This is a genomic window from Vibrio sp. (assembly GCF_984391705.1).
The window spans coordinates 1-50486 of the sequence record NZ_CFHWOM010000028.1 but is presented as its reverse complement, the minus strand read 5'-3'; the positions used below and the strand labels follow the sequence as shown (position 1 = coordinate 50486).

Genomic DNA, 50486 nt, shown 5'->3' with positions numbered 1-50486 from the left:
GGCATGATGGAATGTAAGAAAGCGCTTGTTGAAGCAAACGCTGACATCGAACTAGCAATCGAAAACATGCGTAAATCAGGTGCTGCTAAAGCTGCTAAGAAAGCAGGTAACGTAGCTGCTGAAGGCGCAATCATCATCAAAGAAGAAAACGGCGTTGCTGTTCTTCTTGAAGTTAACTGCCAAACTGACTTCGTTGCTAAAGATGGTAACTTCACTGCATTTGCAGAGAAAGTTGCAGCTGACGCTCTAGCATCTAAAGCTTCTGTTGAAGAACTAGTAGCTAAATTCGAAGAAGAGCGTGTTGCTCTAGTTGCTAAGATCGGTGAAAACATCAACATCCGTCGCGTTCAATACGTTGAAGGTTCTGCTATCGCTTCTTACCGTCACGGCGAGAAGATCGGTGTAGTTGTTGCTGGTGAAGGCGACGCTGAAACTCTTAAGCACGTTGCAATGCACGTTGCTGCTTCTAAGCCAGAGTACGTTAACCCAGAAGACGTACCAGCTGACGTAGTTGCTAAAGAGAAAGAAGTTCAAGTTGAAATCGCTATGAACGAAGGCAAGCCTGCTGAGATCGCTGAGAAGATGGTTGTTGGCCGCATGAAGAAATTCACTGGCGAAATCTCTCTAACTGGTCAAGCGTTCATCATGGAGCCTAAGAAATCTGTTGGCGAAATGCTGAAAGAAAAAGGCGCTTCTGTTGCTACATTCGTTCGCCTAGAAGTTGGTGAAGGTATCGAGAAAGCAGAAGAAATGAGCTTCGCTGAAGAAGTAGCTGCTGCTCAAAAAGGTTAATCCTTAGAGATACGCACAAAGTTTAGACCGTAGCCAAGGCTGCGGTCTTTTTACGACTAAAGGCACTACCTTTAGCTGTGATGGATGCAGACTTTTGATAAGTCTTTATCCATGACTGTTAATCAACAACTCTCTTTTGGAAGGTAAACTCCATGACTACGAACCCTAAACCAGCGTATCAACGTATTCTGTTAAAACTGAGTGGTGAAGCACTTCAAGGTGAAGAGGGCTTCGGTATCGATCCTGCAATCCTTGATCGTATGGCACAAGAAGTAAAAGAGCTGGTTGAGCTTGGTGTTCAAGTTGGTGTGGTTATCGGTGGTGGTAACCTTTTCCGTGGTGCAGGTCTTGCGGAAGCTGGTATGAACCGTGTTGTAGGTGACCACATGGGTATGCTAGCAACAGTAATGAATGGTCTAGCAATGCGTGATGCACTTCACCGCGCATACGTAAACGCTCGCGTAATGTCAGCAATTCCTCTAAAAGGTGTGTGTGACGATTACAACTGGGCTGACGCAATTCGCGAACTTCGCCAAGGTCGCGTAGTTATCTTCTCAGCGGGTACAGGTAACCCGTTCTTTACTACAGATTCTGCTGCTTGTTTACGCGGTATCGAAATCGAAGCTGATGTAGTTCTAAAAGCGACAAAAGTAGATGGTGTATTTACGGCTGACCCTGTAGCAAACCCTGACGCAGAGCTGTATGATAAGCTTTCATTCAATGCTGTTCTTGATAAAGAACTGAAAGTGATGGATTTGGCAGCATTTACATTGGCTCGTGACCACAAAATGCCAATCCGCGTATTCAATATGAATAAGCCAGGCGCACTACGTCGCGTGGTAATGGGTGAAGCAGAAGGCACGCTAATCAGCGACGCAGAGTAATTCCAATCACCGTAGCGTAAATTGATTTATGCTACGGTATTGCCTTTTGAAGACTCCCGCATAGGCTTTCTTCGAGAAAGATTTACACATTAAGGTGATATTGTGATTAACGAAATCAAACAAGACGCTCAAGAGCGCATGGAAAAAAGCGTAGAAGCGCTTAAGAACAACCTTTCTAAAGTACGTACAGGTCGTGCGCACCCAAGTCTACTAGCTGGTATTTCAGTAGAGTACTATGGTGCTCCAACGCCTCTAAACCAAGTGGCAAACGTTGTAGCTGAAGATGCACGTACACTAGCAATCACAGTATTCGACAAAGAGCTGACTCAGAAAGTTGAGAAAGCAATTATGATGTCTGACCTAGGCTTAAACCCTATGTCTGCTGGTACTATCATCCGTGTTCCACTCCCACCACTAACAGAAGAGCGTCGTAAAGACCTAGTTAAGATTGTTCGTGGTGAAGCAGAAGGTGGTCGTGTTGCTATCCGCAACATCCGTCGTGATGCTAACGGCGAACTGAAAGCACTGCTGAAAGATAAAGAAATCTCTGAAGATGAAGATCGTAAAGGTCAAGACGAGATTCAAAAGCTAACTGACGCAGCTGTTAAGCAAGTTGACGAAGTGTTAGCAGCGAAAGAAAAAGAGTTGATGGAAGTCTAATTCCTCCACAAACTCTACCGTGAAAGAGCGCTGTGCTCGCAGCACAGCGTTTTTTTATGCTACTCTCTGTCCTTTGCTGATTACCTATCAATTTCTTATATGCAAAACTCACATCTCTCTCCAGACGCTCTTCCTCAACATATTGCAATTATCATGGATGGCAATGGCCGTTGGGCTAAAGCACAAGGCAAGCCTCGTGTTTTTGGCCATAAGAATGGTGTTGCTGCAGTCCGTAAAGCGATTTCAACTTCTGCCAAACTAGGGATCAAAGCTATTACTTTGTTTGCCTTTAGTAGTGAAAACTGGCGTCGCCCAGAAGAAGAAGTCGGTGTGTTAATGGAACTGTTTATTACCGTCTTGTCTACCGAGATTAAGAAGTTGCATAAGAATAACTTACGTTTAAGAGTTATCGGAGATACCGCGCGCTTCAATGAAAGATTACGTAAGAAAATTGCTCAGGCGGAAGAGTTAACTGCGGGTAATACAGGCATGGTTGTGAATATTGCTGCCAATTATGGCGGTAAATGGGATATTACCCAAGCAACCAAGTTATTGGCTGAAAAAGTTGCCGCAGGCGAACTTAAGCCAGAAGAAATAACGGAAGATATGATGACACAGAATTTGACGATGTCAGATCTTCCAGAAGTTGACCTTATGATTCGTACTAGCGGTGAATGTCGAATCAGTAACTTCATGCTTTGGCAAATGGCGTATGCGGAAATGTATTTTACACCAATCTATTGGCCTGAGTTTGATGAAAATAGCTTAGTTGAAGCAGTGACTTGGTTTGTTAACCGAGAAAGAAGATTCGGTTGTACCGGTGAACAAATCAAGGCATTGATGGAAAGCGAATAAAGGATTCAAGTTTGAAACAAAGAATAATAACAGCGCTCATCCTTGCTCCGTTGGTGATTTTAGGAATTTTTGAGCTATCGCTACCCCTTTTTACAATAGCGATCGCTGCCGTAATGATGATCGGTTACTGGGAGTGGACTCAATTTGTTGATTCAAGGTCACGCGCGATAGCGTTGCTTCCACCTGTCCTGGTGAGTGCTTTAAGCTTAGTATTGATCCCATTTGATGTTGCCAGTTTGAATCAAGTTGTGGAGCCACACTACATCATGCTTGCTGTTGGGTGTATTTGGTGGCTTGCTTCGAGTGCACTAGCGATTACCTATCCTAAATCGTCTTCATTGTGGCAACATTCTCCAGTTTTACGTCACGCCTTCGGTATCTTAACTCTTTTACCTTTCTTTTGGAGTGTATTGCTCCTCCGCGCCGAAGGAATCGAATCAGACGCTTATCATGGTGCTAAATTAGTACTATATGTTTGTTTTATCGTTTGGGCTGCGGATAGTGGTGCTTACTTTGCTGGTAAGAGCATGGGTAAGCGAAAAATGGCGCCGAATGTAAGTCCAAACAAAACGATTGAAGGATTGATTGGCGGGATCGTTACTGCGATTTTGGTCGGTTGGGGTGCGGCTACGTGGTTTGAGATTGAATTCACAAGTCCGTTGGTCATGATTGCGATTACGTTGGTGACCGTTGTTATCTCTGTTCTAGGTGACCTAGTAGAGAGTATGTTTAAGCGTGTATCTGGCATCAAAGACAGCAGTAATATTATTCCTGGTCACGGTGGCGTATTAGACCGTATTGATAGCTTAACGGCTGCATTCCCTGTTTTTGCATTTCTTTACTTCATTTTTTAGGCAAGCTTCGGCTTGCCTGAGTCACAAATCGGTTTCTTGCTATGCGTAAGCTAACAATTTTAGGTGCAACTGGTTCAATCGGTGCAAGCACATTTAAAGTCATTGAACAAAATCCTGAACAGTTTTCTGTCGTTGCTCTCGCTGCTGGCGGGAATGTCGATAAGATGCGAGAGCTGTGTAAAAAATGGCAACCCAAGTATGCGGTTATGGCTTCGGACTCTGCGGCACTTCAGCTAAAGCAGCAAGTGGTTGAACTAAAGCTTAATACAGAAGTGTTGTCCGGTGTTGATGCGATGTGCCAGATTTCATCTCTGGATGAAGTCGACACTGTGATGGCTGCTATCGTTGGTGCTGCTGGCTTATTACCAACAATGGCGGCGGTAAAAGCAGGTAAACGTGTATTATTGGCAAACAAAGAAGCCTTGGTAATGTCTGGTCAGCTGTTTATCGATGCTGTTAACCAGTATGGCGCAGAACTCATGCCAGTAGACAGTGAACACAACGCTATTTTCCAGTGCTTACCAAGTGACATTCAGACCAATCTTGGTCGTTGCGATTTAAATCAGCACGGCATCTCTCACATTTTACTTACTGGTTCAGGTGGTCCATTCCGTTACAGCGATATTGAGACGCTCAACACTGTGACGCCTGAGCAAGCTATCGCACACCCTAACTGGTCCATGGGGCCGAAGATCTCTGTCGATTCAGCAACCATGATGAATAAAGGCTTAGAGTACATTGAAGCAAAATGGTTGTTTAACACCTCTCGAGAACAGCTGAAAGTGCTGATTCACCCGCAGTCGGTGATCCATTCGATGGTGCAGTACAAGGATGGTTCGGTATTGGCGCAAATGGGTGAACCTGATATGGCAACGCCAATTGCTCTAACTTTATCCTACCCAGAGCGTGTGGCGGCAGGTGTGGCTCCGCTAGACTTTACAAAAGTTGGTGAGCTTACATTCCTAGAGCCAGACTATAACCGTTACCCATGTTTGAAGTTAGCGATTGATGCCTGCTATGAAGGGCAACATGCCACTACTGCCCTTAACGCTGCGAATGAAATAGCTGTCGCTGCTTTTCTTAATCGAGAGCTATCTTTTACGGATATAGCCTGGGTAAATCAGAAAGTTCTGTCTAAAGTCTGTGCTGATACTAGTCAGTCGCACTGTAGTGACTTGGAAAGCATTCTCGAGCTAGATAGAATGGCGAGAGAATTGGCAACCAACTGGGTTAGTGAGCGTAAGCTATGACAGGTATCTTATGGAACTTTGTGTCCTTCATTGTCGCGTTAGGAATATTAGTTGCTGTCCATGAGTTTGGTCACTTTTGGGTTGCTCGTCGTTGTGGCGTGAGAGTTGAGAAGTTCTCTATCGGCTTTGGCAAAGCGATTTGGAGTAAAGTCGGGAAAGATGGCACCGAGTACAGTGTGTCTATGATTCCTTTGGGCGGTTACGTTAAGATGCTTGATGGCCGTGTCGATGAAGTATCTGAAGCTGATCAGCGGTTCGCATTTGATAAGAAGCCCCTCTGGAAACGCAGTGCGATTGTCGCTGCTGGCCCGATATTTAACTTTTTGTTTGCCATTGTCGCATATTGGCTGGTTTTCATGATTGGTGTACCAGCGGTAAAACCAGTGGTCGGCCAAGTCACTCCATATTCTATTGCTGCTCAAGCTGGCTTAGAAGAGGGCATGGAACTTAAATCGGTTTCTGGCGTCAAAACCGCAGATTGGGAATCAGTCAATATGGGGCTGATTTCCCATATTGGTGACCAACGCCTAACGATGACGGTCGCATCTTCTGATGGAATTGGAGTTGAACAGACACTCTCTTTTGATCTTAGTGAGTGGAACTTTGACCCTGAAAAACAGTCTGCTATGTCAGCGCTTGGTTTTATTCCATTTACACCTGAAATCTCTACCAAGTTGGTTAATGTTACTGAAGGTAGTGCCGGTGAGCGTGCGGGTTTAAAAGCAGGTGATGTGTTGCTATCGATTGATGGCAAACCTATCAATGATTGGCAGCAAGTTGTCGACTTGATTCAACAGCACCCGAATGCATCATTGCCGCTTCAAGTTGAGCGTGATGGTGAAAAGGTCGCTCTGACGATAGTACCTGACAGTCGTGATATTAAAGGCAAAGGCGAAGTCGGTTTTGCGGGAATCGCTCCTGAGGTCGCAGAATGGCCTGAAAGTTATCGCTTCGACTTACAATTTGGTGTAATTGAATCAGTCGGGAAAGCGGTTGAGAAAACCGGACAAGTAATTGATCTCACAATTAGCATGCTGAAAAAGCTAATTGTTGGCGATGTAGGACTTAACAACTTAAGTGGGCCAATTTCGATAGCGAAAGGAGCAGGGACGACAGCCGATTATGGTTTGGTCTATTTCCTTGGATTCCTTGCTCTTATTAGTGTCAACTTAGGGATAATTAACCTTGTACCGTTACCTATGTTAGATGGCGGACATCTATTGTTTTTTGCTATTGAGGCTGTAATAAGACGCCCAGTTCCTGAGAAAATTCAGGAGATGGGGTACCGTGTAGGCGGGGCAATTATCTTCTCTCTTATGGCAGTGGCAATTTTCAATGATTTTGCTCGTCTGTAACTGGGCAAAGGTTGTAGTAAGGAATAACTAAAACAAATATGGCGATGAAAAAGATTCTACTTGCCACGGCTCTCGCGACGAGCGTGAGTGCAAATGGTGCCGAAAGCTTTATTGTTCAAGATATTCAAGTAGATGGCTTGCAACGTGTGACACTAGGTGCTGCGTTGCTTAAGATGCCAGTGCGTATTGGTGATGCTGTTGATAATCAGGATATCTCGCAAATCATTCGCGCTCTATACGCATCAGGCAACTTCGAAGATATTAAGGTTTTACGCCAAGACAATGTACTAGTAGTACAAGTTAAAGAGCGTCCTACCGTGTCTAGCATTTCGTTTTCTGGTAATAAGGCGATTAAAGAAGAGCAGCTGCAACAAAACCTAGATGCATCTGGTGTTAGAGTTGGTGAAGCGCTTGACCGCACTACGTTAGCGAATATCGAAAAAGGCTTAGAAGACTTCTACTACAGCGTTGGTAAATACAATGCGAGTGTGAAAGCTGTTGTGACACCTCTTCCACGTAATCGTGCGGATCTAAAATTTGTCTTCTCGGAAGGCGTGTCTGCCAAGATTAAGCAAATCAACTTCATTGGAAATGAGGTTTTTTCTGATGATGACTTGTTAAGTCGCTTCGAACTCAATGTTGATGTCGCTTGGTGGAACTTCTTATCTGATGACAAGTATCAAAAGCAAGTTCTCGCTGGTGATATTGAAGCTCTGAAATCGTACTACCTAGACCGCGGCTATCTGAAATTCAAAGTTGATTCTACACAAGTCTCAATTTCCCCTGACAAAAAGGGCGTTTACATTACGTTAGGCTTAGATGAAGGCTTACCGTATGCAGTTAAAGACGTTAAGTTCCGTGGTGAACGTGTCGTTGATGAGGAAGAGCTAGAAAACCTTGTTTCGTTTGAAATGGGTGAACTCTACAACGGTTCTGCGGTCACAAGCTTGGAAGAAAGTGTAAAACGTTTACTAGGCGAAGCTGGCTACGCTTACCCTCAAGTTCGTACCATTTCCGAGTTTGATGATGAAACTCAAGAGGTTTCATTAGTTGTCAACGTTGAGGCGGGCAAGCGTATTTATGTGCGTGACATTCGCTTTGTTGGTAATAACTCAACCAAAGATGAAGTTCTCCGTCGTGAAATGCGTCAGATGGAAGGCAGCTGGTTGAACTCCAAGTCAATTGAAACGGGTAAAAACCGTCTTAATCGTCTTGGTTTCTTCGAAACTGTTGATGTTCAGACTGTACGTGTACCAGGCAGTGAAGACCAAGTGGATCTTGTCTACAGCGTGAAAGAGGCAAACTCTGGTAGCGTTAACTTCGGTATCGGTTACGGTACTGAATCAGGCGTAAGTTTCCAAGTTGGTCTACAGCAAGATAACTTCCTAGGCTCAGGTAATCGTGTTGGTATTAGTGCGATGATGAATGACTATCAGAAGAACGTTAGTCTTGACTACCGCGACCCGTACTGGAACTTAGATGGTGTGAGCCTTGGTGGTAAGATCTTCTATAACCAATTCGAAGCGTCTGAAGCCGGTATCGTTGACTATACCAACGAAAGTTATGGTACAAGCTTAACGTGGGGCTTCCCATTTGATGAACTGAACCGGTTTGAGTTTGGTGTTGGTTACACCCATAACAAGATCGGTAACGTACCAACGTATGACCAAGCACAGTTATTTGCTCAAAGTATTAATCAGGCTGATGGTGACATCATTACCAACGACTTTGACGTGAATGCATCTTGGACACGCAATAACTTGAACCGTGGTTACTTCCCAACGGCAGGTAACTATCAGCGTGCGTTTGCTAAAGCGACAGTACCAAGCTCAGATGCTCAATACTTCAAGCTTCAGTATGATGTGCGTCAGTACATTCCGTTAACGAAGAAGCATGAGTTTACGCTCTTAATGCGTGGTCGCCTTGGTTACGGTAACGGCTATGGTCAGACAGATGGTAACGATAACTTGTTCCCATTCTATGAAAACTATTACGCCGGTGGCTTTACAACACTACGTGGTTTCCGCTCAAACACGGCTGGTCCGAAAGCGGTTTATACAACGTCTGGTGGCGGTTCTGGAGGCCTGTGTAGTGGCTACTCTTGTGTAAACTCAACCGATGATTCTGTAGGTGGTAATGCCGTTGCATTGGCAAGTTTAGAGCTGATCGTTCCGACTCCATTTGCGTCTGATGAAGCGCGCAGTCAGATCCGCACCAGTATGTTCCTAGATGCGGCAAGTGTTTGGGATACTGAGTTTGTTTACGATTCTCAGTATGATGATGAGCGCTACTACATGGACTATTCAGATCCAACCAACTACCGAGCTTCGTACGGTGTTGCGTTGCAGTGGATGTCACCAATGGGACCTCTGGTCTTCTCGGTTGCGAAACCAATTGAAATTTACGAGGGTGATGACGAAGAATTCTTCACTTTCACTATCGGCAGAACCTTCTAATTCAAAGGAAATTAAAAGTGAATAAAACAATTAAAGCGGCTGGTATCGGCCTTTTAGTAATGACGTCTTCTTTATTTGCTCATGCGGCAGAAGCTGCGCAAAAAGTTGGCTACGTAAACACTGCCCAAGTGTTCCAAGCGCTTCCACAACGTGAAGTTGTTCTGCAAAAAATGCAGGAAGAGTTCAAAGACAAAGCGGATGAACTAAAGTCAATCCAAGCGCAGGCGAAAACCAAGATTGAAAAGCTAAAGCGTGACGGTGAATTGTTAGGTCAAGACGAAGTAGAGAAACTACGTATTGAGATTGGTCAGCTAGATAGCAAGTACAAGATCAAAGCGCAAGCTTTAGAGCAAGCTTCTGCACGTCGTGAAGCTCAAGAGAAGCAAAAGCTATTCAAAGTCATTCAAGATGCAGTAGCGAAAGTTGCTAAGAAAGAAGGCTACGACATCATTGTTGATATTCAGACAATGCAATATGGCAAACCTGAGTACAACATTTCAGAAAAAGTAATCAAACAACTAAAATAATCGTTTATGACAGCAATCTCTTTAGCCGAATTGGCAACTATTACTGGGGGAGAGCTACATGGTGACGCTGATGCAGTCGTTACTATGGTAGCACCAATGGATAAAGCACAGGAAGGTGATGTAACTTTCTTGTCTAATCCAAAATACGCGAAGCATCTTGCGGACTGCCAAGCGACAGTCGTGATGGTCAAGGAAGCTCAACGTGAAGCCTGTAAAGGCAACGTACTTGTGGTCACAGACCCTTATGTTGCGTTTGCTAAAGTGGCTCAAGCACTTGATACGACACCACCTCCTGCTCACTCTATTGCTCCTTCTGCTGTTGTGGCAGAAGACGTAAAGTTGGGTGAGAATGTATCAATTGGTGCTAACGCAGTTGTCGAATCGGGTGCTGAGCTGGGAGATAACGCTGTTATTGGAGCAGGTTGTTTTATTGGTAAAAATGCTAAAATCGGTGCGAACACTAAGTTGTGGTCAAATGTCAGTATTTACCATGAAGTAGTGCTAGGTGAACACTGTTTAGTTCAAGCGAATACTGTAATCGGCTCCGACGGTTTTGGTTATGCCAATGAAAAAGGTGAGTGGATCAAAATCCCTCAGCTTGGCACTGTTGTCATTGGTAATAGAGTTGAGATTGGCTCTTGTACCACGATTGATCGCGGTGCATTAGAAGACACCATTATCGAAGATAATGTCATTCTCGATAATCAGCTTCAGATCGCTCACAACGTACAGATCGGATATGGTACAGCTATGGCTGGTGGTACGATTGTTGCTGGCAGTACCAAGATCGGTAAATACTGTATTATCGGTGGTGGTACCGTGATCAACGGGCATATCGAAATCGTTGATGGCGTTACAATCACAGGTATGGGTATGGTAATGCGCGGTATTTCTGAGAAGGGTATGTACTCTTCAGGTATCCCATTACAGCCAAACAAAGAGTGGCGTAAAACAGCAACCCGTGTACATCGTATTGATGACATGAACAAGCGTTTGAAAGCGGTTGAGAAGCTGTTAGAGCAGAACGAAGAATCTTGATTCCAATTCTGATCAAAAAGGCTCGCGAATTGCGAGTCTTTTTCGTCTATAATGCCAGCCAGAAAACATATTTAGCATTTGATATAGGAATATGACTTTGACTACTGAAAAGAAAACGATGGACATCACTGAAATTCAGGAACTGTTACCACATCGCTACCCATTCTTACTGATTGACCGCGTGACAGACTATCAAGAAGAGAAGTACTTGACCGCGCTTAAAAACGTTTCAGTGAATGAGCCTCAGTTTACAGGTCATTTCCCTCAACTACCTGTATTCCCAGGTGTACTGATTCTTGAAGCAATGGCACAAGCAACAGGCCTACTAGCGTTTAAATCGTTCGGTGCACCATCAGAAAATGAACTGTACTATTTCGCAAGTGTTGATAAAGCAAAGTTCCGCAAGCCTGTAGTGCCTGGTGATCAACTGATCATTGAAGTAGAGTTTGTAAAAGAGCGTCGCGGTATTGCTGCATTTAACGGTGTAGCAAAAGTGGACGGTGAAGTTGTGTGTTCAGCTGAACTGAAATGTGCTCGTCGAGAGTTTTAATATGATTCATGAAACGGCTCAAATCCACCCTTCGGTAGTGATTGAAGGGGATGTGACAATTGCAGCGAACGTGACTGTCGGTCCGTTCACTTACATCTCAGGTAAAATTGAGATTGGTGAGGGCACAGAAATAATGTCGCACGTTGTTATCAAAGGTCATACGACAATTGGTAAGGATAACCGTATTTTCCCTCATGCTGTGATTGGTGAAGAAAACCAAGATAAGAAGTATGGCGGTGAAGAGACGACAGTCGTGATTGGTGACCGAAATGTGATTCGTGAAGCGGTGCAAATTCACCGTGGCACGACACAAGATAAAGCAACGACAGTGATTGGTGATGATAACTTGCTATGTGTGAATGCACATATCGCGCACGATGTTATTGTTGGTAACCACACTCATGTTGGCAACAATGCGATTCTTGGCGGTCACGTAACAGTTGAAGATTACGCAGGTGTCATGGCTTTGTCTGCGATCCATCCTTTCTGTAAAGTCGGTGCGTACAGTTACATCGGTGGTTGTTCTGCTGTTGTTAAAGATGTGCCTCCTTATGTACTAGCACAAGGCAACCATGCGACGCCGTTTGGTTTGAACTTAGTCGGCTTACAGCGTAATGGCTTCGAAAAAGCGGAACTTCGCGCATTGCGTAACGCTTACAAAGAGTTTTATCGTTCTGGCAAGACTCAGGCAGAAGCCAAAGAAGTGTTGGAAGAGATGGCGCAAGAGTGGCCATCAATCAAGCATTTCATTGAGTTTGTGGAAACTTCAGAGCGTGGCGTTATTCGCTAAGCATCGTCATGATTGATTAACAAAAGATCGCAGCCTCAGGTTGCGGTCTTTTTGTGTTTATATAGTGAGCAAAATGGAAAGACCACTCAGAGTTGGAATCGTTGTTGGTGAGTTGTCAGGTGATACGCTTGGCGAAGGTTTTATCAAGGCGATTAAGCAGCAATACCCGGATGCAGAGTTCGTTGGTATTGGTGGCCCAAAGATGAAAGCCCTTGGCTGTGAGTCTTTGTTTGATATGGAAGAGCTTGCGGTAATGGGCCTTGTGGAAGTACTAGGTCGACTTCCGCGTTTGCTGAAAGTTAAAGCGCAATTGGTGAAGTATTTTACTGATAATCCACCCGATGTATTTGTCGGTATTGATGCGCCGGACTTCAATTTGCGTTTGGAGCTCGACCTCAAGCAAGCGGGCATCAAAACTGTGCATTACGTGAGCCCTTCGGTATGGGCTTGGCGTCAAAAGCGGATCTTCAAAATTGAGGCGGCGACCAACTTAGTATTGGCTTTCCTTCCATTTGAAAAAGCGTTTTACGATAAGTTTAATGTGCCTTGTGAGTTTATTGGTCATACGTTGGCTGACGCAATTCCTTTAGTGTCTGAAAAAGCACCTGCACGTGAACTTCTTGGGTTAGAGCAAAATAAGCAGTGGTTAGCAGTATTACCTGGTAGTCGAGGTAGTGAGCTAAAAATGCTATCTCAACCATTTATTGAAACGTGTAAGCGCCTACATCAAACTCATCCTGATTTGGGCTTTGTTGTTGCCTTAGTCAATCAAAAACGTCGCGAGCAATTTGAGCAGGCTTGGCAAGAGTTTGCTCCGGAACTCGATTTTCAACTGGTCGATGATACCGCGCGCAATGTCATAACAGCCTCTGATGCAGTATTGCTAGCATCGGGGACGGTTGCACTTGAGTGCATGTTGATCAAGCGTCCGATGGTAGTGGGCTATAAGGTGAATGCAATTACTGCGTTTATCGCTCGTCGCTTAGTAAAAACAGATTACGTTTCTCTGCCCAACATTCTTGCAGAACAAGAGATCGTAAAAGAATTCTTGCTAGAGGAATGTACACCCGACAATTTAGCGCCGGAAGTGGAACGCTTGTTAGGGAGTGATGGTCAACAGATGATAGGTAAATTTACTGAGATGCATCATTGGATTCGTAAAGATGCGGATACCCAAGCTGCAAATGCAGTGCTGGCATTAATTGGTAAGAAATAGAAATTATGGCAAAAGAAAAACAAGAGCTTCCTGTATTTGAATATCCACAAGGGTATCAGTATGTGGCAGGGGTGGATGAAGTAGGCCGAGGCCCACTCGTTGGGGATGTCGTGACGGCGGCAGTGATCTTGGACCCAAATAATCCCATTGAGGGCTTAAATGACTCAAAAAAGTTGTCTGAAAAAAAACGCTTAGCCCTATTGCCAGAAATTAAAGAAAAAGCACTCGCTTGGTCTGTTGGGCGCTGCAGCCCCGCAGAGATCGATGAACTGAATATATTGCAAGCAACCATGGTCGCGATGCAAAGAGCGATTAACGGTCTTGCTATTAAGCCAGATCTCGCTTTGATTGATGGCAACCGATGCCCAGAGTTAACAATGGACTCACAGGCGGTAGTAAAGGGAGACTTGCGCGTAGCAGAGATCAGTGCCGCTTCCATTATTGCAAAAGTTGTTAGAGACCAAGAGATGGAAGATTTGGATAAGCTGTATCCGCAGTTTGGCTTTGCGAAACATAAAGGTTATCCAACAAAAGCGCATTTTGAAGCGATTGAAGCGCATGGGGTGATTGACCAGCACCGTAAAAGTTTCAAACCAGTGAAAAAAGCTCTGGGTTTAGATTAGAAACCCACTAATTATGGGGTATATTCACGTTTTACTATCACGTAAAATACCCTAATTCCTTTCCGATTAAGTACTATTTGCGGAACTATTCATGTCAGATCCTAAGTTTGTCCACCTTCGAGTTCACAGTGACTTCTCCATGGTCGATGGCCTGTCCAAAGTACCACCTTTGGTCAAGAAAGTGGCGGAAATGGGAATGCCCGCAATGGCGCTTACCGACTTCACTAACTTATGTGGCCTAGTGAAGTTTTATGGCACAGCTCACGGATGTGGTATCAAGCCGATTATTGGTGCTGATTTCGCTATGCAGTCGCCAGAGTTTGGTGATGAGCTGACAAAGTTAACCGTTCTTGCAGCAGATAATGTTGGCTATAAGAATCTCACATTATTGATTTCCAAAGCATACCTTCGTGGCCATGTTCAACATCAACCTGTAATTGATAAAGAATGGCTGATCGAGTTATCAGAAGGTCTGATTGTTCTCTCTGGTGGTAAAAGTGGCGAAATCGGCAAAGCGCTCCTTAAAGGTAACCAAAAAGTTGCTCAAGACTGTGCGCAGTTTTATCAAACTCACTTTACCGATCGTTTCTATCTCGAATTGACACGTACTGGACGAGCTGATGAAGAAAGCTATTTGCACTTTGCGTTAGAGTTCGCCGACCAAGTTGAATTACCGGTTGTCGCGACGAATGATGTGGTTATTTTGGATGAGTCTTTGTTTGATGCTCACGAAATTCGTGTGGCGATTCATGATGGTTATACGTTAGAAGATCCTCGCCGTCCAAAACACTACAGCTCTCAGCAATATCTGCGTAGTGAAGAAGAAATGTGTGCGCTATTTGCTGACATTCCTGAAGCTCTAGAAAACAGTGTCGAGATTGCTAAGCGTTGTAACGTTACTGTTCGCCTTGGAGAATATTTCCTACCTGCTTTCCCAACGGAAGGAATGGAAGAAACTGAATTCCTCGTTATGAAATCGGAAGAAGGTTTAGAAGAGCGTCTTGAGTTTCTTTTCCCCGATGCAAAAGTGCGTGCAGAGCGACGTCCGGAATACGACGAACGTTTAAAAATTGAACTTGAAGTAATCAACAATATGGGGTTCCCAGGTTACTTCTTGATCGTAATGGAGTTTATCCAGTGGTCAAAAGATAATGATATTCCAGTAGGTCCAGGTCGTGGTTCTGGTGCTGGTTCATTAGTGGCCTATGCGCTGAAAATTACCGACCTTGATCCACTAGAATATGACTTACTATTCGAACGTTTCTTAAACCCAGAACGTGTATCCATGCCCGATTTCGACGTCGACTTTTGTATGGATAAGCGTGACCAAGTTATTGATCACGTGGCGGAAATGTATGGCCGAGATGCGGTATCTCAGATTATTACCTTTGGTACCATGGCGGCGAAAGCAGTTATTCGCGATGTGGGTCGTGTATTGGGCCATCCATTTGGTTTTGTTGACCGTATTTCGAAGCTTGTGCCACCAGACCCTGGTATGACGCTAGAAAAAGCGTTCAAAGCTGAACCGGCATTACCAGAATTGTATGATGCAGACGAAGAAGTCAAAGAACTGATCGATATGTGTCGTATCCTTGAGGGGTGTACTCGTAACGCGGGTAAACACGCGGGTGGTGTTGTTATATCACCAACTACGATTACTGACTTTGCCCCGATTTATGCTGATGCGGAAGGCCACTTCCCAGTTACACAATTTGATAAAAACGATGTAGAAACTGCCGGTCTAGTTAAGTTTGACTTCTTGGGGTTACGTACCCTCACCATCATTGATTGGGCGCTAGGTTTGATTAACCCTCGCTTAGCGAAAGAGGGCAAAGATCTAGTTGCGATCGAGTCGATTCCACTGGACGACCAAGCGTCGTTTAACTTGCTACAAAACTCTGAAACTACTGCGGTGTTCCAGCTCGAATCGCGTGGTATGAAAGAACTGATCAAGCGCCTACAACCTGACTGTTTTGAAGATATTATCGCACTGGTAGCTTTGTTCCGTCCGGGTCCACTGCAATCGGGTATGGTAGATAACTTTATCGACCGTAAGCATGGAAGAGAAGCAATTTCCTACCCAGATGAAAAGTGGCAACACGAGTCATTGAAGGAGATTCTTGATCCAACCTACGGCATCATCTTATACCAAGAGCAGGTAATGCAGATTGCGCAGGTACTATCTGGCTATACGCTGGGTGGTGCAGATATGCTTCGTCGTGCGATGGGTAAGAAAAAACCTGAAGAGATGGCAAAACAGCGTGCCACGTTTGAAGATGGTGCGGTGAAAAACGGTGTCGACGGCGAGTTGGCAATGAAGATCTTCGACTTGGTTGAGAAATTTGCGGGCTACGGCTTTAACAAATCTCACTCAGCAGCATACGCCCTGGTTTCATACCAAACGTTGTGGCTGAAAACTCACTTCCCTGCAGAATTCATGGCAGCGGTAATGACCGCAGATATGGATAACACAGAAAAAGTGGTTGGCCTTGTGGACGAATGTCTGCGCATGAAACTGAAAGTGTTACCACCAGACATCAACTCAGGCTTGTATCGCTTCAACGTGGATGAAGATGGCGCGATTGTTTATGGCATAGGTGCGATTAAAGGTGTCGGCGAAGGCCCAATCGAAGCAATTTTAGAGTCGCGCAACAAAGATGGTCACTTTAAAGACTTGTTTGACTTTTGTGCTCGTATTGACCTGAAAAAGGTCAACAAACGAGTGATAGAGAAGCTTATCTATGCAGGGGCGTTGGATCGATTAGGCCCTCACCGAGCTGCGATGATGGCTTCCCTAGACGACGCAGTAAAGGCGGCGAGCCAACACCACCAAGCGGAAGCATTTGGACAGAGCGATTTATTTGGCGTGTTGACCGAAGCGCCAGAAGAAGTCGAGCATAAGTACACCAAAGTTGCTCCTTGGCCAGAGAAAGTTTGGCTTGAAGGGGAGCGGACAACATTAGGTCTTTATTTGACCGGGCACCCAATTAATGCCTATCTAAAGGAACTTGGTAAGTACACCAGTTGTCGACTAAAAGACGCCACACCAACTAGGCGCGACCAAAGTGTCACCGTTTCAGGTCTTGTCATTGCTGCCCGTGTCATGACGACTAAACGTGGAACACGAATTGGATTGATGACACTGGACGACCGAAGCGGACGTATGGAAGTGATGTTGTTCTCAGATGCGTTGGATAAATACGCTGAATTGTTAGAACAAGATAAAATTTTGGTGGTTTCTGGACAGGTCAGCTTTGATGATTTCAATGGTGGTCTTAAAATGTCCGTGCGCGAGGTTATGGATCTCGGCACCGCTCGCGAAAAATATGCTCGCGGGTTATCTGTATCGATTGAAGAATCTCAAATCGATGGCCAGTTTTTTGAGCGCTTTAGTCAAATACTAGAGCCTCATCGGGCAGGAACGGTTCCTGTCCATGTATACTACCAACGCTGCGATGCGCGTGCGCGTCTAACGTTAGGTACCGAGTGGCGAGTAACGCCAAGCGATGCATTATTAGATGATTTAAAACAACTACTTGGTAATGGCCAGGTAGAACTCGAATTTAACTAAATTTGGCACAAAGCCGAATCAGAAAGGATCTATAGATGAGCCTAAACTTTTTAGAATTTGAAAAGCCGATCGCAGAACTTGAAGCAAAGATTGAAGCACTACGTGATGTGTCTCGCCACGGCGGTGAGTCAGGTGTGGATCTAGATAAAGAGATCGAACAGCTAGAAAAGAAAAGCTTAGAGCTTAAGAAAAAGACCTTTAGCGATCTAGGGGCGTGGGAAACTGCTCAACTGGCGCGTCACCCACAACGCCCTTACACGCTGGACTACATCCAGCATGTATTTACAGAATTTGAAGAGCTAGCGGGTGACCGAGCGTTTGCTGATGATAAAGCGATCGTTGGTGGTATGGCTCGCCTTGATGGACGCCCGGTGATGATCATCGGTCACCAAAAAGGTCGTGAGACCAAAGAAAAAGTAAAACGTAACTTCGGTATGCCTAAACCAGAAGGTTACCGTAAGGCTCTACGTCTTATGGAAATGGCAGAGCGTTTTAACATGCCAATCATCACCTTCATTGATACAGCAGGTGCGTACCCTGGTGTAGGTGCTGAAGAGCGCGGCCAATCAGAAGCGATTGCGAAAAACCTAAAAGTGATGGCGGGTTTAAAAGTACCAGTGATTTGTAACGTTGTCGGTGAAGGCGGTTCAGGCGGTGCATTGGCTATCGGTGTTGGCGATTACGTGAACATGCTTCAGTACTCGACATACTCAGTAATCTCTCCAGAGGGCTGTGCATCGATTCTATGGCGTGATTCAGACAAGGCTCCACAAGCTGCTGACGCAATGGGCCTGACGGCACCTCGTTTGAAAGAGCTTGAGCTTATCGACGAAATCATTGAAGAGCCGTTAGGTGGTGCGCATCGCGACCACGTTCAAATGGCAGCGAACATGAAAGCAAACTTGTTGAAACAGCTCGACGAGTTGGCTCAGTTTGATAACGATTCCTTGCTAGAGCGTCGTTACCAGCGTCTAATGAGCTATGGCTACTGTTAATCTCTGGCAGGTTAATTCCTAAAGGTCGAACTTAGTTCGGCCTTTTTTATTGCCGATGATAAACTACTCGTCAAAGTCTTTTGGTAATGGCTCTCATGAATTTATATCAGCAGTTTACTTCAGTTATTGAAGATTACTTACTTCCCAGTAGCCGTATAGTGCTTGCGTTTAGTGGGGGAGTTGATTCGCGCGTATTGTTGTCTTTATTGGCTCAGTATCAGCAGCAAACAGGTCGTGAGTGTCTTACTGTTCATGTCCATCATGGATTGAGTATTAACGCCGATAATTGGGCTGAGAGGTGCAAATCTTGGGCTTTTGAGAGTGGTATTCCATTCGTAAAAGAGCAGGTACAGCTTGACCTTAAAGGGCAAAGTATAGAAGCGTGCGCTCGCGAAGCTCGTTACCAGGCTTTATCTCACCATGTGCAAGAAGGCGACATTCTCATCACAGGTCAGCACGCTGATGATCAGCTTGAGACTTTCCTATTAGCACTTAAACGCGGCAGCGGTCCGAAAGGTTTGGCTGCAATGGCGGAAAGTAAGCCATTTTCTCAAGGTCAGTTAGTCAGACCTCTTCTTCAGGCTAGGCGCTATGATATCGAGAGTTATGCTCATCAGCATGGATTGAGTTGGGTTGAAGATGAAAGCAATCAAGACATTCGCTTTGATCGGAATTATATCCGCCATCAAGTCTCTCCCGTACTCGAACAGCGTTGGCCGCACTTTTCTCAAGCCCTGCACCGTAGCGCTCAGCTATGTGCTGAACAAGAGCAGTTGCTAGATGAGCTATTAAGTGACAAGTTTTCTCAGGTTCTTAACTCAGATAACAGCTTATCAATCGAAGGTATGAGTGAGCTGAGCAGCTTAACGCGAGCTCGTTTAATTCGTATGTGGTTTGCGAATATGCAGCTACGAATGCCAAGTCGCGAACACTTAGAACAGATATGGACTCAAGTCGCGTTGGCTAAGCATGATGCCAACCCTGAGATAAACTTGGCGCCAGTGCAAGTACGCAGGTTTAATCAGAAACTGTACCTAGTACCTGAACAACAAGATATCAGTCAGTGGAAAAGCCAGATTGAACTGGGCAATCGAGTTGAATTGCCGGATCAGCTTGGACATTTGATATTAAGGTCCTCGAGCGACGGTGGGCTGTCATTGTCAGCTCTGGCAGCGGCTCCGCTAGCTGTCATTTTCAATCCGGAAGGCTTGGTTGCTCATCCCGCTCAACGAGGTCATAGCCGGAAACTGAAAAAGTTGTTTCAAGAATATCAAATCCCAAGTTGGCAGAGGAGGCGGATGCCTATCCTTATGTGTGGTGAGCAAGTCGCTGCAATAGCAGATTTATTTATTGATCATCAGTTTATAGGTCAAGACTGTGAACTTATCTGGGACAAGTAATCCAGGTTTGTGTAAAAATCGTATAGATAAAAACACACAGAAGAAGTGGACTTATAAGGAAGAGCAATGAAAAAAATCGCTATCGGATTGGTAATCGGAATGGGTTTAATGGCGGGCCAAGTAATGGCTGCTGGTGATGTAGCAGCAGGGCAAGCAAAGGCGGCAGTTTGTGCGGCTTGTCATGGCGCTGATGGTATCGCAATGATCCCAGGTTACCCAAACCTTAAAGGGCAAAACGAGCAATACCTGATTAGCTCAATCAACGCATATAAGAACAAAGAGCGTAACGGCGGCCTTGCGGCTGTCATGCAGGCACAAGCTGCGATGCTAAGCGATGCCGATATCGCAAACTTAGCGGCTTACTATGCAAGTTTGAAATAAGCCTTGTTTAAGTTGTATATTAGCCTGAGCTCTTATCGCTCGGGCTTTTTATTGCCTGATGAACGTGGGATAATGGGATAAATTGCTGAAGTTTAAGGGACGAACATGAAAAAAATTGAAGCCATCATCAAGCCATTTAAGTTAGATGATGTCCGTGAAGCGTTGGCTGAAGTTGGCATCACAGGTATGACAGTATCCGAAGTTAAAGGCTTTGGTCGTCAAAAAGGCCACACTGAGCTTTATCGTGGTGCTGAATATATGGTTGATTTTCTACCTAAAGTGAAGCTAGAAATCGTCGTTACTGACGATGTCGCTGAGCAGTGTGTCGATACCATTGTTGAAACGGCGCAAACGGGTAAGATTGGTGATGGTAAGATTTTCATTACGGATATTGAACGTATTGTGCGTATTCGTACAGGTGAAGAAGACGAAGACGCGATTTAACAGCGAACTTTCTGTCGGATTTTGACCTTGTTCGAAACCAATATAATCAAGGAAGAGCCGTCAGGCTCTTTTTTACTTTTAGGACGTCTACAATGAGAAAGAAGTGGCTTTTGGCGCTCCCCGTAGGGTTGGTATTGACTGGGGTAGTAAGTTACCAGGCAATATTTACGTTACCCAAACAGACCCAGCTTTCTTCTATTTCACAGGGTAATCTTGCACCTTCATTACAGTGTTACCGAAACCTGAAAGCAAAGCCCATCGATGAGAATGGTCAAATCAACTTACTGGTTTGGAACATCTATAAGCAAAATCGGAGCTCCTGGCAAACGGCATTAGAAACGCTGGTGGAAGATAAGCAGCTCGTCTTGCTACAAGAAGCAAGCATGACGCAAGAGCTTCAGCAGTGGATCAAAGACAATCAGTGGTTTGGCAGCCAAGTTGATGCTTTTAAAGCATTTGATACTACTGCCGGCGTATTGAATTTAAGTTATGATACTCCTGACCTTGCCTGCGCCTACACTGAGTTAGAGCCTTGGTTAAGGTTGCCTAAATCTGCTCTTTATGCCACTTATCCACTTTCTACAGGTGGTTCACTTGCGGTTGTTAATATTCATGCCGTCAACTTCACGTATGGTACCGAAGAGTATCAACGACAGTTAGATACTTTAGTCCATGAGCTGCTAGAGCACGATGGCCCCATTGTTGTTGCTGGTGACTTTAATAGTTGGAGTGAGGCTCGATTAAAAGTGATGAAGCAAGCGTTAAGAAAAGTAGGGCTGAAAGAGGTGATTTACCAAGTGGACTACCGAACTCAGTTTGTTACAGGTTTGCCGCTGGATCATGTTTTTTATCGCGATTTAGTGTTAGAAAAAGCGGAGGCGCCCATCACTGACGCCTCTGATCATAATCCTATTGAAGTGAGCTTTTCTCTAGAAAATGAGAATGTAGAGCGCCCAAATTAGGTAGTAAGCTAGCCAAGGAAGTGCTGAAATAACCAGTGCTTGACCGCGTTCAAACTCAGTCCAAGTACCTACCGCAGCATAACCCAAAGCGATATACCAAGGCAGAAGCAGTGGGAATGAACTCGCAAACTGAGACCACTCGTTAGTCAGTGGAAGTTTGAGTAGTCCGTTCAGGCTGTTTAGGTCCGCGGCATAGACCAATACCTGACCGTGCTTAAGTAAGACGCTAACGTAGCTTGCAAGGTCTCCGATGATGGCAGGGAAAGTGATGACGGCTGCTGCTGCAAACCATTTCCAGAAACCGTGCTGATGTTGGCTTGGCTTGGTCGCTAGATTGAACCAGAAGGCTAACATCAGTATTGTCAGCGTTCGGCCAAACACGTCACTAATGATTTCACTTGCCATTAAGGTGTTGGCATCGAGCAGCTCCAGTTGCTGGGGATTCGTTTCGGCCAATTGAGCGGTTAAAACTTCTTTCAACCAATCAAAGTTGACCAAATCAAAGTAAGCGCCCCAAAACAGAAATGGCGACAAAATAAGGAAAATATATGGCTGCCATCCCCATGCACCACGTTGGTATAGTGCTAGGAAACAAGCGCTAGGCGAGCGAAAAATATCGACTAGCATGATTAAAGGATTACTCGAGGGCGTCATACACTTACCTTAGTTACATCGACGTAGAGTTTGAGTTTTTGACCTGGCTTAAGGTATTTTTGTTTGCTCAGATCATTCCATTTTACGATATCACGTGACTTCACTTTAAACTTGCTAGCAATACCGCTTATCGTGTCACCCGAGCGCACGTTATAGAATACAGTGCGAATAATGGCACCGTCAGAACTGTTCTTCCAAATCACCAATTTTTGGCCAACACGTAATGTGTCTTTCGGTCCCATACCATTCCATTTAGCAAGAGATTTGTGTGAAACCTTGTTAGCTTTAGCGATGCTCCACAAGCTGTCTCCTGAACGAACAGTATGTGTTAGCTTAATTTGACCTCGGTTTTTTGACTGTGTTTTCTCAAGGCGGTTAGATGCTGTGAGCGCATAGACGTTTTCATCTTTCGCTGAAGCAGGAATCATCAAGTACTGGCCAGCGCGGATATTGCTGTTGTCCATACCGTTTGCACGTTGAATCACTTTCGTTGTCGTGTTGTAGCGGTTGGCTAATACACTGAGCGAGTCACCTGACTTCACTTTATAACGGACTAGCTTCATGCCTTTGCCGCGATTCTTCTCAACTTGGTACTGGAAGCTATCTTTTGCTTGAGTAGGGATCAGCAGTCGATGAGGCCCATCCGGAGCAGTAGACCATTGATTGTAGGCTGGATTGAGGCCTTGTAACTCTTTGACTGAGATACCGGCATAACGAGCTGCGATGGCTAGGTCGAGTTGCTCTCCAGGGTCAACAAGTGTGACGACAGGCTTGTTTGCTATTGCCGGGATCTCAATGCCGTATTTCTTTTGGTTAGCGATAATATCTGCTAGAGCGAGTAGTTTTGGTACATAACCGCTGGTTTCTTTTGGTAGATCTAGCGAGAAAAAGTCAATCGGCTTGCCTAACTTGTTGTTCTTACGAATAGCGCTCGACACTCGGCCACCACCACTGTTGTATGCGGCGATCGCGTGTGTCCATTCACCGTCAAAACGCTTATTCAAATAGGTGAGATAATCAAGAGCTGCGTCTGTCGCGGCGGGAACGTCGCGACGTCCGTCATACCAAAAGTTTTGCTCAAGGCCATACATTTTGCCTGTCGCGGGCACAAACTGCCATAAACCAGCGGCACTGCCATGCGAGTATGCAAATGCATCAAATGAACTTTCTACTACAGGAAGTAGAGCCAGTTCGAGTGGTAGATTACGCTCTTCAATTTTTTCCGTAATTAGGTAGAGGAAAGGCTCTGCTCGTTTAGATACCGTGCGAAGGTGACTCGGATGCTTTAAATACCAGGTACGGTAGTAATCTACGGTTTGATGATCTGGGATCGGCATCTCTAGCTGCATAGCAATACGTTGCCACACATCTTCTTGAGATTGAGGTGTAACGATTGGTTTCGGTTTTGCTATCGGCTTGGATGGCTGAGCGGTTGGCTCAGTCTTTTTTACCGCAGGTGGGTTGGAGGTTTCTGGTGATGAAGTATCACTAGAATCGGTTGGCTGAGTTAGCTGACATCCTGTAAGGAGCAAAGCCAAAACCCAGCTGTGTTTTAATCGCATTGCACAGCCCTTTTATAACTTGGCTGCTGATAATACTTGTCACTGACTGAAAGTGACAAGCATCAAATCGTTAAAATTCGTTCTTCCACTCACGTAATGCACTAAAAATGGCGAGTGAGTCGGTTTGTTTTGTTCTGTTTGCAACTGAGCGAATAACGGTTTGTTGATCAGTGCGTAAAAATGGGTTGATCCATTTTTCACGGCGGAGCGTCGTTGGCAAGGTTGGACGATTTTGCGCTCTTAGTCGGTTGACCTCGTCGCGATACTGCTGAAGTAGATCATTGTCTGGTTCAACGGCCAGTGCAAAAGCAAGATTACTGGCGGTGTATTCGTGTGCGCAATACACCTCCGTTTCTTCAGGGAGAGCCGCAATCTTGGTAAGTGACGTATGCATCTGCTCCATAGTGCCTTCAAACACGCGTCCGCAGCCTGCAGAGAACAACACGTCACCGCAAAACAGTTTACCATCTCCAACGTAACCGATGTGACCAAGTGTATGACCTTCAAGGCCAAGTACGAAAAAGATCTCGTCAAACAGTTCAATTTGATCGCCGCCTTCTACTGGATGGGTCAAGGTTGGAACTGGCTCGTTTGCTGGGCCTACGACATCAATGCCTGGGTATTGTCGGACTAACTCGGCAACGCCGCCAATATGGTCGTTGTGGTGGTGCGTAATCAGGATTGCATCTAAGCTTAGCTCGTGCTGCTTTAGATACTCTAGTACAGGTGTAGCGTCTCCTGGATCGACAACAGCACAACGCTGATCGCTATTTTGAATTAGCCAGATGTAATTATCATTAAATGCGGGTATGCTTTTGATCTCTAACATGGTTGTCTCCAGAGTGAAGCAGGTTATGTATGAAACCAGCACGTAGCAACAAAAAGCTAGCAAAGCCTCATTCATGGTCGCAGCTTAAAAACGGCCCATGGGTGAGCGAGTCTATTCAAACTCGCCTCGATGAGTGGTGCCCAAAACTGTTTGGCTACCATATGCTTAAGCTCGGTGGTCTCAGTTGCGAGTTAACCAGTTTTGCGTGCAACATTCAACATCAAGTCAATCTTGATATACAAAATCCATTGCATAATGTTATTGCTGATGGGTACGACTTACCCTTCTTTGAAAAAAGCTTTGATGCAGTCGTTATGGCTCACCAGCTTGATTACTGTAATGACCCCCATCGTATGCTCCGTGAAGTCGATCGAGTGATGATCGATGACGGCTATTTGATTATCACAGGCTTTAATCCGATTAGTTTTACTGGCTTAGCGAGTTTAATGCCGTGGCGCAGAAACAATTTGCCTTGGAGTGGGCGTATGTTTACTCCGAATCGAATAAAAGATTGGTTGAGTGTCTTGAATTACCAAGTGATCGAGTGTGATAGCTACGCATTATTTCCAATGCAGAAATATCGAACCATGTGGACTTGGCTTGAAAATAGCCTCGGTGACTGGGCCTCACCTATGGGCAGTTTGTATTTTATTGTGGCGCGTAAGAGAACCTATCCACTTAAACCGATTAAACCTCATTGGAAGCTGAAACGAAAATTGACGCCGGTGAGCGTCAATTACAAGGTCTCGAACAAGCAGCAACACTAGTTAGGAATGTAGCCGGTATCTTCTTCGGTTGGGTTTTCGGCTGCAGCACGAGCAAGCTCGTCACACATTTCGTTTTCTCTATGTCCAGCATGGCCTTTCACCCAGCGCCAATCTACCGTGTGGCGCTCAGTTTCCTGATCAAGCGCTTTCCAAAGGTCGGCGTTTTTAACTGGCTTTTTATCTGCGGTTTTCCAGCCACGTTTCTTCCAGTTATGAATCCACTGAGTAATCCCTTGACGAACGTATTGGCTGTCAGTGGTTAGAATGACGTCACACGGCTCTTTGAGCGCTTGTAGGGCAACAATCGTCGCTAACATTTCCATGCGGTTGTTGGTGGTTAGCGTGTAACCTTTGGCGAGCGTCTTCTCGGTTTGCTTGTAGCGCAATACGATTCCATAGCCGCCAGGCCCGGGATTGCCTAAGCAAGAACCGTCTGTGAAAATTTCCACCTGTTTCGTCATGATTTGATACTATTGGGTTAAGCACATTAATGGCATAGTCTGACACATATTTTGTTATGAATACCAGCAACAATTCTAATCAGCACCGCATCGTCGTACTCGATACCGAAACTACGGGTATGAACCAAGAGGGCGGTCCTCATTACCTTGGTCACCGAATTATTGAAATCGGTGCTGTTGAAATTATCAACCGTAAACTGACAGGGCGTCACTTTCACGTCTATATAAAACCTGATCGTGACATTCAGCCTGATGCGATACAGGTTCACGGTATTACCGATGAGTTCTTGGTCGACAAGCCTGAATATCAAGATGTTCATGCCGAGTTTCTAGAGTTTATTAAAGGTGCGGAGCTTGTTGCACATAACGCGCCCTTCGATACCGGCTTCATGGATTACGAGTTTGATATGCTCGATCCTGCGATTGGTAAAACCGACGATTATTGTAAGGTGACCGATACGCTTGCGATGGCGAAGAAAATCTTCCCGGGTAAGCGGAACAATCTTGACGTGCTCTGTGATCGTTACGGCATTGATAACTCGCATCGTACACTCCACGGGGCATTGCTCGATGCTGAGATTCTAGCGGATGTTTACTTGCTCATGACTGGTGGGCAAACCTCATTACAATTTAATGCTGGTAGCTCTGACGGTGATATGGGAGGCGAGTCAATAAAACGAGTCGCAAGTGGACGAAAAGCGCTAAAGGTTATCCGTGCAACTGCCGATGAATTAGAAGCGCATCAAAGTAGATTAGATATTGTCGAGAAGAGCGGAAGCTGCCTCTGGCGCCAATAGGAGAAAGGATGTTAAGGATTTGGTTAGTTGTACTCAGCTTGCTGCTGAGCTCGGTGAGTGTCGCTGCAAAAGAGTCATCAATGACCTTACTCGATAATCGTTTTCGAGTTGATCCTTCTATCCAGCAAATTACTTTTGTTATTTACCGGGCAGAAAACTCACAGCCGGTCGTATTGGTGCGCCCTGATGGTAAAAAATATTACGCGTGGCGCAGCCCAGATAATGTTCGTTGGTATCAAGAGTCATCAATGGACATTATTTCGATCGACAACCCAATGCCCGGTCCTTGGCAAGCGGTAGGTAAAGTTACCCCTAAGAACAAAATCAAGCTCATTTCTCACCTGGAATTGTCTTCCGATCAATTACCCAACCGATTGTATCAAGGCGAGTCGATAAAATTTACCGCTCGTCTGACGTCGGATAAGAAACCGTTAGTCCTTAGGGACTTTCTAGACAGAGTGAAACTAAAGGTGACATTCACTAAGTTTGTCGAAAATGAAGATACCTTGATCAAAGAGGCACGCCCGATTCCTGAAGTGATTGGTGAGTTTGCTGATGATGGTATGGAGTTGGATGAGGTATCTGGTGATGGCATTTTTACTGTTTCATTACCGATTTCTAGTGCGCCAGGTAAATATCGGGTGCGTATTACGTCTGGCAATGGCATTTTCCTCAGAGCTCAAGAGCAAGAAGTCTTGGTTTATCCGTCTCCGGTGCAAGTGACGTTTATTCAATCTCGCAGTGATCAAGAGATGCACAAAGTTGTGTTGTCGGGTGAGCAGGGGATGATTGAACCTGGATCGTTAGCCGCGATTGTTGAGCATATTGATCCACAAGAGCACCAAATTGATGTTCAAGGTTCAGCGGCTCAAGAAAGTAATAAGTTGGAACTGAAGATACCCTACAGTGATGCTTTGGGTAATTACTCATGGAGCGGACAGGCGTACGCCACAGAAATGGGTTCTGGCCGCCCGTTGGTTTTTCCTTTAAATGAGTACACTTACAGCTTGGTTGAAGAGCTGGATATTGCAGAAACCCGTCGATTGCAGGAAGAAGAGCGAATCAAGCAGCAGAAGTTGATGGAAGAGATGCGTTTACTTGAGTTGCGTGAAGAGAAGAAAACCCAAGGCATGATCATGATTGGTATTGGTAACGTCGTTGTGATTCTTTTTGCTCTCGTTGCGTGGTTTATTATTGGCAAACTCAGAGCGCGCAAGCAAGCAGTTCCAGAGATGCAATTAGAGATGCCTAAAAAGTAGTTATTACCTCACTTGCAGAGCCTGCATCACGTTAAATCCCCAAACTATTACTCATGGTTTGGGGATTTTTGTTTTTTCATCTACCAGTTAGGGGAATAAATGCAGATTTATAACTAATTTGCTCTAAAAACATAACGTTCGCCATACTTATACGAAAAGGTTTTTGATAGTATCTGCGTACACAAACAGCTTAGTGAATTAGGAAAGGAATGTATTGTCAAAACAATAGGTTGCCGATGAAGGGTGTGCTTGCATTCTTTATATCTCTTGCCTTAGCAGGCTGCCAGAGTGGCCATGAAGGAAGTGACGATGATACGAGCCCGGTTGAGCCGTCGCCACCAAACCCAACTAAAGTAGAAATTAGTCTTCCTAGCTCGGTCTCCCTTACTGAGCCGACATCGGGCTCTAGCACTGAATCCATCACGGTAACGTTATCGAGTGCCTTGAGCCAAGATCTGACTCTGTCTATCTCGACGAGTGACATTACCGCTCGAAGTGAGGGAGCTTTTAAAAACTACGATCCTATCTCATCACAAACTATCACACTCGCTGCGGGTGTAACCAGTTACGATTTGCCTATTAATCTTGTCCATAATCGTTTGTATGAAGGTGGCAAGCTTCTCAACTATGTGATTTCAGCGCCAAGCAGTGAAAGCTACTCGATTAGCAATTCTACTGCGCGAGTGACGATAGTCGATGGTGATAATGAGCCAACCGTGCGTTTTAGCGATGTGAGTAAAACGGTTGTAGAAGGTGATAGTGATACAAGTTATATCGAACTAAGTCATTACAGCTCACAAGAGGTGACGGTCAACCTTGAGCAGAGCGGGATAGCATCAAGCGATGATTTTACAAGCAGTTTATCTTCTCTTTCGCTAACCATTCCAGCAGAAACGCTCAATCACAGTATCGAAGTGTCGGCTAAGCAAGATGGCTTAACGGAAGGTGGAGAGTCTGTGATTTACACCATGGTGAGTAGTGGAAATACAAACATCGATCCGGCAGGCAGTACACTTTCTTTTTACATTCCAGGCGATAAAGAGATTAATGATACGGGCTTTTCGACCTACTCGAATGGCGCTGTGCATGATTTAACTACAGAGCCTAGTGGCTATCCTGATCAAGATGCGAGTTATGGTCTCGATCAGCAAGACGGTTCGGATCACTCTAACGGTGAGCATGGATTTGTGTTCACTAAACGCGACTATAGCGGCAATGTGCTGGCTAATAACGCAACTTCATGGGCATGTGTACGTGATGAACGGACTGGTATGTACATTGAAGCTAAGCAACAGCCGATTGATTTGCCTTCTCAATCAGATATCGATACTTGGTTGGAAGCGTATAGTGAAGATGCTGAAAACAACCCTTATCCATGGGAAGGTGAGTCTGGACAGTGGCGAAGTGCTGCCTATGTTTACACTTGGCATGATTCTCAGTCGAGTACCAATGGTGGTAACCTAGGCCATAAGAATGAAGAGTTACTGGCGGATGGCCCCATTTCTGCTCAATGTGCTTATTCTACCGAGTCTTCAGGTAATCGACGCTGTGATAGCGAGGCTTACCTCGCGAACCTCAACGCTTTTGCTATCTGCGGTATTACTGATTGGCGTTTGCCTTCTCCGGTAGAAGCTCGCTCTATCGTAAACTACAACGTGGGTATTGAAGACCCTACGACAGAGAATTACTTTCCTTATATGAAAGGTGCCAATGTTGGCGGCTCTGCGACGACAATCCTCACTCGCTCAAGTTCGGTAAATGGCAGTGGCAGTGCTTGGTGTATGGACACTCAGACGGGGCAGGTTAAATTGTGCAATAAAGGCACCTATCAAGGTGTGATAGCCGTGAGTGGAGGTAATGAATAATGAAACTCAAATATATTATGTTGGCGTCGTTATTGATTTCACCAGTAAGTATGGCTCAAACCTGTGTAGATAATCAGCCAGCTTCTCAAGCTGATGGGCAGTTTATTGACCGTCATGATGGAACGGTTTTGGATGTTGCAACGAATCTGCTTTGGCAAAAGTGTAATGTAGGTGAAAGCTATGACGTTGAGACGAATACATGTAGCGGTACTCCAACCAGTTTTGCTTCATGGGATTTAGCGTTGCAAAGTGATCAGGTGGGCATTGATGGCTTTCGATTACCTAATATTAAAGAGCTTGGTTCGATAGTTGACTACCGTTGTGCTCAACCGGCCATTAACCTGACATACTTCCCAACGACGACGAATACTCCTTACTGGACTAACACGCCAGACACCTCCGGGATCAATAGTACCTATAGTGCGCTCATTATTGATTTTACTGAAGGTCAAGAAGTGACAGCCAATAATAGTGGGTTGATGCTACTGCGACTGGTAAAGCCGTTTAATTAAGAGCTTGATATACGGGAAACAAAAAAAGGCCGCAATTGCGGCCTTTTCTTTTTATCTAGGTTAAGCAACTTCATCCATGTTTGGAAGCGTTGCTTCTAGTGGCTTTGCCGCCAGTTCCTGCGGGTCAAAGTCATCGACGTTAATGACATACAGGCGCTGCTGCTCTGCATCACGTAAGAGGTTCGCTTCGCTGTTATCAATTAATCCTTTCTCTAAACCGATGTCAGCAATGACATCCAAGCGTAGGAATGGTCGACGCTCTCCCAGTGCCTTACAAACTTTATCAAACATAGGCTCTGCCTCTAGAATCACACCCAACGCATGTTCAATCTTGCCTGCTGGGTTGAACTCACTCGCTGTTAGATATTGGTTGCGACCAATTCGAGATCGCGTTTCTGATGGGGTTTGTAGAATACGAGCGACTTGGCTGTCTAATTTATCACTTGGCGCTTTTCGTACGCGGCCAAATGGTAAGATCACAAGGCGCAGCGCTTTTCCTAGCCACTTGTTAGGGAAGTTCGCTAAGAACTCGTCAATGGCTAGTTCAGTCTGCTTTAAGCTGTCTTGCAGCCCCCAATGTACGAGTGGGAGGTCGTCGACGATACGGCCATCACTTTCGTAACGCTTTAGAGTCGCAGAGCTTAAGTAAAGCTGGCTTAAGATATCACCTAGTCGAGCAGATAAGCGCTCTTTGCGTTTCAGTGAACCACCTAAAACAGCCATCGAGATATCAGATAAGAAGGCAATATTGGCACTGTAACGGTTTAGCTGCTGGTAGTAGCGAGTTGTCACATCTTTCACTGGAGCTTCAGAACCTCGACCATCTGTTAGGCCTAACCAGAAACTGCGGACTAGGTTACTCATGGTGAAGCTTACGTGACCCGCTAATGCTTTATCGAATTTTTCAACAGCATCGCCAGCGTCTGAGTAAGCGGCATTCATTTCTTCTAAAACGTAAGGGTGACAACGAATCGCACCTTGACCGAAGATGATCATTGAACGAGTGAGAATGTTCGCACCTTCTACCGTTACAGCGATTGGGGCGCCTTGGTAACCACGGGCTAGGAAGTTAGAAGGGCCCAAACAGATACCTTTACCACCTACAATGTCCATCGCGTCGATGATGCTCTGCTGGCCGCGGTGCGTACAGTGGTATTTCACGATAGCTGAGATCACCGACGGTTTTTCACCCAGGTCGATACCTGCCACGGTTAGGTTGCTTGCTGCATCCATCACGTAAGCGTTACCACCTAGGCGTGCCAATGGCTCTTCAACCCCTTCCATATGGCCGATAGGTTGTTTGAACTGACGGCGAATACGAGAGTATGCTCCTGTCGCTAGCGCGGCAGTTTTAATACCACCCGTTGAGTTTGAAGGTAGCGTGATACCGCGTCCTACTGAGAGACACTCAACCAGCATACGCCAGCCTTGTCCTGCCATTTTCTCACCACCAATGATGAAGTCCATTGGAACAAAGATATCATTGCCGCGGGTCGGGCCATTTTGGAATGGAACATTGAGTGGGAAATGGCGGTTACCAATTTCCACACCGTCTAGGTCAGTTGGAATCAGCGCACAAGTAATACCAAGATCTTGCTTATCACCTAGTAGGCCGTCAGGGTCGCGAAGTTTAAAGGCTAGGCCAAGAACGGTCGCCACTGGTGCAAGGGTGATGTAACGCTTGTTCCAAGTGAGGCGCATACCAAGGACTTCTTCACCTTGCCACTCGCCTTTACATACCACGCCGTAATCTGGGATAGAACCCGCATCAGAGCCTGCTTCTGGGCTAGTGAGTGCAAAACATGGAATCTCTTTACCTTCAGCAAGGCGCGGCAGATAGTAGTCTTTTTGCTCTTCAGTACCGTAGTGCTGCAATAGCTCACCAGGACCTAAAGAGTTAGGTACACCAACCGTTGATGATAGAACGCCAGAAACGCCAGTTAGCTTCTGTAGAACCAAGGATTGAGCGTATGCTGAAAATTCCAGACCACCATATTTCTTTTTGATGATCATAGCGAAGAATTTATTGTCTTTTAGGTACTGCCATACTTCAGGTGGCAAGTCTGCAAGCTCATGGGTCACTTGATAGTCGTTGACCATGGCACACACTTCTTCAACTGGGCCATCTAAAAAGTCTTGCTCTTCTTTGCTCAATGTTGGGGCTTTGATTGCGTGTAATTTGTTCCAATCTGGTTTGCCTTTAAATAGGTCCGCTTCCCACCATACGGTGCCTGCATCTAGAGCTTCTTTTTCAGTTTGAGACATGGCCGGAAGCACTTTTTTGAATAGGCTAAGCGCTTTTTTGCTGATAAGAGATTGTCTAACTGACGGGATACCTAAAACGACAACTGCGGCTACATAGAGAAGCCAACTGATTGACCCCACACTACCAAGCCAAGATAGAGCAATCATAGTGGCAGTGAGAGCGATTACAGAAGTGACTAATGTGCTTCTTCGGTATAGGCAGGTCGCCAATACAACAGTGAAGCCGAGTATAGAGAGCAAGATGTCCATATTTTATTTTCCTTATTCGACGTACTCTCGACGATTTACGTCGCGAACTAGTAAGAGGTCGTACCAGTAAATTGTAATCAAAACATTAATAAAATGTAAAACCCGAAAGTGTTCAAAAAGTGATCTAAGTAGAGTGAAAATTCTAAAAATGCTTGGTGGTGCTGTTTTTATGAGCAATGTATTGCAATAAAGGTGGATTTGTTAACCGACAGCTATCGACACTAAGCCATGTTTGAGTAAACTCATCACATAAGCTTGGCGATGCATCGAGCACGCCTATTAACGAACAATAATTAGAGATAGCCCTATGTACCATGATCTGATTAAGAGCGAGTTGCTAGAAGCTGCTGACGTGTTAAATAAATTTTTGAGTGATGAGAACAATATTGCTCAGATTGAATCGGCTGCAAAAATGATCGCTGATTCGTTTAAGCAAGGCGGCAAAGTGCTTTCTTGCGGTAACGGTGGCTCTCACTGTGACTCCATGCACTTTGCTGAAGAACTAACAGGTCGTTATCGCGAAAACCGCCCTGGCTACCCTGGTATTGCTATCTCTGATCCTAGCCACCTTTCATGTGTGAGTAATGATTTTGGCTATGACCATGTTTTTTCTCGCTATGTAGAAGCGGTCGGCTCTAAAGGTGATGTGCTATTTGGTTTATCAACCTCTGGTAACTCGGCGAACATTTTGAAAGCAATTGAGGCAGCTCAAGCTAAAGGAATGAAGACGATTGCGTTGACGGGTAAAGATGGCGGCAAGATGGCTGGCCTAGCGGATATCGAAATTCGTGTACCGCATTTTGGTTATGCTGACCGTATCCAAGAGATCCATATTAAGATCATTCATATTGTTATTCAGCTTATCGAAAAGGAAATGGAAAACGCTTAATTACCGTTTTCTATCTTATAACTATGTGCGCTAGCAAACTTGCTAGCGCTTGTGTTATTTAATAACAAACCGCACGCAAGGATGAAGGGAGTTTAGTAAGCCATGTGTGAATTGCTCGGCATGAGCGCCAATGTGCCAACAGACATCTGTTTTAGTTTTACTGGATTGATACAACGTGGTGGAAATACTGGCCCACATCGAGATGGATGGGGGATCACTTTCTACGAAGGTAAGGGATTTCGTACATTTAAAGATCCTAACCCAAGTTGTAAATCCAAAATTGCTGAGCTAGTGCAAAACTACCCGATTAAGAGCTGTGCAGTCGTTAGTCATATCAGGCAAGCCAACCGTGGGGGAGTAAACCTAGAAAACACTCACCCGTTCACTCGTGAATTGTGGGGGCGTTATTGGACTTTTGCACACAATGGCCAACTGTCAGACTATCAGGATTTGCAAACGGGTCGTCATAGGCCTGTAGGTCAAACCGATAGTGAGCTCTCTTTCTGTTGGTTACTGAAGCAGATGGAAGATCGTTACCCTGAACCTCCTCAGGATATGGTTGGTGTATTCCGCTTTGTTGCAGAGTGCTGTGATAAGTTGCGTGAGAAAGGTGTCTTTAACATGCTGCTTTCAGATGGTGAGTACGTGATGACCTACTGTACTAACCACCTTTATTGGATTACTCGTCGAGCCCCTTTTGGTAAAGCCGCATTAATCGATGAAGACGTAGAGATTAACTTCCAAGAAAAGACGACCCCAAATGACATTGTGTCGGTGATCGCAACTCAGCCTCTTACTGGAAATGAAACTTGGCATCGTATGAAGCCGGGTGAATTTGGCATCTTCCATTTTGGTGAGCTTATTGATGGTAATGCCGATGAGTTGAGTGAAGTCCCTTTTGCCCCTAAAAAAGTGGCAAGCCAAGCGCCGACAGAACCGCTAGAGTAAAAGTTCAGATTTCGAGAGCTGGTTCTCAAAGCTTTGATAACGCATCGAAAGTTTATATTTAACCCATTGATATAGAAATAATATCAATGGGTTTTTTAATAATTTAAGTAGGTGAGTTATGAGGTGGTTAGTCATTCTTCCTTTGGTTTGGTTCCAAGTTGCTTTAGCAGCAGAGCCACAAGCCCTATCACAACTCATTACTAGCTATAAGTACGAGTCCCAGCCTGAATCGTACTACTCCATTGATGAGCGGATGGCGTTTTGGCAAGTTCCTAGTATCAGCATCTCGACGTTTAAAAATGGTCAAGTCGATTGGAGCTATGTCGTAGGGTTGGTGGGCAAAGAGGGTAAGCAAGCCAACCAAAATACGCGTTACCAAGTGGCCTCTATCAGCAAACCGGTCACTGCCTTAATCGTATTAAGGGCGATGGAAAAAGGGCTGATTGACCTAGACGCCAATGTACAGCCATTGCTAGCCCCTGATTTTGCCAAAGTGGTGAAGCAACCCGTTACGTTGAGGCAGTTGCTATCTCATCGAGCTGGTTTTAATCATGTTGGTTATATTGGTGTTGAAAGTGAACTGCCTTTGCCTTCTCTCGTCTCTTATACACGCAGTGACGCTCAGCTTGGAGGGTTGAAGCAAGACTCTGCACTTGGCGAATTTCGATACTCCAATGGCGGATATATTCTTATCCAGCACGTATTGGAAAAGGTGTTCAATAAGCCATTTGAGGCAATCGCTGATCAAGAAGTATTTAAGCCCTTACAGATGAGGCATTCAAGCTTTGAACAACCTAGCGTTACTGAGGCTAGCGGGAGCTATGCTTTTGCCTATCGATTCGGGGTATGGGTACCGAAGGGCTGGCATAAATACGGAGCTAAAAGTGCAGCTGGCTTGTGGACTACCCCAAATGATTTAAGCAAATTGTTACTTGCAGTACACTTTGCTTACCTAGGGAAACAGGAGTCATGGTTGACTCAGCAGAGTATCCAACGGATTAATTACCCAGAGACGATGTTTATGGGATTAGGCTTCTTTCGCAGTTCAGGGATAAAAGAACCTTATGTTTTCCACGGTGGGATTAATTATGGTTTTGAGTCTCACTTTGTACTGTATCCTAACCTTGGTACTGGGGCAGCTGTTCTGACGAATGGGCAGAAAGGTGATCAACTTGCGCTTGAGGTGATTCGCGCTATTTCTCAAGTCGAAAATTGGCCTGACTATCCATTGAATCAAACCGAAGTGTTTGAGAATGATGAAACGGAGCTGAAGCGCTACGTTGGACGCTACAAGTATGATGATAGCTTTTACGCTGATGTCTTCATACGCAATGGGATGCTATATGTGCAAGGCTTTCAGCAAGATCCCTATGTGATGCATAAAATAGCCGATAACTTGTATAAGCCATTTGAATTTGAATCGACGTTTCGTTTTGAGTTCTCTGATGAGGGTGAAATAACGGGGTTGACGCAAAACTCCTCGTACTTTAATGGTTTTGCTAAGAAAGTGAGATAGAAAAAAGGCTGATGTAAAAACATCAGCCTTTTTGGTATTTAAGCGTTAGACAACTTAAGCAAGTTGCGCTTTTACGTGCTCAACGATGTCAGCCATCGCTACTGCAGTCTTCTCACCAGAACGGCGGTTCTTGTACTCAAAGTTGCCTTCTTTCATAGAACGGTCACCGATCACGATAGTGTGAGGAACGCCGATAAGCTCCATATCAGAGAACATAACGCCTGGGCGCTCTTTACGGTCATCGAACAGTACTTCGATACCCATAGCCGTCAGTTCAGCGTACAGCTTCTCAGCCGCTTCTTTCACTTCTTCAGACTTGTGCATGTTCATAGGAACGATAGCAACTTGGAAAGGTGCTAGTGCGTCTGGCCAGATGATGCCGTATTTGTCGTGGTTCTGCTCGATTGCAGAAGCAACAACACGTGATACACCGATACCGTAACAACCCATCTCTAGGATAACGTTCTTACCGTCAGGACCAAGAACACCACAGTTCATTGCTTCTGAGTAGGCTTTACCTAGCTGGAAGATGTGGCCAACTTCGATACCACGTTTAAGCATTAGCGTACCTTGACCACATGGGCTTGGATCGCCTTCTACTACGTTACGTAGATCTTCAACTTGGCCTAGCTCAACGTCACGACCCCAGTTGATACCGAAGTAGTGTTTGTCATCAATGTTAGCGCCTGCGCCGAAGTCGCTCATTACAGCTACTGTGCGGTCAACAATGAATGGCAGTTCAAGGTTTACTGGGCCTAGAGAGCCAGGGCCTGCGCCAATCAGTGTACGAATTTCTTCTTCTGTAGCCATCTCTAGAGGAGCTGCTACTTGAGGAAGGTTTTCCGCTTTCACTTCGTTTAGCTCGTGGTCGCCACGGATGATAAGCGCGATGATATCTGCGTCTACTTCATCAGATGCTTTAACGAAAAGCGTCTTAACTGTCTTCTCGATAGGCATGTCGAACTGTTCAACAAGCTCAGCGATTGTTTTCGCGTTTGGCGTATCAACCAGCGTCATCTCTTGAGTTGGCTCAGCACGCTCACCTGCAGGCGCTGCTGCTTCTGCTTTTTCGATGTTCGCTGCGTAATCAGACTCAGTAGAGAATGCGATTAGGTCTTCGCCACTTTCTGCTAGTACGTGGAACTCTTGAGAGCCGCTACCACCGATAGCGCCAGAGTCAGCCAGTACAGGGCGGTACTCAAGGCCCATGCGATCGAATGCTTTACAGTAAGCATCGTGCATTGCTTGGTAAGATTTCTCTAGACCTTCTTTATCGATGTCGAAGCTGTATGCATCCATCATGCAGAATTCACGTGCACGCATTACGCCAAAACGAGGACGACGCTCATCACGGAACTTAGTTTGGATCTGGTAAAGGTTTAGCGGTAGCTGTTTGTAAGAGCTCACTTCATTACGCACTAGGCTAGTGATTACTTCTTCCGCTGTTGGGCTAAGAACAAACGGACGCGTGTGACGGTCAGTAAAGCGAAGTAGCTCAGGACCCATCTTCTCGCTGCGACCTGTCTCTTCCCAAAGTTCAAACGGCTGAACAACGGGCATCAGAGTTTCGACAGCACCTGCATTGTCGATCTCTTGACGAACGATGTTTTCGACTTTACGCAATACACGTAGACCAGTAGGTAGCCAGGTGTAAAGACCTGAAGCTAGCTTACGGATCATACCTGCACGTAGCATAAGCTGGTGGCTTACTACTTCTGCGTCGTTTGGAGTCTCCTTCAGAGTAGAAAGAAGATAATTACTGGTACGCATTAAATTTATCCGTTTATTAAAGTTGATGACTCAAGCCGGAATGGACAGGAGCATGAAATCCCAAAACAGGGAAATTTGTTAAGCCGTCTATAATATCAGCCAATTGGCTTTGTCAAAAGCACTCAATCGTTGTAACCGTAATGAAATTGCCTTCTACGATGAATTTTACATTCAAGTCGAATAAGTTAACGGCATATTCCTTATTGTCAGGCTTGTTCTTCTTATACGCAGGACGAGGATCTTGCGCCAGAACTTGTTTGATCACGTCCATTTCCATTGAACTTTGAGTTCGTCCAATAAGCGCTTTTTGTGCTGTTTCGCTGAAGATGACATTGATGGTGTCAGGCGCTTGTTCGGCATAGCCACCTTGAGCGTCGGCAATTGAATCTGAATATGGGATGTAAGGTTTGATGTCCACGATCGGGGTGTTGTCGACCAAATCGACATTACCTAACTCGAGATAGACTTGATCGCCCTTGGTCGTGACACCTTTTAACTCAACCGCTGACATACCAATCCCGTTGGGTCTGAATGTCGAGCGTGATGCTAAGACACCGATACGTTCATTTCCGCCCAAGCGTGGCGGCCTGACTGTTGGCTTCCAGCCTGCTGCCAGATTTTGGTCAAACAAAAACAGTAACCACACATGACTGAATTGCTCGATGCCACGCACGGCTTCAAGACAATTCGCTTGTCCTGCTAAGCGCACACGAGATGTGGCAGAAGGAACAAGCCTTGGTTGTCTAGGAACGGCAAACTTTTCTTTGTATGGACTTTCAATAAAACCGATAGGCTCTACGGAGTGCATTTTAATCTCTCCAAATAGTGGTTGATTAAAAATAACATAGAAATAGCTAGTAAAACCTTGTGATAATAATTATCATTTAATATGTTATAACATAACAATTAACCAAAGGAGGTTTTATGCAACCTAATATCCACCCTGAGTATCGAACCGTTGTTTTCCACGATACGAGCATTGATGAATATTTTTTGATTGGCTCTACTCTGCAAACCGATCGCACTATCGAGTGGAAAGATGGCAAGACTTACCCGTATTTTACAATTGAGGTTTCGTCTAAGTCGCATCCGTTTTACACAGGTAAGCAACGCGTCATCCATCAAGAAGGTCGTGTGGCTAACTTTAAGCGTCGATTTGGACAATTTAGTAAAGGTAAGGAGTAACCAATGAAAGTCGTTAAATCTTTAAAGAGTGCCAAAAGTCGCCACCCGGATTGCCAAATTGTTAAGCGGAGAGGGCGACTTTATGTGATTTGCAAAACTAATCCTCGATTTAAAGCCGTCCAGAAATAGTGTACGAAATATAAACGGAACGCATGTATTTATATGAATTATAATGCTGTCTATATTTATTTGTTTGGTTTAATTTGCTAATTAAATGTGCAAAATGCGTTAATATATTTTGTTATTTACACATTTTGTAACATTTTGGGTTTCATTTTAAACTCCGTGTCGGGTAACCTGCGCAGGCTTTGTTGACAAAATAGTCACAAATGCGCAGGAATAACTACAAGGAGGGAACAGATGAGTTCATCTGCTTCGATTAAACAAAACTCGCCAAAAAAGCCACTCTTTACGCGCTTTCTAGATACGGTTGAATATTTGGGGAACCTATTACCCCATCCGATCACTCTATTTGCTATTTTCTGTGTTGCTATTCTAGTGACATCTGGTATTGCAGGTTACTTTGAAGTCTCTGTCATGGACCCGCGCCCGGAAGGAGCGAAAGGTCGTGCTGCTGACGGCATGATCCACGTAGTAAGCCTGCTAAATGCAGAAGGTTTACAGCTGATCGTCACTAACTTAGTGAAAAACTTTGTTGGCTTTGCGCCGTTAGGCACAGTGCTTGTGGCTATGCTGGGCGTTGCGATTGCTGAACACTCAGGCCTATTGTCTGCAGCAATGCGTGGCATGGTTATGGGTGCGTCTCAGCGTATGGTGACGGTTACCGTCGTGTTTGCTGGTATCATTTCAAATACAGCATCTGAGCTAGGCTATGTGGTATTAATCCCGCTAGCAGCGATGTTGTTCCACTCTTTAGGTCGTCACCCACTTGCAGGTCTTGCTGCGGCATTTGCAGGTGTATCAGGTGGCTACTCGGCAAACCTTCTGATCGGTACGGTTGATCCGCTGCTTTCTGGTATCACAGAGACAGCCGCTCAGATGATTGACCCATCTTACACAGTTGGCCCAGAAGTGAACTGGTACTTCATGTTCGTATCAACCTTCTTTATTGCCATTACGGGTGCGTTCGTCACTGAGAAAATCGTTGAGCCAAAACTTGGTAAATACAATGATGAAGAAGCGTCTGAAGATCTCTCTAATGATTCAATGGGCAAGCTAACAGACGTTGAGAAGAAAGGTCTGAAACTGGCAGGTCTAGCGGTTGTTGCTGTATCAGCACTTCTTGCTTGGACAATCGTTCCTGAAGACGGCGTTCTACGTTCAGCGACAGGTACAGTGGCAGGTTCGCCATTCCTGAAAAGTATCGTCGCGTTTATCTTTGTCTTCTTTGCAATCCCAGGTTTCGTCTACGGTAAAGTAACAGGCTCTATGAAGACTGATCGTGACGTAATTGATGCAATGGCGAAGTCTATGTCTTCTATGGGCATGTACATCGTACTTGTATTCTTCGCCGCTCAGTTCGTTGCCTTCTTCAAGTGGACTAACTTTGGCCAGGTATTCGCAGTAGCGGGCGCAAGCTTCCTACAGGAAATCGGTCTAACAGGCCCAATGCTGTTCTTCGCATTCATCCTAATGTGTGGCTTCATTAACCTAATGATCGGTTCAGCATCAGCTCAGTGGGCTGTAACTGCGCCAATCTTCGTTCCAATGCTAATGTTGGTTGGCTACGCGCCAGAAACGATTCAGGCGGCTTACCGTATTGGTGATTCAACGACTAACATCATCACTCCAATGATGAGCTACTTCGGTCTAATTCTTGCGGTAGCAACACGTTACATGAAGAACCTAGGTATTGGTACGCTGATCGCGACCATGCTGCCTTACTCAATCGTCTTCATTGTCGGTTGGAGCGTACTGTTCTACCTATGGGTATTCGTATTTGGTCTACCAGTAGGCCCAGGCGCAGCCACGTACTACACGCCTTAAGTTAGCATTTAACTTATTGATTGAAAGCCGGAGTTTTAACTCCGGCTTTTTTGTCTCTGGTGTTTAGTTTGACAACCTTTATGAGTGAACTTTACTTATAAAAGACTCATTAGGGAGGGCTTGCGTTGCGAGACTTGGAATCACTTAATCTGCCGACCGCCAGTCGATGTACGAGCTGTTCGACGTAATAATTATGCGATTAAGGCTCTTTCTAACTTACTTGTTATACCTACAATGCTTTGCTGTGTCTGCTAACTCAACTTTGCAGTTAGTGACGTTAGATTACCCGCCTTATGTGGATAATAGTGGTCGTCAACTCACCGGGGTTGCCGTTGAGTTAGTTGAAACGATATTTGCAGAGTTGAATCAGCCGATCCGTATTCAAGTCTTGCCGTGGGCACGCGCTTTAAACAATGTTCAATATGGGCGCTCTGATGCTGTTTTTACTGCTTTTAAAAATGAGCAGCGTGAGACGTTTGCTGATTATAGTCAGCAGGTATTGTTCATGCAGAATATAAGTTTGATTACTAAAACGGGCAGCGCATTACGCAGCGACATTTTTTTCGAAAGTGATCTTAGCTTACTTTCTATTTGCGCGGTAAATAAGGTGAGTTACGGAAAACGAATGGATTCTTTATTGGCGTCTGGTGTATTTCGGGTCATCTTTCGTCGCAATAAAACCGAAGATTGCGCGCAGCTTGTTAGAGCCAACAGAGCAGATGTTTGGGTTAATAATGAATTTGGGGCGAGAAGCATTTTGGTTTCTCAAGGGTTAGAGGAGTCTCTGATGATCCTTACTCCGCCATTGGAAGAGACACCGAGCTACATTGCTTTCTCGAAGCTACGTGAGCATCAACTATTGCGGAACAAATTTGATGCGGTCCTAGAGGCGATGAAGCAAGACGGTAGATATGACTATCTCATTGATAACTATTTTGAAAGCTTACGAGAAGAATACAGAGAAGAGTAAATAAAAGGGCTGACACATAAATGCCAGCCCTTACAGTTTGAATTCATCTAGGAAGCGATTACCAGCCTTTAACTACGCCACCTTGGAAGATTTCTGATGCTGCTGTGTAAACTTCTTCCGTTTGGTAAGACTTCACAAAGTTCTGAACGTTTTCAGCGTTTAGGTTTTCTTCACGAGAAACGATTAGGTTTACGTATGGAGACTCTTTGTCTTCAACAAATACACCATCTTTTTGTGGAGTTAGGTTGATAGAGCTTGCGTAAGTCGTGTTGATGATAGATAGAGCTACGTCATCTAGAGAGCGAGGTAGTTGCGCTGCGTCTAGCTCTACAATTGAGATGTTTTTCGGGTTTGCAGTGATATCACGAACCGTTGCTAGCAGGCCAGCGCCTTCACGTAGCTCGATTAGACCTTGTTGCTCAAGAAGAAGCAGTGAGCGCCCTAGGTTAGTTGGATCGTTTGGTACTGCGATTCGTGCACCTTCTTGGATCTCATCTACAGATTTTACTTGCTTAGAGTAACCCGCTATTGGGTAAACGAACGTGTTGCCCGCGATAGTCAGCTTGTAACCACGGTCCGCAACTTGCTGATCTAGGTACGGCTTATGTTGAAATGCGTTGATGTCGATTGAACCGTCATCCAATGCTGCGTTAGGTGTTACGTAGTCAGTGAAGGTAACAAGCTCAACATCTAGGCCGTATTGCTCTTTTGCTACTTTCGCAGCTACTTCAGCAACTTGTGCCTCAGCACCTGCCATTACGCCAACTTTGATTTTGCTGTTGTCAGCGGCTTTTTCACCACAACCAGATAGAACTAATGCTGATGCAGCGGCGGCAATTGCCAAAAGACCTTTAAGATTGAATTTCATGACTATCTCCTTGTAATAAATCGAGTAATTTTTATCTGTGATCGACACGGCGTACAATGGCATCGCCGATAGATTGAATAATTTGAACCAAAATAATCAGCATCACGACGGTTACGGCCATGATGACCACATCGTAGCGGTGGAATCCGTAACGAATTGCAACGTCTCCTAAACCACCACCACCAACAGTCCCCGCCATCGCTGAGTAACTGACTAGTGTAACTAGCGTAATAGTGACTGAGTTAACAATCGTTGGTAGTGCTTCAGGAAGCAGTACCTTAGAAATGATTTGTATCGGTGTTGCACCCATCGATTGCGCGGCTTCTACCAAACCTGTAGGTACTTCAAGTAGCGCCCCTTCAATTAAGCGAGCGACAAATGGAATTGCACCAATGGTCAATGGCACAATCGCCGCTGTTGTACCGATAAAGGTGCCCACAAGGATTTTTGTGACCGGAATAATTGCAACCATGAGTACCAAGAAGGGAACTGAACGGCCAATATTGACAATAGCGCCAAGAACACCGTTAAGCTTAGTATTTTCGAGTAAGCCACCTTTCTTGGTTGTATGTAGGATAACGCCTAACGGAATTCCAACCGCGAAACCAACGATGCCAGCCACAGCAACCATATATAGGGTTTCCCAAGTCGCACCGATCAAGAGATTGCCGTTAAGGCTCAGCCATTCTGAAACTGTGTTAAAGGACATAACCTAGCACCTCTACTTTTACGTTATGTTCACGTAGGAATTCGATTGCAGCATTGTCGTCTTGTTCGTTACCGAACAGCTCAGCGACCATCATTCCGAATTTAACTCCGCCAGCGTAATCAAGGTCTGAGCTTAAGATACTCACATCGATATTGAATTTACGCGCGATTTGCGTCATCAGTGGAGCATCAACCGTGGCACCAGTAAACTCTAAACGAACCAGTGGGTAACTGCCTTCCACACGAGTCTCTTTTAAGCGCGCTTGGTAATCTTCAGGGATTGATAAGTCCAGTGTTGAACGAATGAACTCATGTGCCAGTTCGGTTTTTGGGTGAGCAAAGATTTCACCGACCGTGCCTTTCTCTACTAGTTCACCGCCACCGATAATTGCGACTTCATGACAGATGCTTTTTACCACGTCCATTTCATGGGTGATAAGTAGCATTGTGATGTTCAGTTTTCGGTTAATCTCTTTTAGCAGTTCAAGAATAGATTGAGTGGTTGCTGGATCGAGTGCGCTGGTGGCTTCATCACACAGTAGAACTTTCGGATCTGATGCCAGTGCACGCGCGATAGCAACACGCTGCTTTTGCCCACCGCTTAAGTTAGACGGGTAGCTTTCATGTTTGTCCGCAAGGCCGACTAGCTTAAGTAGCTCTGTTACTTTTGCCGTAATTTGCTCTTTATCGATACCCGCTAATTCAAGCGGTAAAGCAACATTATTGAATACAGTACGAGAAGAAAGTAGGTTAAAGTGCTGGAAAATCATACCGATATTACGACGGGTTTTACTAAGCTCAGATTTAGATAGCTTAGTCAGGTCTACTCCGTCGACAATGATAGAGCCACTGGTTGGCGCCTCTAACATGTTTACACAGCGAATGAGTGTACTTTTCCCTGCTCCAGAAGAGCCAATAACGCCGAAAATCGTTCCTTGAGGAATGTGCAGGTTTATGTCTTTCAGGGCATTGATTTCCTTTGTACCCTGGTAGAACACCTTGTTAACTTGATTAATTTCAATCATCGAGAAACTCGCTAATCAGATTACCTTGAAGCAGTAGATAATTTTGAACTACATCTCATTTAGTAGATGATGCTATGGTCTCGCGTGTTTTCTGTCAATAGATATTTTTACGTCTAGACGTCTAAATGGTTGTTTTGCTCAATCGATTGGTAATTAGATAGTGATGAAAGAAATAAAGCGTGCAATAATTCTTAGTATTACTAGGTCAATAGACCCGAATAAAAACAGATAGAGAAGCATATTTTGGCTAAACCAGCAGTCTTTTTAGATCGTGATGGCGTGATTAACGTAGATCATGGCTATGTCCACGATGAGCACGATTTTGAATTTATCGAAGGCGTGTTTGAAGCGACGAAGAAACTGAAAGAGATGGGCTACTTGCTTGTCTTGGTGACTAACCAGTCTGGTATTGCACGTGGTAAGTTTAGTGAAGACCGCTTCCTAGACTTAACTCAGTGGATGGACTGGAACTTTGTCGACAATGGCGTTGAGTTTGATGGTTTTTACTACTGCCCGCACCATGCTGAACATGGCCAAGGTAAATACAAAGAAGACTGTAGCTGCCGTAAGCCAAAGCCGGGCATGTTTATCTCTGCGCGCGATTTTCTTAAAATCGATATGGCTAACTCTGTGATGGTTGGTGACAAAGCAGAAGATATGATGGCTGCTGATGCCGCTGAAGTCGGAACCAAAATTCTTGTTCGTACTGGTAAGCCTGTGACAGAAAAAGGCGAAGCTTTAGCTTCAGCAGTATTGGACAGCATTAAGGACGTACCAGCCTATCTTGCTAAGTAATATAGAAAGGGTCGCTAATGCGGCCCTTACTTGTTTGGAGGTTGCTATGAAAAAACGAACGTTAATTTTTTCCGCTTTGCTCAGCCTGATGGGCTGTACTCAATCTGCCATTGAGTCGCCAAATAGCTTTAAGGGCGAATGGAAAACGTATTTGTGCGAGTCAGGTAAATCGTTTCAGGTTGGCTATATGTCTAAGCAAGACAAAGCGCTACTGAGACTACCAAAGCATGACTATCGTTTGATTCAAATGCCATCCGGTTCCGGCACGAAATACATCTTAGATGACGGAACTGCAGAAAAGCTCAATCCAGTAACCTTATACACTAAGGGAGAGGAAGCGCGTTTGGAATTAGGTCGCGTTATCTATAAAAATTGCCAAATCGAACAGTGAACCTTTAGCGCTCTGTATTCCCATTATGAAACTGCTAGGAAGCCATAAACAGCAATGAAAAAAAAACTAACCATTCTTGATATCGCTAAGCTGTCAGGTGTCGGAAAATCGACCGTTTCTCGAGTTTTAACTAATGACCCGAAAGTAAAGCCTGCGACGCGAGCGAAAGTAGAGCAAGTAATTCAAGAATCTGGTTATGTGCCTTCTAAATCTGCGCAAGCGATGCGCGGAGGCAGTCAGAAGGTGGTAGGGGTTATTATTTCTCGTCTAGATTCCCCGTCGGAAAACAAAGCTGTCGGCAGTATGCTCAACACCTTATATGCAGCAGGCTATGATGTTGTCATTATGGAAAGCCAATTTGATCGTGATAAAACTAACGATCACTTAGACGTGCTGAAAAAGCGTAATGTAGATGGCGTGATAGTATTTGGCTTTAGTGATTTTGATGTTACCCAACTGTCTAGTTGGCAAAATCGCAGTGTCGTTATTGCCATGGATACCGATGAGGTGTCATCGATCAACTACGACAATAGGCAGGTGATCACTAAGGCTCTTGAGTTCCTAGAGCAAAAACAGCTAGAGCATATCGCTTTTATTGGTGTTGACCCAAGTGATAAAACTACGGGTAAACTTCGTCTGAACGCCTACTTAGAGTGGTGTCAATCAAAAGGGATTGAGTCTAATTATCAGACGGGACAACTAAACCATGAGAGTGCCTATTTGTTGGTGGACAATGTACTAACGACGAAAACCCAAGCAATAGTATGTGCCAGTGATACATTGGCACTTGGTGTCATCAAGCGCTTACAAGAATTAAATCGTGAAGATGTTGTTGTGACAGGTGTTGGTGGCAATGAGCTACTTTCGTTTCTCTTCCCTAAGGTCTTTAGTATTGATCCTGGATATTCTTTAGCTGGGGAAAAGTCGGCTAACCTTCTGATTTCACATATAAATGGTGAACAAGAACAAGTTCACCTTACCCAAGATCCTCTCGCTCTCTAAACCATTATTTTCAAAGTGATTTAAAATTATACTGTGATCTTATTCAATTAATGGGATTGTTCCCATTTTTATCTGGTATTAGATCTGACAATATAATAAACACAAAAGGGAACGTTCCCATAAATATAAAAGCAAGTCAGTAAGAACAGTCAGTTAAAAAGTCTGATATTGATTTAGACATGAATGAGAATCCAATTAGGGTGGACATGGATATGAGTAAGATTGCGAAACAAGAAGTTGAGCGTCTGATTGAGTTGGTCGGTGGGCGCGACAATATCGCGAGCGTTAGCCACTGCTTAACACGCCTTCGCTTTGTACTAAACGATACTGAAAAAGCGAGTGAGAAAGAGCTGGAAGCACTGCCGATGGTAAAAGGCTGTTTTACCAATGCAGGCCAGTTCCAAGTGGTTGTAGGCACGGAAGTCGATGAAGTCTATAAAGTGCTGATTGAACTAACAGGGCAAACGGCAGCATCAAAAGATGAAGCCAAACTTGCAGCTCGCCAGAACATGAACATCCTTGAGCGCGGTATCTCCCATTTAGCTGAAATTTTTGTACCGCTACTTCCTGCGATTATTACGGGCGGTTTGATTTTAGGTTTCCGTAACGTTATTGGCGACATCAAGATGTTTGATGGTCAATCTCTGACGGAAATCAGCCAATTCTGGGCAACAGTCCATAGCTTCTTGTGGTTGATTGGTGAGGCGATCTTCTTCTTCTTACCTGTTGGCGTATGTTGGTCGACGGTTAAAAAGCTTGGTGGTACACCGATTCTCGGTATTACATTGGGTGTAACCTTGGTGTCACCTCAGTTGATGAATGCTTATTTGATTGGTAAGCAAGTACCGGAAGTATGGGACTTTGGCCTATTCGTGATAGAAAAGGTTGGTTATCAGGCTCAGGTAATTCCAGCAATGTTGGCCGGTGTTGCGCTGGCGTTTATTGAAACTAACCTCAAGCGTATTGTTCCTTCATACCTTTACTTAGTAGTCGTTCCTTTTGTCTCAATCATTCTATCGGTTGTACTTGCTCATTCACTTATTGGCCCATTTGGCCGCGTGTTAGGTGATGGTGTGGCTTTTGCTGCAAAAGCGGCGATGACGGGTGACTTTGCTGTGATTGGTTCAATGGTGTTTGGTTTCCTTTATGCCCCATTAGTGATTACTGGTATTCATCACACCACCAACGCGGTTGACCTGCAGCTAATGCAAGAACTGGGTGGTACACCAATCTGGCCTCTAATTGCACTGTCAAACATTGCTCAAGCCTCTGCGGTTGTCGGCATCATTCTCATCAGCAAAAAACATGGTGAACGTGATATTTCTGTTCCGGCTGCGATTTCGGCTTACCTAGGTGTGACAGAACCTGCGATGTACGGCATCAACCTGAAATACAAGTTCCCAATGCTTAGCGCAATGATCGGTAGCGCGATGGCAGCTGCGATTTGTGGAAGTGCAGGGGTAATGGCGAATGGTATTGGTGTAGGCGGTTTGCCAGGTATCTTATCTATTCAACCACAGTTCTGGGGAATCTACGCCATTGCAATGCTTGTTGCGATTGCTCTCCCTGCTGCACTGACTTTGTTCTTCTACAAACGCGCAGAGTCAAAAGGCGAGCTTGAAACAGCAAACGCCTAACCAGCAATAACCACCATTTTGGAGTAGCGGCTTTTTGACTCTATGTGCCGCTACTTCCTTTTCAGATTTATTTTTAGGTAAGTGAGTTTAATCATGTCCGTAATCACGAACGATGCAAACTGGTGGAAAACCGCCTCGATTTATCAGATTTACCCCAAGAGCTTTTGTGATAGTGGCAATAAAGGCACGGGAGATATTCAAGGCATTATTTCTAAGCTAGATTACTTAAAGCTTTTAGGAGTTGATGCGATTTGGTTAACGCCTGTGTATGAATCGCCGATGATAGACAATGGTTACGATATTTCAGATTACTACGCCATCAACCCAGACTTTGGCACCATGGAAGATTTTGACCAGCTGCTTGCAGAGGCGCACCAACGTGGTATTCGCATCATTATGGATATTGTCGTCAACCATACTTCCACTGAGCACCACTGGTTCCAGTCTGCACTTGGTGACAAGAATAGTCCTTACCGTGACTACTATATTTGGAAAGACCCCGTTAATGGTGATATCCCAAACAATTGGCAGTCCAAGTTTGGCGGTAGTGCGTGGGAGTTGGATACACAAACAGGCCAATACTTCCTCCATTTGTTCGCCAAAGAGCAAGCTGATTTAAATTGGGAAAACCCTAAAGTTCGCGCTGAAGTGAAAGAAGTGATCAGCTTTTGGGCTGAGAAAGGCGTTGATGGCTTTCGCCTAGACGTCATTAATCTCATTTCTAAGCAACAAGACTTTCCTAATGACAACGTAGGGGATGGTCGCCGTTTCTATACCGATGGTCCACGTGTACATGAATACTTGCAAGAGATCAGTGAAGCGGTGTTCCAAAAATATGGCAGTGTAACGGTAGGAGAAATGTCCTCAACCACACTAGAGCACTGCCAACAATACTCTTCTTTAGACAACAAAGAACTGTCGATGGTGTTTAACTTCCATCACCTAAAAGTGGATTACCCAAATGGTGAGAAGTGGACCAAAGCGCCATTTGATTTCATCCAACTAAAGCAGATTTTTAACCACTGGCAAACCGGTTTAAATGGTAAAGGGTGGGGGGCACTGTTTTGGTGTAACCACGATCAGCCACGAGTGGTGAGCCGCTTAGGTGACGATCAAAACTATCGAGTGGAATCTGCAAAAATGCTTGGAGCATCTGTCCATATGATGCAGGGAACACCTTATATCTACCAAGGTGAAGAAATCGGCATGACCAATCCTGGTTATACTTCGATAGAACAATATCGAGATGTCGAGAGCACTAATATGTATGACATCATGCTCAATGAGCAAGGTGTTAGCCATGAAGATATGATCGCCATACTTGCGCAAAAGTCCCGTGATAACTCTCGAACTCCAATGCAGTGGAGCAGAGATGCCTACGCAGGTTTTTCTAAAGGGCAACCTTGGCTAGAAGTCGCTCAGAACTACACAGAGATTAACGCAGAGCAGGCAGTTGCTGATAATGACTCAGTATTTCACTTTTATAAGAAGTTGATCGAGTTGCGTAAGGGTGTTGAGGTTATTACCACGGGTAGCTACCAAGATCTTTACCCTGAGCACGAAGCCGTGTTTGGTTACCAGCGTAAGTCAAAGACACAAACGCTGATCTGTTTGAATAACTTTTACGCTGAAGAAACGGAGTGCGTATTGCCAAGTGAACTTAAGCTTTCGGATGCGACGTATTTATTGGGTAACTATCCGCTAGAAGGTGAGGTCTCTTTGCGTCAGGTACTTAAGCCTTATGAGACACGTATTATTCTTTTCCAAAGCTAACACCCCCTATAGTGTTTGCTTCGCTAGAACTGGAAAGCTCTAGTACTTGCCCCGCAGAGTCGGGGCTTTTTTTATGCTTTTTAGAAGAGCTAATATCAGCAAATGATGGATACAAAAAAAACCAGCTCAATGAGCTGGTTTTATGTATATGGTGGAGGGGGACGGATTCGAACCATCGAAGGCAGTGCCAGCAGATTTACAGTCTGATCCCTTTGGCCACTCGGGAACCCCTCCAGGGT

At 44.9% G+C, this 50486-nt stretch carries 47 protein-coding genes and 1 tRNA gene; 37 read left to right on the top strand and 11 right to left on the bottom strand.

Annotated features, from left to right (window positions below; all coding sequences use genetic code 11):
* From tsf to AC4MRV_RS14140, 20 genes are all read left to right on the top strand, one after another.
* On the top strand, window positions 1-792 hold a 792-nt coding region (gene tsf / locus AC4MRV_RS14235; RefSeq protein ID WP_491187992.1), incomplete at its 5' end, for a translation elongation factor Ts.
* Window positions 793-944: 152 nt separating this feature from the next.
* Complete coding sequence (gene pyrH, locus AC4MRV_RS14230) at window positions 945-1676, top strand: UMP kinase (protein WP_491187991.1); 732 nt, start codon at window positions 945-947, stop codon at window positions 1674-1676.
* Between the two features lie 102 nt (window positions 1677-1778).
* Window positions 1779-2336 carry a ribosome recycling factor gene (gene frr, locus AC4MRV_RS14225; protein WP_006881554.1) on the top strand — a complete coding sequence of 186 codons (558 nt, stop codon included), beginning with the start codon at window positions 1779-1781 and terminating at the stop codon, window positions 2334-2336.
* 99 nt (window positions 2337-2435) lie between these two features.
* The gene (gene uppS, locus AC4MRV_RS14220) at window positions 2436-3191 is read left to right on the top strand and encodes an undecaprenyl pyrophosphate synthase (RefSeq protein WP_491187990.1); all 756 of its coding nucleotides are present in this window, start codon (window positions 2436-2438) and stop codon (window positions 3189-3191) included.
* 11 nt (window positions 3192-3202) lie between these two features.
* Complete coding sequence (locus AC4MRV_RS14215; protein ID WP_491187989.1) at window positions 3203-4045, top strand: phosphatidate cytidylyltransferase; 843 nt, start codon at window positions 3203-3205, stop codon at window positions 4043-4045.
* A gap of 41 nt (window positions 4046-4086) precedes the next feature.
* On the top strand, window positions 4087-5295 hold the full coding sequence (gene ispC, locus AC4MRV_RS14210) for a 1-deoxy-D-xylulose-5-phosphate reductoisomerase (protein ID WP_491187988.1): 1209 nt from the start codon (window positions 4087-4089) through the stop codon (window positions 5293-5295).
* Window positions 5292-6650, top strand: coding sequence for a sigma E protease regulator RseP (rseP, locus tag AC4MRV_RS14205; protein WP_491187987.1), 1359 nt, complete (start codon window positions 5292-5294; stop codon window positions 6648-6650). Before ispC ends, rseP begins: the two co-directional genes overlap by 4 nt.
* Before the next feature lie 38 nt (window positions 6651-6688).
* On the top strand, window positions 6689-9106 hold the full coding sequence (bamA, locus tag AC4MRV_RS14200; RefSeq protein ID WP_491187986.1) for an outer membrane protein assembly factor BamA: 2418 nt from the start codon (window positions 6689-6691) through the stop codon (window positions 9104-9106).
* Between the two features lie 17 nt (window positions 9107-9123).
* Window positions 9124-9633 carry an OmpH family outer membrane protein gene (locus tag AC4MRV_RS14195; RefSeq protein WP_491187985.1) on the top strand — a complete coding sequence of 170 codons (510 nt, stop codon included), beginning with the start codon at window positions 9124-9126 and terminating at the stop codon, window positions 9631-9633.
* A 6-nt stretch (window positions 9634-9639) separates the two neighbouring features.
* Window positions 9640-10671, top strand: coding sequence for a UDP-3-O-(3-hydroxymyristoyl)glucosamine N-acyltransferase (gene lpxD, locus AC4MRV_RS14190; protein ID WP_491187984.1), 1032 nt, complete (start codon window positions 9640-9642; stop codon window positions 10669-10671).
* 97 nt (window positions 10672-10768) lie between these two features.
* Window positions 10769-11221 carry a 3-hydroxyacyl-ACP dehydratase FabZ gene (fabZ, locus tag AC4MRV_RS14185; protein WP_162596548.1) on the top strand — a complete coding sequence of 151 codons (453 nt, stop codon included), beginning with the start codon at window positions 10769-10771 and terminating at the stop codon, window positions 11219-11221.
* A gap of 1 nt (window position 11222) precedes the next feature.
* The gene (gene lpxA, locus AC4MRV_RS14180; protein WP_491187983.1) at window positions 11223-12011 is read left to right on the top strand and encodes an acyl-ACP--UDP-N-acetylglucosamine O-acyltransferase; all 789 of its coding nucleotides are present in this window, start codon (window positions 11223-11225) and stop codon (window positions 12009-12011) included.
* A 73-nt stretch (window positions 12012-12084) separates the two neighbouring features.
* On the top strand, window positions 12085-13227 hold the full coding sequence (gene lpxB / locus AC4MRV_RS14175) for a lipid-A-disaccharide synthase (RefSeq protein WP_491187982.1): 1143 nt from the start codon (window positions 12085-12087) through the stop codon (window positions 13225-13227).
* 2 nt (window positions 13228-13229) lie between these two features.
* Complete coding sequence (rnhB, locus tag AC4MRV_RS14170; protein WP_491187993.1) at window positions 13230-13850, top strand: ribonuclease HII; 621 nt, start codon at window positions 13230-13232, stop codon at window positions 13848-13850.
* A gap of 91 nt (window positions 13851-13941) precedes the next feature.
* A complete protein-coding gene (dnaE, locus tag AC4MRV_RS14165; protein WP_491187981.1) occupies window positions 13942-17421 on the top strand; it encodes a DNA polymerase III subunit alpha in 3480 nt (1159 codons plus the stop codon).
* Between the two features lie 35 nt (window positions 17422-17456).
* Window positions 17457-18416: an acetyl-CoA carboxylase carboxyl transferase subunit alpha gene (accA, locus tag AC4MRV_RS14160; protein WP_491187980.1), complete on the top strand. Its 960-nt coding sequence runs from the start codon at window positions 17457-17459 to the stop codon at window positions 18414-18416.
* Window positions 18417-18511: 95 nt separating this feature from the next.
* On the top strand, window positions 18512-19816 hold the full coding sequence (tilS, locus tag AC4MRV_RS14155; protein WP_491187979.1) for a tRNA lysidine(34) synthetase TilS: 1305 nt from the start codon (window positions 18512-18514) through the stop codon (window positions 19814-19816).
* A 66-nt stretch (window positions 19817-19882) separates the two neighbouring features.
* Window positions 19883-20197 (top strand): c-type cytochrome, encoded by a 315-nt coding sequence (locus AC4MRV_RS14150; RefSeq protein WP_491187978.1) that lies wholly within the window; start codon window positions 19883-19885, stop codon window positions 20195-20197.
* A gap of 105 nt (window positions 20198-20302) precedes the next feature.
* Window positions 20303-20641: a nitrogen regulatory protein P-II gene (gene glnB / locus AC4MRV_RS14145; protein WP_006957894.1), complete on the top strand. Its 339-nt coding sequence runs from the start codon at window positions 20303-20305 to the stop codon at window positions 20639-20641.
* A 92-nt stretch (window positions 20642-20733) separates the two neighbouring features.
* On the top strand, window positions 20734-21603 hold the full coding sequence (locus AC4MRV_RS14140; protein WP_491187977.1) for an endonuclease/exonuclease/phosphatase family protein: 870 nt from the start codon (window positions 20734-20736) through the stop codon (window positions 21601-21603).
* Here the strand turns inward: AC4MRV_RS14140 and AC4MRV_RS14135 are convergent.
* From AC4MRV_RS14135 to gloB, 3 genes are all read right to left on the bottom strand, one after another.
* Window positions 21571-22257: a YIP1 family protein gene (locus AC4MRV_RS14135; RefSeq protein WP_491187976.1), complete on the bottom strand. Its 687-nt coding sequence runs from the start codon at window positions 22255-22257 to the stop codon at window positions 21571-21573. The genes AC4MRV_RS14140 and AC4MRV_RS14135 overlap by 33 nt on opposite strands.
* The gene (locus AC4MRV_RS14130; protein WP_491187975.1) at window positions 22254-23819 is read right to left on the bottom strand and encodes a lytic transglycosylase; all 1566 of its coding nucleotides are present in this window, start codon (window positions 23817-23819) and stop codon (window positions 22254-22256) included. The genes AC4MRV_RS14135 and AC4MRV_RS14130 overlap by 4 nt, the downstream gene beginning before the upstream one ends.
* A gap of 70 nt (window positions 23820-23889) precedes the next feature.
* Entirely contained in the window at window positions 23890-24648 is a 759-nt protein-coding gene (gene gloB, locus AC4MRV_RS14125; protein ID WP_491187974.1) for a hydroxyacylglutathione hydrolase, read from the bottom strand.
* Window positions 24649-24677: 29 nt separating this feature from the next.
* On the opposite strand from gloB, the gene AC4MRV_RS14120 reads away from it, so the two are divergent.
* Entirely contained in the window at window positions 24678-25415 is a 738-nt protein-coding gene (locus AC4MRV_RS14120) for a methyltransferase domain-containing protein (RefSeq protein WP_491187973.1), read from the top strand.
* On the opposite strand, the gene rnhA is transcribed toward AC4MRV_RS14120, so the two are convergent.
* Window positions 25412-25876 carry a ribonuclease HI gene (rnhA, locus tag AC4MRV_RS14115; protein ID WP_491187972.1) on the bottom strand — a complete coding sequence of 155 codons (465 nt, stop codon included), beginning with the start codon at window positions 25874-25876 and terminating at the stop codon, window positions 25412-25414. The two genes, AC4MRV_RS14120 and rnhA, sit on opposite strands and share 4 nt — an antisense overlap.
* Before the next feature lie 56 nt (window positions 25877-25932).
* Here rnhA and dnaQ point away from each other — a divergent pair, with 56 nt between their 5' ends.
* The 4 genes from dnaQ (at window position 25933) to AC4MRV_RS14095 (ending at window position 30309) form a co-directional block, all read left to right on the top strand.
* Entirely contained in the window at window positions 25933-26673 is a 741-nt protein-coding gene (dnaQ, locus tag AC4MRV_RS14110) for a DNA polymerase III subunit epsilon (RefSeq protein ID WP_491187971.1), read from the top strand.
* 8 nt (window positions 26674-26681) lie between these two features.
* Entirely contained in the window at window positions 26682-27932 is a 1251-nt protein-coding gene (locus AC4MRV_RS14105; protein WP_491187970.1) for a TIGR03503 family protein, read from the top strand.
* Between the two features lie 209 nt (window positions 27933-28141).
* A complete protein-coding gene (locus tag AC4MRV_RS14100) occupies window positions 28142-29797 on the top strand; it encodes an Lcl C-terminal domain-containing protein (RefSeq protein ID WP_491187969.1) in 1656 nt (551 codons plus the stop codon).
* Window positions 29797-30309: an Lcl C-terminal domain-containing protein gene (locus tag AC4MRV_RS14095; RefSeq protein ID WP_491187968.1), complete on the top strand. Its 513-nt coding sequence runs from the start codon at window positions 29797-29799 to the stop codon at window positions 30307-30309. Before AC4MRV_RS14100 ends, AC4MRV_RS14095 begins: the two co-directional genes overlap by 1 nt.
* A gap of 60 nt (window positions 30310-30369) precedes the next feature.
* Here AC4MRV_RS14095 and fadE read toward each other — a convergent pair whose 3' ends face one another.
* A complete protein-coding gene (gene fadE, locus AC4MRV_RS14090; RefSeq protein WP_491187967.1) occupies window positions 30370-32823 on the bottom strand; it encodes an acyl-CoA dehydrogenase FadE in 2454 nt (817 codons plus the stop codon).
* Between the two features lie 307 nt (window positions 32824-33130).
* On the opposite strand from fadE, the gene lpcA reads away from it, so the two are divergent.
* The 3 genes from lpcA to AC4MRV_RS14075 all read left to right on the top strand — a co-directional run bounded on the left by lpcA (window position 33131) and on the right by AC4MRV_RS14075 (window position 36176).
* Window positions 33131-33712 (top strand): D-sedoheptulose 7-phosphate isomerase, encoded by a 582-nt coding sequence (lpcA, locus tag AC4MRV_RS14085; protein ID WP_491187966.1) that lies wholly within the window; start codon window positions 33131-33133, stop codon window positions 33710-33712.
* 102 nt (window positions 33713-33814) lie between these two features.
* On the top strand, window positions 33815-34660 hold the full coding sequence (locus AC4MRV_RS14080) for a class II glutamine amidotransferase (protein ID WP_491187965.1): 846 nt from the start codon (window positions 33815-33817) through the stop codon (window positions 34658-34660).
* Window positions 34661-34778: 118 nt separating this feature from the next.
* Window positions 34779-36176 carry a serine hydrolase domain-containing protein gene (locus tag AC4MRV_RS14075; protein ID WP_491187964.1) on the top strand — a complete coding sequence of 466 codons (1398 nt, stop codon included), beginning with the start codon at window positions 34779-34781 and terminating at the stop codon, window positions 36174-36176.
* A 54-nt stretch (window positions 36177-36230) separates the two neighbouring features.
* On the opposite strand, the gene AC4MRV_RS14070 is transcribed toward AC4MRV_RS14075, so the two are convergent.
* Window positions 36231-37946 (bottom strand): proline--tRNA ligase, encoded by a 1716-nt coding sequence (locus tag AC4MRV_RS14070; RefSeq protein WP_491187963.1) that lies wholly within the window; start codon window positions 37944-37946, stop codon window positions 36231-36233.
* Window positions 37947-38058: 112 nt separating this feature from the next.
* On the bottom strand, window positions 38059-38754 hold the full coding sequence (gene tsaA, locus AC4MRV_RS14065; RefSeq protein WP_491187962.1) for a tRNA (N6-threonylcarbamoyladenosine(37)-N6)-methyltransferase TrmO: 696 nt from the start codon (window positions 38752-38754) through the stop codon (window positions 38059-38061).
* Between the two features lie 116 nt (window positions 38755-38870).
* Between tsaA and AC4MRV_RS14060 the strand changes: the two genes are divergently transcribed.
* The 4 genes from AC4MRV_RS14060 to AC4MRV_RS14045 all read left to right on the top strand — a co-directional run bounded on the left by AC4MRV_RS14060 (window position 38871) and on the right by AC4MRV_RS14045 (window position 42048).
* A complete protein-coding gene (locus AC4MRV_RS14060) occupies window positions 38871-39131 on the top strand; it encodes a type B 50S ribosomal protein L31 (RefSeq protein WP_491187961.1) in 261 nt (86 codons plus the stop codon).
* 3 nt (window positions 39132-39134) lie between these two features.
* Entirely contained in the window at window positions 39135-39260 is a 126-nt protein-coding gene (gene ykgO / locus AC4MRV_RS14055) for a type B 50S ribosomal protein L36 (protein WP_005380299.1), read from the top strand.
* A gap of 231 nt (window positions 39261-39491) precedes the next feature.
* On the top strand, window positions 39492-41078 hold the full coding sequence (locus AC4MRV_RS14050) for an AbgT family transporter (protein WP_491187960.1): 1587 nt from the start codon (window positions 39492-39494) through the stop codon (window positions 41076-41078).
* 193 nt (window positions 41079-41271) lie between these two features.
* Window positions 41272-42048, top strand: a complete 777-nt coding sequence (locus tag AC4MRV_RS14045) for a substrate-binding periplasmic protein (protein WP_491187959.1) — start codon at window positions 41272-41274, stop codon at window positions 42046-42048.
* A 58-nt stretch (window positions 42049-42106) separates the two neighbouring features.
* Here the strand turns inward: AC4MRV_RS14045 and AC4MRV_RS14040 are convergent, their stop codons facing one another.
* From AC4MRV_RS14040 to metN, 3 genes are read right to left on the bottom strand one after another with little or no spacing between them, the layout of a single operon-like run.
* Window positions 42107-42916: a MetQ/NlpA family lipoprotein gene (locus tag AC4MRV_RS14040; protein ID WP_491187958.1), complete on the bottom strand. Its 810-nt coding sequence runs from the start codon at window positions 42914-42916 to the stop codon at window positions 42107-42109.
* Between the two features lie 31 nt (window positions 42917-42947).
* Window positions 42948-43625: a methionine ABC transporter permease gene (locus tag AC4MRV_RS14035; RefSeq protein ID WP_491187957.1), complete on the bottom strand. Its 678-nt coding sequence runs from the start codon at window positions 43623-43625 to the stop codon at window positions 42948-42950.
* Window positions 43615-44649, bottom strand: coding sequence for a methionine ABC transporter ATP-binding protein MetN (gene metN, locus AC4MRV_RS14030; RefSeq protein ID WP_491187956.1), 1035 nt, complete (start codon window positions 44647-44649; stop codon window positions 43615-43617). The genes AC4MRV_RS14035 and metN overlap by 11 nt, the downstream gene beginning before the upstream one ends.
* A gap of 243 nt (window positions 44650-44892) precedes the next feature.
* Here metN and gmhB point away from each other — a divergent pair, with 243 nt between their 5' ends.
* The 5 genes from gmhB to treC all read left to right on the top strand — a co-directional run bounded on the left by gmhB (window position 44893) and on the right by treC (window position 50247).
* Window positions 44893-45444, top strand: a complete 552-nt coding sequence (gene gmhB, locus AC4MRV_RS14025) for a D-glycero-beta-D-manno-heptose 1,7-bisphosphate 7-phosphatase (protein WP_491187955.1) — start codon at window positions 44893-44895, stop codon at window positions 45442-45444.
* Between the two features lie 46 nt (window positions 45445-45490).
* Window positions 45491-45835, top strand: coding sequence for an MliC family protein (locus tag AC4MRV_RS14020; protein WP_491187954.1), 345 nt, complete (start codon window positions 45491-45493; stop codon window positions 45833-45835).
* Window positions 45836-45889: 54 nt separating this feature from the next.
* The gene (treR, locus tag AC4MRV_RS14015; RefSeq protein ID WP_491187953.1) at window positions 45890-46837 is read left to right on the top strand and encodes a trehalose operon repressor TreR; all 948 of its coding nucleotides are present in this window, start codon (window positions 45890-45892) and stop codon (window positions 46835-46837) included.
* A 212-nt stretch (window positions 46838-47049) separates the two neighbouring features.
* Window positions 47050-48474, top strand: coding sequence for a PTS trehalose transporter subunit IIBC (gene treB, locus AC4MRV_RS14010; RefSeq protein ID WP_491187952.1), 1425 nt, complete (start codon window positions 47050-47052; stop codon window positions 48472-48474).
* A gap of 93 nt (window positions 48475-48567) precedes the next feature.
* Window positions 48568-50247 carry an alpha,alpha-phosphotrehalase gene (gene treC / locus AC4MRV_RS14005; RefSeq protein ID WP_491187951.1) on the top strand — a complete coding sequence of 560 codons (1680 nt, stop codon included), beginning with the start codon at window positions 48568-48570 and terminating at the stop codon, window positions 50245-50247.
* A gap of 149 nt (window positions 50248-50396) precedes the next feature.
* Here the strand turns inward: treC and AC4MRV_RS14000 are convergent.
* A tRNA-Tyr gene (locus AC4MRV_RS14000) sits at window positions 50397-50481 on the bottom strand.
* Window positions 50482-50486 lie beyond the last annotated feature (5 nt).

What these genes read in the sequence shown, in the direction of transcription:
- pyrH (WP_491187991.1), top strand. Translation starts at nt 945, where the DNA reads ATGACTACGAACCCTAAACCAGCGTATCAACGTATTCTGTTAAAACTG.
- uppS (WP_491187990.1), top strand. Translation starts at nt 2,436, where the DNA reads ATGCAAAACTCACATCTCTCTCCAGACGCTCTTCCTCAACATATTGCA.
- ispC (WP_491187988.1), top strand. Translation starts at nt 4,087, where the DNA reads ATGCGTAAGCTAACAATTTTAGGTGCAACTGGTTCAATCGGTGCAAGC.
- rseP (WP_491187987.1), top strand. Translation starts at nt 5,292, where the DNA reads ATGACAGGTATCTTATGGAACTTTGTGTCCTTCATTGTCGCGTTAGGA.
- bamA (WP_491187986.1), top strand. Translation starts at nt 6,689, where the DNA reads ATGGCGATGAAAAAGATTCTACTTGCCACGGCTCTCGCGACGAGCGTG.
- lpxD (WP_491187984.1), top strand. Translation starts at nt 9,640, where the DNA reads ATGACAGCAATCTCTTTAGCCGAATTGGCAACTATTACTGGGGGAGAG.
- lpxA (WP_491187983.1), top strand. Translation starts at nt 11,223, where the DNA reads ATGATTCATGAAACGGCTCAAATCCACCCTTCGGTAGTGATTGAAGGG.
- lpxB (WP_491187982.1), top strand. Translation starts at nt 12,085, where the DNA reads ATGGAAAGACCACTCAGAGTTGGAATCGTTGTTGGTGAGTTGTCAGGT.
- dnaE (WP_491187981.1), top strand. Translation starts at nt 13,942, where the DNA reads ATGTCAGATCCTAAGTTTGTCCACCTTCGAGTTCACAGTGACTTCTCC.
- accA (WP_491187980.1), top strand. Translation starts at nt 17,457, where the DNA reads ATGAGCCTAAACTTTTTAGAATTTGAAAAGCCGATCGCAGAACTTGAA.
- tilS (WP_491187979.1), top strand. Translation starts at nt 18,512, where the DNA reads ATGAATTTATATCAGCAGTTTACTTCAGTTATTGAAGATTACTTACTT.
- AC4MRV_RS14150 (WP_491187978.1), top strand. Translation starts at nt 19,883, where the DNA reads ATGAAAAAAATCGCTATCGGATTGGTAATCGGAATGGGTTTAATGGCG.
- glnB (WP_006957894.1), top strand. Translation starts at nt 20,303, where the DNA reads ATGAAAAAAATTGAAGCCATCATCAAGCCATTTAAGTTAGATGATGTC.
- AC4MRV_RS14140 (WP_491187977.1), top strand. Translation starts at nt 20,734, where the DNA reads ATGAGAAAGAAGTGGCTTTTGGCGCTCCCCGTAGGGTTGGTATTGACT.
- AC4MRV_RS14135 (WP_491187976.1), bottom strand. Translation starts at nt 22,257, where the DNA reads ATGACGCCCTCGAGTAATCCTTTAATCATGCTAGTCGATATTTTTCGC.
- AC4MRV_RS14130 (WP_491187975.1), bottom strand. Translation starts at nt 23,819, where the DNA reads ATGCGATTAAAACACAGCTGGGTTTTGGCTTTGCTCCTTACAGGATGT.
- gloB (WP_491187974.1), bottom strand. Translation starts at nt 24,648, where the DNA reads ATGTTAGAGATCAAAAGCATACCCGCATTTAATGATAATTACATCTGG.
- AC4MRV_RS14120 (WP_491187973.1), top strand. Translation starts at nt 24,678, where the DNA reads ATGAAACCAGCACGTAGCAACAAAAAGCTAGCAAAGCCTCATTCATGG.
- rnhA (WP_491187972.1), bottom strand. Translation starts at nt 25,876, where the DNA reads ATGACGAAACAGGTGGAAATTTTCACAGACGGTTCTTGCTTAGGCAAT.
- dnaQ (WP_491187971.1), top strand. Translation starts at nt 25,933, where the DNA reads ATGAATACCAGCAACAATTCTAATCAGCACCGCATCGTCGTACTCGAT.
- AC4MRV_RS14105 (WP_491187970.1), top strand. Translation starts at nt 26,682, where the DNA reads ATGTTAAGGATTTGGTTAGTTGTACTCAGCTTGCTGCTGAGCTCGGTG.
- AC4MRV_RS14100 (WP_491187969.1), top strand. Translation starts at nt 28,142, where the DNA reads ATGTATTGTCAAAACAATAGGTTGCCGATGAAGGGTGTGCTTGCATTC.
- AC4MRV_RS14095 (WP_491187968.1), top strand. Translation starts at nt 29,797, where the DNA reads ATGAAACTCAAATATATTATGTTGGCGTCGTTATTGATTTCACCAGTA.
- fadE (WP_491187967.1), bottom strand. Translation starts at nt 32,823, where the DNA reads ATGGACATCTTGCTCTCTATACTCGGCTTCACTGTTGTATTGGCGACC.
- lpcA (WP_491187966.1), top strand. Translation starts at nt 33,131, where the DNA reads ATGTACCATGATCTGATTAAGAGCGAGTTGCTAGAAGCTGCTGACGTG.
- AC4MRV_RS14080 (WP_491187965.1), top strand. Translation starts at nt 33,815, where the DNA reads ATGTGTGAATTGCTCGGCATGAGCGCCAATGTGCCAACAGACATCTGT.
- AC4MRV_RS14075 (WP_491187964.1), top strand. Translation starts at nt 34,779, where the DNA reads ATGAGGTGGTTAGTCATTCTTCCTTTGGTTTGGTTCCAAGTTGCTTTA.
- AC4MRV_RS14070 (WP_491187963.1), bottom strand. Translation starts at nt 37,946, where the DNA reads ATGCGTACCAGTAATTATCTTCTTTCTACTCTGAAGGAGACTCCAAAC.
- tsaA (WP_491187962.1), bottom strand. Translation starts at nt 38,754, where the DNA reads ATGCACTCCGTAGAGCCTATCGGTTTTATTGAAAGTCCATACAAAGAA.
- AC4MRV_RS14060 (WP_491187961.1), top strand. Translation starts at nt 38,871, where the DNA reads ATGCAACCTAATATCCACCCTGAGTATCGAACCGTTGTTTTCCACGAT.
- ykgO (WP_005380299.1), top strand. Translation starts at nt 39,135, where the DNA reads ATGAAAGTCGTTAAATCTTTAAAGAGTGCCAAAAGTCGCCACCCGGAT.
- AC4MRV_RS14050 (WP_491187960.1), top strand. Translation starts at nt 39,492, where the DNA reads ATGAGTTCATCTGCTTCGATTAAACAAAACTCGCCAAAAAAGCCACTC.
- AC4MRV_RS14045 (WP_491187959.1), top strand. Translation starts at nt 41,272, where the DNA reads ATGCGATTAAGGCTCTTTCTAACTTACTTGTTATACCTACAATGCTTT.
- AC4MRV_RS14040 (WP_491187958.1), bottom strand. Translation starts at nt 42,916, where the DNA reads ATGAAATTCAATCTTAAAGGTCTTTTGGCAATTGCCGCCGCTGCATCA.
- AC4MRV_RS14035 (WP_491187957.1), bottom strand. Translation starts at nt 43,625, where the DNA reads ATGTCCTTTAACACAGTTTCAGAATGGCTGAGCCTTAACGGCAATCTC.
- metN (WP_491187956.1), bottom strand. Translation starts at nt 44,649, where the DNA reads ATGATTGAAATTAATCAAGTTAACAAGGTGTTCTACCAGGGTACAAAG.
- AC4MRV_RS14020 (WP_491187954.1), top strand. Translation starts at nt 45,491, where the DNA reads ATGAAAAAACGAACGTTAATTTTTTCCGCTTTGCTCAGCCTGATGGGC.
- treR (WP_491187953.1), top strand. Translation starts at nt 45,890, where the DNA reads ATGAAAAAAAAACTAACCATTCTTGATATCGCTAAGCTGTCAGGTGTC.
- treB (WP_491187952.1), top strand. Translation starts at nt 47,050, where the DNA reads ATGAGTAAGATTGCGAAACAAGAAGTTGAGCGTCTGATTGAGTTGGTC.
- treC (WP_491187951.1), top strand. Translation starts at nt 48,568, where the DNA reads ATGTCCGTAATCACGAACGATGCAAACTGGTGGAAAACCGCCTCGATT.